General features: G+C 66.6%; 51 protein-coding genes and 1 tRNA gene (1 of these 52 running past the window's edge). 23 read left to right on the forward strand and 29 right to left on the reverse strand.

Annotation, left to right across the window (positions count from 1 at the left end; all coding sequences use genetic code 11):
* Positions 1–443 precede the first annotated feature (443 nt).
* Positions 444–2,381: a hypothetical protein gene (locus tag QX126_RS30660; protein WP_315785990.1), complete on the forward strand. Its 1,938-nt coding sequence runs from the start codon at positions 444–446 to the stop codon at positions 2,379–2,381.
* Positions 2,382–2,508: 127 nt separating this feature from the next.
* Positions 2,509–4,083, forward strand: a complete 1,575-nt coding sequence (locus tag QX126_RS30665) for a hypothetical protein (RefSeq protein ID WP_409999134.1) — start codon at positions 2,509–2,511, stop codon at positions 4,081–4,083.
* Between the two features lies 1 nt (position 4,084).
* On the opposite strand, the gene QX126_RS30670 is transcribed toward QX126_RS30665, so the two are convergent.
* From QX126_RS30670 to QX126_RS30680, 3 genes are all read right to left on the reverse strand, one after another.
* Positions 4,085–5,293: a CoA transferase gene (locus QX126_RS30670; RefSeq protein WP_315785993.1), complete on the reverse strand. Its 1,209-nt coding sequence runs from the start codon at positions 5,291–5,293 to the stop codon at positions 4,085–4,087.
* Positions 5,294–5,545: 252 nt separating this feature from the next.
* Positions 5,546–5,746, reverse strand: coding sequence for a cold-shock protein (locus QX126_RS30675; RefSeq protein ID WP_315734280.1), 201 nt, complete (start codon positions 5,744–5,746; stop codon positions 5,546–5,548).
* Between the two features lie 253 nt (positions 5,747–5,999).
* Positions 6,000–7,727: an adenylate/guanylate cyclase domain-containing protein gene (locus QX126_RS30680; protein WP_315785995.1), complete on the reverse strand. Its 1,728-nt coding sequence runs from the start codon at positions 7,725–7,727 to the stop codon at positions 6,000–6,002.
* Positions 7,728–7,911: 184 nt separating this feature from the next.
* Here QX126_RS30680 and QX126_RS30685 point away from each other — a divergent pair, with 184 nt between their 5' ends.
* Positions 7,912–9,459: a glycosyltransferase family 39 protein gene (locus QX126_RS30685; protein WP_315785999.1), complete on the forward strand. Its 1,548-nt coding sequence runs from the start codon at positions 7,912–7,914 to the stop codon at positions 9,457–9,459.
* 3 nt (positions 9,460–9,462) lie between these two features.
* Here the strand turns inward: QX126_RS30685 and QX126_RS30690 are convergent, their stop codons facing one another.
* Positions 9,463–10,491 (reverse strand): TIGR01620 family protein, encoded by a 1,029-nt coding sequence (locus QX126_RS30690; RefSeq protein WP_315786002.1) that lies wholly within the window; start codon positions 10,489–10,491, stop codon positions 9,463–9,465.
* A complete protein-coding gene (locus QX126_RS30695) occupies positions 10,488–11,951 on the reverse strand; it encodes a YcjX family protein (RefSeq protein WP_315786005.1) in 1,464 nt (487 codons plus the stop codon). The genes QX126_RS30690 and QX126_RS30695 overlap by 4 nt, the downstream gene beginning before the upstream one ends.
* A gap of 191 nt (positions 11,952–12,142) precedes the next feature.
* Between QX126_RS30695 and trhA the strand changes: the two genes are divergently transcribed.
* Entirely contained in the window at positions 12,143–12,838 is a 696-nt protein-coding gene (gene trhA / locus QX126_RS30700; protein ID WP_315786007.1) for a PAQR family membrane homeostasis protein TrhA, read from the forward strand.
* A 24-nt stretch (positions 12,839–12,862) separates the two neighbouring features.
* Entirely contained in the window at positions 12,863–13,654 is a 792-nt protein-coding gene (locus QX126_RS30705) for an SDR family oxidoreductase (RefSeq protein WP_315775368.1), read from the forward strand.
* Positions 13,655–14,440: 786 nt separating this feature from the next.
* Here QX126_RS30705 and QX126_RS30710 read toward each other — a convergent pair.
* Complete coding sequence (locus QX126_RS30710; RefSeq protein ID WP_315734268.1) at positions 14,441–14,914, reverse strand: MarR family winged helix-turn-helix transcriptional regulator; 474 nt, start codon at positions 14,912–14,914, stop codon at positions 14,441–14,443.
* 86 nt (positions 14,915–15,000) lie between these two features.
* On the opposite strand from QX126_RS30710, the gene QX126_RS30715 reads away from it, so the two are divergent.
* Both QX126_RS30715 and QX126_RS30720 read left to right on the forward strand, forming a co-directional pair.
* Positions 15,001–15,798 carry an SDR family NAD(P)-dependent oxidoreductase gene (locus tag QX126_RS30715; RefSeq protein WP_315786009.1) on the forward strand — a complete coding sequence of 266 codons (798 nt, stop codon included), beginning with the start codon at positions 15,001–15,003 and terminating at the stop codon, positions 15,796–15,798.
* Between the two features lie 422 nt (positions 15,799–16,220).
* Entirely contained in the window at positions 16,221–17,921 is a 1,701-nt protein-coding gene (locus tag QX126_RS30720; RefSeq protein WP_315771779.1) for an outer membrane beta-barrel protein, read from the forward strand.
* 428 nt (positions 17,922–18,349) lie between these two features.
* Here the strand turns inward: QX126_RS30720 and QX126_RS30725 are convergent, their stop codons facing one another.
* From QX126_RS30725 to QX126_RS30770, 10 genes are all read right to left on the reverse strand, one after another.
* On the reverse strand, positions 18,350–20,143 hold the full coding sequence (locus QX126_RS30725) for a hypothetical protein (protein WP_315786011.1): 1,794 nt from the start codon (positions 20,141–20,143) through the stop codon (positions 18,350–18,352).
* A gap of 4 nt (positions 20,144–20,147) precedes the next feature.
* A complete protein-coding gene (locus tag QX126_RS30730; protein WP_315775366.1) occupies positions 20,148–20,438 on the reverse strand; it encodes a hypothetical protein in 291 nt (96 codons plus the stop codon).
* Positions 20,439–20,471: 33 nt separating this feature from the next.
* Complete coding sequence (gene mdlC, locus QX126_RS30735; RefSeq protein ID WP_315786012.1) at positions 20,472–22,094, reverse strand: benzoylformate decarboxylase; 1,623 nt, start codon at positions 22,092–22,094, stop codon at positions 20,472–20,474.
* 109 nt (positions 22,095–22,203) lie between these two features.
* On the reverse strand, positions 22,204–23,052 hold the full coding sequence (locus QX126_RS30740) for a MaoC family dehydratase N-terminal domain-containing protein (protein WP_315786014.1): 849 nt from the start codon (positions 23,050–23,052) through the stop codon (positions 22,204–22,206).
* Between the two features lie 2 nt (positions 23,053–23,054).
* On the reverse strand, positions 23,055–24,167 hold the full coding sequence (locus QX126_RS30745) for a CaiB/BaiF CoA-transferase family protein (protein WP_315786015.1): 1,113 nt from the start codon (positions 24,165–24,167) through the stop codon (positions 23,055–23,057).
* Positions 24,168–24,176: 9 nt separating this feature from the next.
* Positions 24,177–25,343, reverse strand: a complete 1,167-nt coding sequence (locus QX126_RS30750) for an acyl-CoA dehydrogenase family protein (RefSeq protein WP_315786018.1) — start codon at positions 25,341–25,343, stop codon at positions 24,177–24,179.
* 162 nt (positions 25,344–25,505) lie between these two features.
* A complete protein-coding gene (locus tag QX126_RS30755) occupies positions 25,506–26,087 on the reverse strand; it encodes a thiamine pyrophosphate-dependent enzyme (RefSeq protein ID WP_315786021.1) in 582 nt (193 codons plus the stop codon).
* The gene (locus tag QX126_RS30760) at positions 26,087–26,632 is read right to left on the reverse strand and encodes a thiamine pyrophosphate-binding protein (RefSeq protein ID WP_315786024.1); all 546 of its coding nucleotides are present in this window, start codon (positions 26,630–26,632) and stop codon (positions 26,087–26,089) included. Before QX126_RS30760 ends, QX126_RS30755 begins: the two co-directional genes overlap by 1 nt.
* Before the next feature lie 288 nt (positions 26,633–26,920).
* Positions 26,921–28,192 carry a cytochrome P450 gene (locus QX126_RS30765; protein ID WP_315775359.1) on the reverse strand — a complete coding sequence of 424 codons (1,272 nt, stop codon included), beginning with the start codon at positions 28,190–28,192 and terminating at the stop codon, positions 26,921–26,923.
* A 222-nt stretch (positions 28,193–28,414) separates the two neighbouring features.
* The gene (locus tag QX126_RS30770) at positions 28,415–29,710 is read right to left on the reverse strand and encodes a cytochrome P450 (RefSeq protein ID WP_315786026.1); all 1,296 of its coding nucleotides are present in this window, start codon (positions 29,708–29,710) and stop codon (positions 28,415–28,417) included.
* 218 nt (positions 29,711–29,928) lie between these two features.
* Here QX126_RS30770 and QX126_RS30775 point away from each other — a divergent pair, with 218 nt between their 5' ends.
* The 3 genes from QX126_RS30775 (at position 29,929) to QX126_RS30785 (ending at position 33,563) form a co-directional block, all read left to right on the forward strand.
* On the forward strand, positions 29,929–31,101 hold the full coding sequence (locus QX126_RS30775) for an isovaleryl-CoA dehydrogenase (RefSeq protein ID WP_315734243.1): 1,173 nt from the start codon (positions 29,929–29,931) through the stop codon (positions 31,099–31,101).
* Positions 31,102–31,309: 208 nt separating this feature from the next.
* Positions 31,310–32,443, forward strand: coding sequence for a DUF898 family protein (locus tag QX126_RS30780; protein ID WP_315786064.1), 1,134 nt, complete (start codon positions 31,310–31,312; stop codon positions 32,441–32,443).
* On the forward strand, positions 32,418–33,563 hold the full coding sequence (locus QX126_RS30785; protein WP_315786028.1) for a M48 family metallopeptidase: 1,146 nt from the start codon (positions 32,418–32,420) through the stop codon (positions 33,561–33,563). The genes QX126_RS30780 and QX126_RS30785 overlap by 26 nt, the downstream gene beginning before the upstream one ends.
* Positions 33,564–33,775: 212 nt before the next feature.
* On the opposite strand, the gene QX126_RS30790 is transcribed toward QX126_RS30785, so the two are convergent.
* Together QX126_RS30790 and QX126_RS30795 are read right to left on the reverse strand one after the other, a co-directional pair.
* Positions 33,776–34,516 (reverse strand): DUF2927 domain-containing protein, encoded by a 741-nt coding sequence (locus QX126_RS30790; RefSeq protein ID WP_315786067.1) that lies wholly within the window; start codon positions 34,514–34,516, stop codon positions 33,776–33,778.
* 122 nt (positions 34,517–34,638) lie between these two features.
* On the reverse strand, positions 34,639–35,211 hold the full coding sequence (locus QX126_RS30795; RefSeq protein ID WP_315775356.1) for a L,D-transpeptidase: 573 nt from the start codon (positions 35,209–35,211) through the stop codon (positions 34,639–34,641).
* Between the two features lie 278 nt (positions 35,212–35,489).
* Here QX126_RS30795 and QX126_RS30800 point away from each other — a divergent pair, with 278 nt between their 5' ends.
* Together QX126_RS30800 and QX126_RS30805 are read left to right on the forward strand one after the other, a co-directional pair.
* Entirely contained in the window at positions 35,490–37,037 is a 1,548-nt protein-coding gene (locus QX126_RS30800; RefSeq protein WP_315734237.1) for an acetolactate synthase large subunit, read from the forward strand.
* A 130-nt stretch (positions 37,038–37,167) separates the two neighbouring features.
* A complete protein-coding gene (locus QX126_RS30805; RefSeq protein ID WP_315786030.1) occupies positions 37,168–37,683 on the forward strand; it encodes a hypothetical protein in 516 nt (171 codons plus the stop codon).
* A 118-nt stretch (positions 37,684–37,801) separates the two neighbouring features.
* Here the strand turns inward: QX126_RS30805 and QX126_RS30810 are convergent, their stop codons facing one another.
* Complete coding sequence (locus QX126_RS30810) at positions 37,802–38,002, reverse strand: hypothetical protein (protein WP_315775354.1); 201 nt, start codon at positions 38,000–38,002, stop codon at positions 37,802–37,804.
* 318 nt (positions 38,003–38,320) lie between these two features.
* Between QX126_RS30810 and QX126_RS30815 the strand changes: the two genes are divergently transcribed.
* A complete protein-coding gene (locus QX126_RS30815; protein ID WP_315775353.1) occupies positions 38,321–38,638 on the forward strand; it encodes a hypothetical protein in 318 nt (105 codons plus the stop codon).
* Positions 38,639–38,768: 130 nt separating this feature from the next.
* On the opposite strand, the gene QX126_RS30820 is transcribed toward QX126_RS30815, so the two are convergent.
* The 3 genes from QX126_RS30820 to QX126_RS30830 all read right to left on the reverse strand — a co-directional run bounded on the left by QX126_RS30820 (position 38,769) and on the right by QX126_RS30830 (position 41,152).
* A tRNA-Val gene (locus QX126_RS30820) sits at positions 38,769–38,843 on the reverse strand.
* Positions 38,844–39,085: 242 nt separating this feature from the next.
* Positions 39,086–40,375, reverse strand: coding sequence for a hypothetical protein (locus tag QX126_RS30825; RefSeq protein ID WP_315786032.1), 1,290 nt, complete (start codon positions 40,373–40,375; stop codon positions 39,086–39,088).
* Between the two features lie 132 nt (positions 40,376–40,507).
* The gene (locus tag QX126_RS30830; protein WP_315771790.1) at positions 40,508–41,152 is read right to left on the reverse strand and encodes a DUF1134 domain-containing protein; all 645 of its coding nucleotides are present in this window, start codon (positions 41,150–41,152) and stop codon (positions 40,508–40,510) included.
* Positions 41,153–41,271: 119 nt separating this feature from the next.
* Here QX126_RS30830 and QX126_RS30835 point away from each other — a divergent pair, with 119 nt between their 5' ends.
* A complete protein-coding gene (locus QX126_RS30835; RefSeq protein ID WP_315786035.1) occupies positions 41,272–41,781 on the forward strand; it encodes a YHS domain-containing (seleno)protein in 510 nt (169 codons plus the stop codon).
* A gap of 14 nt (positions 41,782–41,795) precedes the next feature.
* Here the strand turns inward: QX126_RS30835 and cysQ are convergent, their stop codons facing one another.
* The gene (gene cysQ, locus QX126_RS30840; RefSeq protein WP_315757408.1) at positions 41,796–42,629 is read right to left on the reverse strand and encodes a 3'(2'),5'-bisphosphate nucleotidase CysQ; all 834 of its coding nucleotides are present in this window, start codon (positions 42,627–42,629) and stop codon (positions 41,796–41,798) included.
* Between the two features lie 236 nt (positions 42,630–42,865).
* On the opposite strand from cysQ, the gene chpT reads away from it, so the two are divergent.
* From chpT to QX126_RS30870, 6 genes are all read left to right on the forward strand, one after another.
* Positions 42,866–43,528 carry a histidine phosphotransferase ChpT gene (gene chpT / locus QX126_RS30845; protein WP_315734106.1) on the forward strand — a complete coding sequence of 221 codons (663 nt, stop codon included), beginning with the start codon at positions 42,866–42,868 and terminating at the stop codon, positions 43,526–43,528.
* Positions 43,529–43,770: 242 nt separating this feature from the next.
* Positions 43,771–46,566, forward strand: a complete 2,796-nt coding sequence (locus QX126_RS30850) for a hybrid sensor histidine kinase/response regulator (RefSeq protein WP_315757213.1) — start codon at positions 43,771–43,773, stop codon at positions 46,564–46,566.
* 26 nt (positions 46,567–46,592) lie between these two features.
* A complete protein-coding gene (locus QX126_RS30855; RefSeq protein WP_172114528.1) occupies positions 46,593–47,063 on the forward strand; it encodes a chemotaxis protein CheW in 471 nt (156 codons plus the stop codon).
* 68 nt (positions 47,064–47,131) lie between these two features.
* Positions 47,132–47,497, forward strand: a complete 366-nt coding sequence (locus QX126_RS30860) for a PleD family two-component system response regulator (protein ID WP_006613312.1) — start codon at positions 47,132–47,134, stop codon at positions 47,495–47,497.
* Positions 47,498–47,571: 74 nt separating this feature from the next.
* Positions 47,572–48,762, forward strand: coding sequence for a chemotaxis response regulator protein-glutamate methylesterase (locus QX126_RS30865; RefSeq protein ID WP_315786038.1), 1,191 nt, complete (start codon positions 47,572–47,574; stop codon positions 48,760–48,762).
* Positions 48,759–49,628, forward strand: a complete 870-nt coding sequence (locus QX126_RS30870; RefSeq protein ID WP_315734099.1) for a protein-glutamate O-methyltransferase CheR — start codon at positions 48,759–48,761, stop codon at positions 49,626–49,628. The genes QX126_RS30865 and QX126_RS30870 overlap by 4 nt, the downstream gene beginning before the upstream one ends.
* Positions 49,629–49,771: 143 nt before the next feature.
* Here QX126_RS30870 and QX126_RS30875 read toward each other — a convergent pair whose 3' ends face one another.
* The 6 genes from QX126_RS30875 to QX126_RS30900 all read right to left on the reverse strand — a co-directional run bounded on the left by QX126_RS30875 (position 49,772) and on the right by QX126_RS30900 (position 54,348).
* Complete coding sequence (locus QX126_RS30875) at positions 49,772–50,857, reverse strand: DUF2252 family protein (RefSeq protein ID WP_315786041.1); 1,086 nt, start codon at positions 50,855–50,857, stop codon at positions 49,772–49,774.
* 36 nt (positions 50,858–50,893) lie between these two features.
* The gene (locus tag QX126_RS30880) at positions 50,894–51,118 is read right to left on the reverse strand and encodes a hypothetical protein (protein WP_315786044.1); all 225 of its coding nucleotides are present in this window, start codon (positions 51,116–51,118) and stop codon (positions 50,894–50,896) included.
* A gap of 106 nt (positions 51,119–51,224) precedes the next feature.
* Positions 51,225–52,388 carry a glutathionylspermidine synthase family protein gene (locus QX126_RS30885; protein WP_315786046.1) on the reverse strand — a complete coding sequence of 388 codons (1,164 nt, stop codon included), beginning with the start codon at positions 52,386–52,388 and terminating at the stop codon, positions 51,225–51,227.
* A gap of 339 nt (positions 52,389–52,727) precedes the next feature.
* Positions 52,728–53,114: a hypothetical protein gene (locus QX126_RS30890; protein ID WP_315786049.1), complete on the reverse strand. Its 387-nt coding sequence runs from the start codon at positions 53,112–53,114 to the stop codon at positions 52,728–52,730.
* A 2-nt stretch (positions 53,115–53,116) separates the two neighbouring features.
* Positions 53,117–53,521 carry a DUF350 domain-containing protein gene (locus QX126_RS30895; protein WP_315734089.1) on the reverse strand — a complete coding sequence of 135 codons (405 nt, stop codon included), beginning with the start codon at positions 53,519–53,521 and terminating at the stop codon, positions 53,117–53,119.
* 71 nt (positions 53,522–53,592) lie between these two features.
* Entirely contained in the window at positions 53,593–54,348 is a 756-nt protein-coding gene (locus QX126_RS30900; protein ID WP_315786052.1) for a GntR family transcriptional regulator, read from the reverse strand.
* A 201-nt stretch (positions 54,349–54,549) separates the two neighbouring features.
* Between QX126_RS30900 and QX126_RS30905 the strand changes: the two genes are divergently transcribed.
* The 3 genes in view from QX126_RS30905 to QX126_RS30915 are tightly spaced (at most 2 nt apart) and all read left to right on the forward strand, a layout consistent with a single transcriptional unit that may run on beyond the window.
* Positions 54,550–55,557 carry an ABC transporter substrate-binding protein gene (locus QX126_RS30905; RefSeq protein ID WP_315786070.1) on the forward strand — a complete coding sequence of 336 codons (1,008 nt, stop codon included), beginning with the start codon at positions 54,550–54,552 and terminating at the stop codon, positions 55,555–55,557.
* A 1-nt stretch (position 55,558) separates the two neighbouring features.
* A complete protein-coding gene (locus tag QX126_RS30910; RefSeq protein ID WP_315734084.1) occupies positions 55,559–56,368 on the forward strand; it encodes an ABC transporter permease in 810 nt (269 codons plus the stop codon).
* 2 nt (positions 56,369–56,370) lie between these two features.
* Positions 56,371–56,504: the 5' portion of an ABC transporter ATP-binding protein gene (locus tag QX126_RS30915; protein WP_315786072.1), read on the forward strand. Its footprint extends 643 nt past the window's final position; 134 of the gene's 777 nt are visible here — the first part of the coding sequence; its start codon is at positions 56,371–56,373; its stop codon lies off the right edge, out of view.

Raw genomic sequence — 56,504 nt, forward strand, 5'->3', positions numbered from 1 at the left:
GAGGGCCGGATGGTTCGGAAATCCAATCCTAACCCTTCTTGACCACCCGCCGCCCCATAGGATCTGTGGTGACTGCCCCATGCAATCTTTCCGCACGGGTGCCACGGGTGCCAGTCGGCACCCGGCCTTCCCTGCGCCCACCGACTAATGAGGAGGGAATGATCGTCAAAGCTGGGGCGCAATCGCGCCGCGAGAGCGGCTCCGTTCGTCTCCGCGTCGACCGCGCTGCGCCGCGGGCCGATCGAGCCTGCTGCCACCGGGCGATGCCGCCCAGAGCTGAATATTCGGGCACCGCCCGCCACATCTGCTCCACTTTATCGGCGCAAATCCGCCCAGTATGAATCCCTAAAACTCAGGTAAGCCTTCCAAAAGTAAGATTTTGGCAATCAATCGAACGCTAACTAAGGTTACCAAGTGCTCAACGTCATGCGGAGACTCTGAACGTGAGCGACCAAAAGCCCGAACGGGCCAGCCTTGGCGTGGCCGATACGACTGGCATGGCCAGTGCGAGTGTCGACCTGATGCCGAAGACATCCGCGTTCCCCGATGCAGTCGACCTGGCCGTGCCTGCGATCGCGACCGTCGCCCCGCCCATGATCGCGCCGGATCACGAAGCGCCTGCGGCTGACCGTCCGGGCATCGACCCCAAGGCGGCGATCGTGGAAGCGGTGACCGCGCCCGAGCCGCAGGCCGAGGCCAACAAGTCTGAGATCAAGACCGAGATGACGGCCGATACCGAGATCGGGACGATCAGCGTCAAGCCGGTCAAGCCCGAACAGGTCAAGGTCGAAGCCCTTACGGCCGAGCCGGAAAAGATCGAGCCCGCCAAGATCCAAGCGGCGAAGCCGGAGCGAGCCAAACCAGAGCCCGCGCGGCTCGACCTGGTCAAGTCCGACAAGGGCAAATCCGACAAGGTCAAGCCCGAGCTGACCAAGGCCCAGGCGGCGGGGGGCAACCTTGCGGCGATGGGCAAAGTCGAAGCCGCAGCGAGCTCGAGTGCTGCGAAATCTCCCTCGACGATCCTGGATCTGATCAGGACGGAGCCGGTCAAGTCGGAGCCGATCAAGACGGCTGCGGCCGGTGAGCTCCTCAAGGTCGAGACACCGAAGCTGTCGATGCTCGCGGCCAATGCGCCGAAAGTCGGCCCGATGGCGGCGGCTGCGCCGAAGCCGGAGACGGCCATCAAGCCGGACGCGCCGATCAAGTCCGTGGCTGCCACCAAGACGGAAGCTGTCGTCCGGCCAGAGCCGGCTGCCAAGTCGGAGACTGTTGCCAGGCCCGAGACTGTCGCCAAGTCGGAGGCCAAGTCGGAGCCCGTTGCCAAGCAGGCATCCGCGGCCAAACCCGAGGTGTCCGCGACGCGCCCGGTCACGCCAGTCCAGGCGGATGCCGGACCGGCGACCAAGGCGGGTGCTTTTGCCGCGGTCGACAAGGCCGCGGCCTGGGCCAAAGCGAAGTTCAAGACCGAGCCCTTCAAGTTCGATGCAACGTCCAAGTCGGCGTCCGCTGCCGCAACGGCGGCCAGCGCGACCGGTACCGGAGCGGCGCTGCCGCCTCCGCAGCCGGGCCAGGCCCCGCGGCCGCATGGCGTGAACGGCAGGCTCGGCCTTCCGGCCATGGCCGCGATCCTGCTGCTGTCGATGATTGTCGGCGGCGTTGCCGGTGGTCTGGTCACGGCCAAGTTCGTCACGCGCTCCGGCGGCGGTGACGTGGCCGATGCGGCGGCAGGCGAGGCTACAGACTCCACGCTTGGCGCGACCGTGGCGCGGATCGACAATGATGTCGCCGCGCTGAAGGCGAGCCTCGACCAGACCAATCAGACCAGCCTCGTCGAGCTCAACAAGTCCGCCGAGCGTCTCGACCGGCTCGAGAAGATCCTGGGTGACCTGTCGACGAAATCGTCGGCCAAGCCGAGCGAGCTGCAGCGTCTGAGCGAGGCCGTGGACCGGCTGCGCGCCGCGCAGGCTTCCGCGACCGCGCAGGCCCCCGCGCGAGACAGCGCCGCGTCCGTGCCGCAGGCGGTGGGCGCGATCAATGCGGCGGCGCCGCCCGCGGGCGTGGCGAGCCGGGCCGACGCGGCCAGGACCACCGAGGCAGCCAGGACCGAAGCAGCAAGGGCAGAGGCGAGCCGGGCCGAGCCGGCGAGGGCGGAGACCGCTCGCCCCGAGCCGAACCGCACGGAGGCCACCAAACCCAAGGTCGTCGAGGGCTGGGTGCTGCGCGACGTCGGTCGTGGTGGCGCGCTGATCGAGGGCCGCGGTGGCCTCTACGAGGTCTATGCCGGCGATCCCGTGCCGGGCCTCGGCAAGGTCGACGCGATCCGCAAGCAGGACGGTCGCTGGGTGGTCGTCACCACCAAGGGGCTTGTCGTCGCGCGCTGACGGACCATCTGTTTTTGGAGACAAATCTGACGAGGCGCCTCACCGCGACGTGAGGCGCCTCGTCGCACAATTGTCCGAAGCCGCCCGCCTTTCGGCTATCTTCGAGGACTAGCAGGCCCTCAATTGCATGTTCGTGGAAGCGAGGAGGCGCGTCTTGCGACTGTCGGTATTCGGCCTTGTCATGCTGTGCTGCGGCCAGCTCGCTCATGCGGACGAGAGCCCGCCGGTCGAGCGCGGCGCCGCGATCCTCGAGCCGTTCGCGCTGCGTGAGCTCGACAACGGCGCGTTCGGCCTCGGGAAGATGCTTGCGCGCGCGAGCGATGCGCCGCTGACCGACGCGGCATTGTTTGCGCTGCCGTCGATGATTCCCGTGCGCAAGGCGCTCGACACGGAGTTCGACCGCTACGTCGACAAGCACAAGACGACGTTGCCGAACGAGAGCATCGGCGTCGGCACGTCCTACGCGTTCCAGCTGTTCGACCGCACCGTGCTCGATTCGTCCGATGCCCGCTTCGTGCTGGCCGGCGTCGTCAATCGCATGGATCGCGCCTTCGTCGATCCCGACCATTGCGGCGAGGTGCGGCTGCTGTACCGCCTGACGCGGACCACGCCGCCCGAGGCCAAAGATGGCGAGGTCGCCTCGCCGCGGCTGCCGATGACGCTCAACATCGTGCTCAAGGCGCGCAGCGATGCGGAGGCCAAGAACAATTCGCCGAGCTGTGCCGAGATCGCCAAGCGCTGGCTGGCGATGTCCGATCTGCAACTGACCGGCCCGGAGCTTGCCGCGAAGCTGACGGCGCCGGACGGTCCGCTGGCGCTGATCAGGCCGGAGAACATCCACCGCATCGAGACCAACCTGCAGATCGCGCATGCGCCGAAATCGGCGATCCGCGATTTCCGCACCGACTACATGATGAAGGTGTTCGACTATCAGGCCGCGAGCGGGACGTTCGAGGAGGCGGTGCTGGAGGATCAGGTCGATCGCGACCGGCTGCTGGCGGATGCCGCGCTGGCGCGCGAGTTCAAGGCCTGGCTGCTCGACCCGGTCCATCTCGGCGAGCTCGACCGCGGCACCGCGGTGATCCCCCAGCAGTTCCTGGCCAAGGTTGCGGTGGCGCCGACCCCGGTCGGATTCGTCAATTCCGATCTGCTGCCGGCCTACGGGCTGGTGCAGGGGAGCGCGGCCGGGCAGGGCGCGGTGTTCACCGAGGCCGACGTGGTCGGTGCGCTGGAGAAGGCGGCCGCGCAGGGCATCGTGCTGCATAACATCCGGTCGGTCGCGGGCTTCGAGCGCCGCCTCAACGATTCGAGCTGCGGCGGCTGCCATCAGACCCGCGGCATCGGCGGCTTTCACTTTCCCGGCGTCGACTGGATGGCGGAGAAGCCGTCCAACACCGTCGTGGTGCCGGGCTCGCCGCACTTCTTCGGCGACCAGGTCCGCCGGCGCGACATCCTCAACGCCTTTGCCGAGGGGCGGACTCCGGATTTCTCGCGCGGCTTCGCCAGCCGCCCGCAATTGCGCGGCAGCGATGAGCTCGTCGGCACGGTCTACAACGACGGCTGGGGCGGGCATTGCTACGCGAGCCACGCCGCGGCCGCGGACAATGACAAGAGCTTCTCGACCTGGACCTGCGCCGCGAACCTGTCCTGTCAGACCGGCCCGGCGACGCGGTTCGGCATGTGCTTCATCGCGACCCGCTAGCTCAGGCCACCGCGCCGCGCGCGCGCAGGTCGCGGATGGTCTCGTCGTCGAAGCCGGCGCTGCGCAGGATCTCGTCGCTGTGTTGGCCTATGCCGGGCGGCTTGCGCGGGGTGACCTTGCGCTGGCCGTCGATGAAGATCGGGCTGTTGACCGTCAGCATGGTGTCGTTCTCGAACGGCACCAGCACCTCGTTCTCGATCATCTGCCTGTCGTTTGGAATGTCGTCGAGAATGCCGACCACCCCGAACACGAGCCCGCTGCCGTCGAGGATCCGGCGCCATTCGGCCAGCGGCCTGGTCGCGAACACCGCGTCGAACTCGTGGATCAGCTCGACCGAGCGGGCGTGGCGATCGGCCTTGGTGACGAAGCGCGGATCATCGATCAGCTCCTCCCGGCCGAGGCAGCGGGCGAGGATCGGCCACTGCTTCTCCTCATTGAGGAGCGACAGCATGATCCAGCGGCCGTCCTGGCACTTGTAATGATTGGCGACCGCGTTCAGCGCGCGTTCGCGTGGCCGCCGCTCGACGAAGGTCGCGCCGCAAAGCTTGGCCTGAGCAAGCACGGAGGCCGCCCAGACCCCGTTCGCCATCAGGTTGGAGGCGACATGGCTGCCCTTGCCGGTCTTCTCGCGCTGGTAAAGCGCCGTGACGATCGCGCCATAGAACGCCATCGCGCAGGGGTGGTCGCCCATCCCGGCGACGGAGCGGGCGGGTGTCGTGCTCTCGTCGGCGCGGACCAGGTCCATCAGTCCGGAGCGCGCCCAATAGGCATTGCTGTCGAAGCCGGGCTTGTCGGCTTCCTCGCCCTTCTCGCCATACCCGGTGAACGACGCATAGATCAGCCGCGGATTGAGCGGCGCCAGCTTTTCGTGGGTGAGGCCGAGCTTGGCGCGGACCGACGGCGGGAAGTTGGTGATGAAGACATCGGCTTCACTCACCAGCCGCTGCAGCACGGCTTGAGCTTCGGATTTCGAAAGATCGAGCGCGAGGCTCCGCTTGTTGCGGGCTTCGAGATACCACGCGTAGTTATGCTCGCTGCGCGGATAGCCCGGCAGGTTCGGCAGGTTGCGGTAGGGATCGCCGGCGCCGGGCGGCTCGATCTTGATGACGTCAGCGCCGAAATCGGAAAGAACGGTGGCGGCTGCAGGGGCTGCGATGAAGCTCGCGCAGTCCAGCACCTTCAGGCCATCGAAAATGCCCTTGTCGTCCATGATGCCTCGCTCCCGTCGCTTGTTTCCGCGCGCTGGAATTCTGCTGACGGCGCGGTTCGAGGCGCATTTGACCCAGGTCGGGCGAGCGAGGCAATGGCGGGGAGGGAGCCGAAATTACAAACAAACGTAAAGATGTGATCAGGAGCGGGCACCGCTCCTGTCTATTTCGACGTGTCGACAATCATGCTGGCTTGGTGAGGGAAACGATCGCGCCGAAAAGCCGCGAGGCGGAATGGCGCGCCAATTGGTCCACTACACTTTCAGGTTCTCGGCCGAACTCCTGCCGCGGTTGGCGATCTCGTCGTACTCGATCGTCTGGCCCTCGTTGAGGGTCGTCAGCCCGGCCTTCTGCACTGCGGAGATGTGAACGAAAATGTCCTTGCCCCCGGCCGCGGGCTGGATGAAGCCATAGCCCTTGGTCGGGTTGAACCACTTGACCGTACCTTTAGCCATACGTCGCCTCCGCGGGACCAATCCGAGTACGAGCCGGCGGTCCCCGCAAACCGTCAGGCCCGGAATTCAAGACTACTGCGGTTGCGACAGGCGTGATAGCGCAAACAGCGGGCGGTTTTGGCCCGAAATGATCGATATCGTGGCGGCTTTGCGGCTTTTGACCGCAGCGCCACCGTTCCGCCAGTCACCGCGGACCCGCTGCAACCGTTCTCGGTATGACAGCGCAGGCTGCAAACAGGTTCAACGCAACGCGTCATGCAGCGGCCCCCTCGTCCGAGAGCATCGCGAGTTCGGCGGCATCCATGGCCGTCCTGACGCGCATCGGCTCGGCGCGGCCGCGAATCTCGACCTCGCGCTGCGACAGCACGTCGGAGGCGAGTCGCGCCCGCGCGTAGACCTCGTCCGAGATGATCACCTGGCAGCCGAGGGTCTTCGTCATGTCCTGCAGTCGTGATGCGACGTTGACGGCGTCGCCCAGCGCGGTGAACACCATGTGGTCGCGATAGCCGATCTCGCCGACGATCACCTCGCCGCCGTGAATGCCGATGCCGAAGCGGATCGGCTCATGCAGATCATGGCTGAGGAACGCGTTCAGCTCGGCGATGTTGGCCGCGATGTCACGCGCCGCCTGGATCGCCTGGCCGCAGGCGACATGTGAATCGGCGGCTAGTCCGAACAGCGCGAGCATACCGTCGCCGACGAACTGATTGGGCTGCCCGCCATTCGCGAGCACGGCCTGGGAGACGGCGCTGAGGAAGCGGTTGACGATGAACACCACGTCGAACGGCAGCCGTTTCTCAGCGAGGCCGGTCGATCCGCGCATGTCGACGAACAGGCTGACGAGGTAGCGCTCCTGCCCGATTCCGGCACGCGAGCTGCCGCGCTCGCCGGGTGTCGGGTTCGGCATGAACAGTTGAAAGAATGAGAGATCGTCAGTGGGGCGCAACTGACAGGCCAGCCTGACCGACGGGTCCGCCGCGCCGATCTGCGCGAGCACGAAGGCCTCGCGAGGCGAGGGGGGCGGCAGCGCGCCGGGATCTCCGATCACCCTGATGCGGCAGGTCGAGCAGCGCGCGCGGCCGCCGCACATGCTGGCATGCGGTACGTTGTTGCGCAGACTGGCCTCGAGCACGGACAAACCCTTTGGCACCCGGATGGAGCGGCCATTGTTGTAGGACAGCGTGACCATGCCGCCACGTCGCTCATGGACCGCTCGCACGCCGCGCGCGGCGAGCGCCAAGCCGATCAGGCCGCCATAGCCGACCAGAAAGCCGTTCATGATGGTCTCCAGCACCGCCTGTTCAGATGGCGTGCCGGTCTGCTTCAATGAAAGATTTTCGGCACGCCACTGCGGTGTTGCGTTGGCGGCGATGACGTCTCGGCCTCCACGGTAGAAGCCGAGCAGCGCCAGCGCCGGGAGCAGCACGGCGCAGGCGAGCAGCCACGGCGCCGCGCGCTTGTAGAACGGCTTGAGCCGTAGCCAGAAATGCAGCCCGATGCAGCCATGCGCCCATGACGTCAGCAGGGCTGCCGACATCAACCAGATCCGCCAGGACGGGCCGGTCCAATACGAGTACAGGACCTGCGGGTACAGCTTCTCCTGTCCGTACAGGGTCTGCCCGATGCGGACGCCGGCGATGTGGCTGAAGATCAGCGCCGGAATGCTCAGGCCGAGCAGCAGTTGCAGCGGCTCCATCGTGCTGCGGCTGAATTGCCGGCGCTGATAAAGCGCCCACACGCCGAGCCCGCCATGGGTAACAACGGCCGCATAGAACAGCACGGCGATCGGAAGAAACTGCCAGAACGCCACGTGATAGGACACGCCCTCCGCGAGCGCCTGCAGCGAGATATTGCCGAGCGCATGGTTGAGAAAATGACTGAGCAGGTAGCTGAAGAGTATGAAGCCGCAGATCAGCCGCACCTGCCGCACACCGATGCCGCGACAGGCGGACTGCAAACGATGGTAAATCGAAATGGTCATGTGGTCCGTATGATCTGGAGCGGCAATGCTAGAGATTTATTCCCTGTTGTCCTAGAGGGCTGGTGACGGCGGTCATCCGGCGGCGCGAGCTGTGCGCGGGAACGTTGACTCGCCCGGCGGAGTCGGGGAAAAGCACCGCGTGACGGCCATTTCCCCAGGCATCGACAGCCCAGAGTCTCGGTCCATGCGCGCTGCGTGGCTGATGGCTGCGGCCGTGATCGCGAGCATGACGATCATCCGCATCGTCTATGCCGGGACGCTCGATCTGCGCACCGACGAGGCCTATTACTGGACCTGGTCGAAGGAGCTGCAGCTCTGCTTCCTCGATCATCCGCCCATGATCGCCTGGTTCATCCGGCTGGGCACTGCCCTGTTCGGCGATACCAATCTCGGTGTTCGCTTTGCCGGCATCCTCGCGATGGCGGTGACGCAGCTCCTGCTCGCCGACATCGTTCGCCGTACCACTCACGATATGCGGGCCGTGATCCTCGCGGTGCTGCTGCCCGAGGCGGCGCTCTACTATGGCCTGCTGATGGCCAAGGTGGCGCCGGATGTCGCGGCGATCCCGTTTGCGCTCGCGATGATCTGGGCGCTGGTGCGCCTCGCCGAGAGCGACGATGGCCGCTGGTGGCTCGCGGCCGGCCTGTTCGGTGGACTGGCGCTGTTGTCCAAATTCACGGTGGTCATGCTGCTGCCGGGCGTGGCGGCGTTCCTGCTCGTTCCGGCCTGGCGCAGCCGTTGGCTTCTCAGTCCCTATCCATGGTGCGGGGCGCTGATCGCGCTCGCCGTGTTCTCGCCGGTGCTGATCTGGAACGTTCAGCACGACTGGGCCTCGTTCCGCTTCCAGTTCGTTCGCGCCACGGCGCCGCATGATTTTTCGTTGCGGACGCTGGGCGATTACATCGGACTGCAGTTCGGACAGGTCGGCTTCGTCCTGCTGCCGGTCACGCTGTCGGCGCTGAGTTTCACGGCCTGGCGAGGCTATCGCACGCGTGAGCCGGTCGCGATCCTGTTGTCGACGGCGGTGCTGGTGCCGTTTCTCTACTTCCTCTGGAAATCGTTTACCTTGCGGATCGGCGACACCTGGCCGATGTTCATGTGGCCGATCGGATTTGCGGCGGTCGCGATCAACATCGTCAAGCTGACGCAGGATGGCGCATCCGCCTGGTTCGTCCGATCGACCGTGCGCTGGGCGCGCATCGCCGTCGTCAGCGGCATTGCCATGGTGGTCCTGATCTTCCTCTACTACGTCGCAGCGCCCTGGAATTTCCTCGGACGAGCCGATCCGATCGGCGCCGAGGCGGGCTATCAGCAGGTTGCGGCGCGCGTTGAGCAGGAACTGGCAAACACCGGCGCCACCTGGATCGCAACCTCCGACTACCGCACCTACGCAATGATGCGGTGGTTCTTCAGAGGCCGCGTGCCGGTGGTCCAGATCAACGAGCGTGCCCGCTTCATCGGCTTCCGTGATCCCGGCATGGACCTGATCGCAGGACATGCCGGCCTCTATGTCGTGCGCGAGCCGGACAATGCCGGCCCGCTGCTGGCGGACACGACCGCGCACCGCGAGCCGCTCGGACATGTCGAGCGGAGCTGGCGCGGCCACGTCATGGACACTTACGCGTTCGGCAAGCTGACGGGCTGGACGCCGGAGCTGGCGCCGCCACCGGACTCGCCATTGTACCCATGGCGCTGGCTCGCCGGTGACCCCGATCACACGCCGCGGGCTTGAGCTTCATGCCTGGTCCTCCTGCTTGCGCAGGAGATCCTTGGCGAGATCGGCCAGCGCCGGCCGCGGCAGCGCGGCGAACGGCATCGGCCGCGTCACGTCGATGGCCGCGAGGCCGAGCCGCGCGGTGAGAAGGCCGTTGAGCACGCCTTCGCCGAGCCGCTGCGACAGTTTTGCCGCGATGCCATGCCCCAGCACCTGCTGGATCAGGCTGTCGCTCGCGGCCATGCCGCCGGTGATGGCGAGATGCGCGACGACGTGGCGCAACAGGCTGATCATGCCGAGCGCGCCGGGACGGCCGCCATAGAGCCGCGCGAGTTGCCGGATCATCCGCAAGCTTGCCACGAATACGAACAGCACGTCGATCAGCGCGCGCGGACTGACCGCCGTGACCACAGAGACCCGTTGCGCCGCGACCGACACCAGCCGCCGTGCCTCGATGTCGAGCGGCGCCATCAGCTCGCGCTCGGCGAGCTTGATCATGTCACCGCCGTCGATGATGTCGTCGGCGTGGCCGGCAAGCGCGGCACGCGGACGCGCCAGCCGGGGATTGGCATGTGCGATCCGCAGCAGCTCGGCGACCACCTCGCGGCTCTCGGCGCGATCGTCGGACAGCAGCACCGCGGCCGCGCGCTGATGCAGCTTCTCGATGGTGGCGAGACGCACCAGCCCGTAGGTTTCGCGGGCAGTGACGGCCGCCAACGCGATCGCGGCTGCGGCCGCGAACCCCGCGCCGACATAGCCGAGGGCCTCGCTGCGGGCGAACAGATCCTCGATCAGTCTGACGACGCCGAGGCCGAGTCCGAGCAGGACGAGGCCGGCGACCGAGCCCCAAAAAAGCGCGCCCCAGCCGAAGCCGCGCCGCGCCGGCAGGACGGTCTCGACCGGCACCGGCAATTGCGCCGGATCGGCCTCCGGCGTGATCTGGATGGTGCCGCGGCCCGGCCGGGTGGCCTCTTCGGCATCGACCACGACGACGTCGGGATCGTCGAGCCGGAAGGTCTGGGGACGACGTGGCTTGGCGCGTTCGCTCATTGCAGCCGGTCTCCGATCAGGAACTGAAGGGCGCGGTCCATGCGGATATGGGGCAAAGCGGGCTCGGCGCCAGCATCTGGGGTCAGCAAAGGCGGGCGGAAGCGAAGAAAGCGGAAATCGGTCCCGTCGGCGGCGGCGCTCGACAGGCCGCGATAGGCGCCCCCCTTGAACAGCTCCTCCGGATCGGCCGGCAGCTCGCCCGGAAAAGTGGCGACCTCGGTGTTGCCGTCGAAGATCTCGCCATTGGCGCTCTCGCCGGCGGCGGGGGTGCCGAGCAGCGAGGGGAGCTTGTCGCGGCCGCGGGCGACCAGCGCCTCGCGCGTCGCCCTGACCGCGGCCAGCGCCACGACGTCGATCGCAGCGCCCGTGCTCTCGGCGCGCGCGACGGCATGGTTGACGGCACGCCGCAGCACCGCTTCGAGCCGGTCGTGGCTGGTGTGATGCAGATGGTCGGCCTTGGTCGCCGCGAACAGGATGCGGTCGATGCGCGGCCGGAACAGCGCCGTCAGCATGTTTCCGCGCCCGACGCGGAAGCAATCGAGAATGCCGGTCAGCGCGGCTTCGAGATCATGCAGCGCCTCGGGGCCGGCATTGAACGCCGCCAGCGCGTCGACCAGCACGATCTGGCGGTCGAGCCGGGCGAAGTGGTCGCGGAAGAACGGCCGCACCACGATGTCCTTGTAGGACTCGTAGCGCCGCGCCATCATCGCCCACAGCGATCCGCTCGGCGCCTGGCCTTCGGCCGGCACGTCGAGGGGCGCGAAGGTGAGCGCCGGCGAGCCCGCGAGATTGCCCGGCATCAGGAAGCGGCCGGGCGGCAGCAGGCTCATGGCGAAGCGCTCGTCGCGGCAGGTGCGCAGATATTCGGTGAACAGCCGCGCCGCCTCCAGCGTCGCCGGCTCGTCCTCCAGGCCTTCGGGGGCGAGCGTCGCCAGATGCGCGTGCCAGTCCTTGGCGACATGCGCGCGCGGCTCGCTGCGCGACAGCGCGAGGCTTTCTTGCGCCCACTGCTCATAGCTCTTGTTCAGCAGCGGCAGGTCGAGCAGCCATTCGCCGGGATAGTCGACGATGTCGAGCGTGAGCGTCCGCTCGGCGCCGTTGGCGCGCTGGAATTCGATCACCAGCCTGAGCTCGCTGATGTCGACGGTCGAACTCGGCCAGCGCCGCTCGGCGACCAGCGCCCGCAAATGACTCTCATAGGCAAAGCGCGGCACGCCGTCGTCGGGTTGCGGCGTCAGATTGGCGCGGGCGATGCGGCCCGATGCCAAGGCCTCGAACACCGGCATGCGCCCGCCGCGAACGAGGTCATGGATCAGCGCGGTGATGAACACGGTCTTGCCGGCCCGTGACAGCCCGGTGACGCCGAGGCGGATGGTCGGGTTGAGGAAGCTCTCGCCATAATCGAGCAGGGCACGGGCCGAGAGCCGCGCTTCCTCGACGAGTTCGGAAAAGGTCACCATGGGAGGAGGGGGAATTCGCAGTTGAAAAGGGCGTGAGCGATTTTTGACAGGTGGCGATGCAAAACGCCGGATTCAAGCTCACAATTCCGGCCCGTTTCCGGATAGAACCAGACTTTGAACGGAACGTTGACCACTGGAAACCATAATCCTTCCGGCACAATTGTCCCGGAAAACCGGCACCAGGTTCTGACATGACCGTATTTCAACTGAAGCAGTTCGCCTCGACCTCCGTCCATGCCGCCACCGGCGCAATGCGCAGGAACTACGACAGGGTCGAGATGATCGCGGACGGCGTCGTCCACGTCGTCGGCATCGCCGCCGGGCTGGTCGCCGCAACCGTGCTCGTCGTGCTGACCTCGATCTATGCCAGCGCCGTCGACATCGTGGTGGTGTCGATCTACGTCGCGGGACTGCTCTCGATGCTGACGCTGTCGGCAACCTATAATCTGTGGCCGGTGTCGCCGACCAAATGGGTGCTGCGCCGCTTCGACCACTCCGCCATCTACGTGCTGATCGCAGCCACCTATACGCCGTTCATCGCCGCCCTGAAGGATACGGTATTCTCGGCCGCGCTGCTGCTCGGTGTCTGGGGCGTCGCCATCTTCGGCATCGTGCTGAAGCTGCGTTGGCCCGGGCGCTTCGATGCGCTCTCGATCGGCCTGTATCTCGCGCTCGGCTGGAGCGGCGTGATGATGTACGACCGGGTGATCTCGGTGATGCCGGCCTCGGTCCTGGCCTGCGTGCTCACCGGCGGCATCCTCTACAGCCTCGGCGTCATCTTCCACTCGTGGCGGCGCTTGCGCTTCCAGAACGCGATCTGGCATGGTTTCGTGTTGCTGGGCGCCGGCTTTCACTATACCGCGGTGCTCGATCTGGTCTTGACCTAGAAAATTCCACGAGGAGGGCTTTGCATGCAGGTGACCGGCAAGATTGTTGTGGTCACCGGCGGAGCCCGCGGCATCGGCAAGGCGCTGTGCGAGGCCTTTGCGAAGGCCGGTGCCGCCAAGGTGATCGTGGCCGATCTCGACGAAGCCGGAGCCAAGGCCGTCGCTGATGGCATCGGCGGCGCAGCCTTCAGATGCGACGTCTCCCAGGAAGCCGACATCCGGCACGTGATCGAGGAGACCGAGCGGCAGTTCGGACCCATTGCGCTGTTCTGCTCCAATGCCGGCATCGGCGGCGGCTTCGACCCGTTGTCGGTGAATGCCGGCGGCACCTCCGACGAGCCGTGGGCGCGCAGTTGGGCCATCCACGTGATGGCTCATGTCTATGCGGCGCGGCATCTGATCCCGCGCTACAAGGCGCGCGGCGGCGGCTATTTCCTCAACACGATCTCGGCGGCCGGCCTGTTGTCGCAGGTCGGCAGCGCGCCTTACTCCACCACCAAGCATGCCGCGGTGGGATTTGCCGAGAACCTCGCGATCTCGCACAAGGCTGACAACATCAAGGTCTCGATCCTGTGTCCGCAGGGCGTCGACACCGACATGCTGCGCGCGATCCCGAAGGGCCCGCAATCCGGCGACGGCGATCTGACGCCGGAGCAGGTCGCGCAGGACGTGCTGAAGGGCCTTGCCGAGGAGAGCTTCCTGATCCTGCCGCATCCGCAGGTGCTCGGCTACATGCGCAAGAAGACCGAGAACTACGACCGCTGGCTCGGCGGCATGGCCAAGATCCAGGCGAAGGTGCGCGAGGAATTTAAGTAGGTCCAAGGGGAGAGGGCGCATTCACTTGCACCGCGTATAAGCTTGCGAATTTTAAGCGTGTAGGGTGGGCAAAGGCGCGCGGGCGATACTGTGTGCATCATGCCGCGCTCCCTCGCGCGCCGTGCCCACCATTTGCTCCGCGTGCGGAGATCGACGGTGGGCACGCGACCGCCCTGCGGGCGGCTGCTTTGCCCACCCTACGGCAGTGTCGCTCAGGCTCGCCCGATTCACATCTCAAACAGCTTCTGACACGACCTTACGGCCTCGCGGCGGATCACGCCCGAGTGGTTCGGTCGACACGACCCTCCAACACATGGGAGGGCGCAGGGAATGCCGGGTGAAGGCCTCACCCATGGCCCGCCTGCAGCAAAAAATGCAGGCGGCAGGTACCACAGGTGCAGCCGATCACCGGCATTCCCTGCGCGATGGTCTTCACGCTTATACGCAGTCTCCCTGGTGCGCCGGGCTGTTGGCCACCATTGTCCGCGCGGCGCATCAGCGCCATCGCGAACGTAACACCAGCATCGGGGTGTCAGGACGCTGCGACTTCACGTCCGCGGCCACGCCGTTCGTCCGCGTAGCAAGCTACGCTGCGGCATGGCCACGGCCATCGCATCCCGCCTCGCGTGTCGTGACGATCGCGCGCAACGCCCCTCCGTGGTGAGGCGGGATGCGCGGAAAGATCGTCCTGATTTGCCCGACGACGCAAGGCCGCATGCTGCGGCATTTCAACACGACGGGCAGTTTCGTCATGGTGCGTATGCGCAATCTGCCCGTCGGGCGCGCTCATGGCTCCGACGGCTGCATGTCCTGCTCTGCCGCGCGCCAGGCTTCGAGCGCGCGGGCGTACAGCAACAGGCCCTCGCACACCGTGCGCTGCTCGGCTTTCGACAGCGACGACAGGGCGCCGCGAACCTGTTGGCGGCCGAAGGCGTGCAACGTGCCGAGCGTCTTCCGTCCCTTCGCGGTGAGGCAGAGCGGCTTGATGCGGGCGTCGCCGGAATCGATTGTCTCCTGCAACTCGCCGCTGTCGATCAGCTTGCGGACCATGCGGCTGATGCTGGATTTCTCGAGATGCAGGATCGTGCCGAGCTGCATCGCGGTCAGCGGGCCGCGCAGGCCGATCTCCAGGATGGTGTGGACCGCCGACGGCGGAAGGTCGGTGGCGGCCAGCGTCGATTCCATGAAGCCGAGCTCGCGCACCATTAGGCGCGAGGCGGCGCGGATGTCGTCGACGAGCGTGAGATCGGGATCCGGCATCTTGACTCCTGCCATATAGTTGTATCATACAACAAATAGCCGATGCAACGTGGCATCGACGACGCCATATCGCCGGAGGGTCGGAGATGGGTGATACGCAGCTCACGGCCGAGGCACGCTTGACCGCGGCGTCGCGCATGCAGGGGCAGGTCTGCCTCGTCACCGGGGGCGGCTCCGGCATCGGCCGCGCCGCCGCCTTGAAGCTCGCCGCCGACGGCGCGGAGGCGGTCGTCGTCGCCGGGCGGCGCGAGGCCCAGCTGGCCGATACGGCGGCACGATGCCGGGCGCTCGGGGCCGAGGCCCTCGCGGTGAAAGCCGACGTCACGCGCGAGGACGATGTGGCGAGCCTGGTACAGGCAGTGCTGGAGCGCTACGGCCGGCTGGATGCGGCCTTCAACAATGCCGGTGTCCAGGAGCGCCGGGCGCCGATCGAGCAGCAGGGCAACGGCGTCTATGCGGACGTGTTCGACGCCAATGTGCGCTCGGTGTTTCTGTGCCTGCGCGCGCAGTTGCCGATCATGTATGCGCGCGGCCGGGGACGCATCGTGATCAACGCCTCCGTCAGCGGCGTGCGCAATCCGAATGCGGGGCTTGCGCTCTATTCGGCCTCGAAAGCCGCCGTCATTTCGCTGACGCGATCGGCCGCGATGGAGGCGGCACCGCGCGGCGTCCGGATCAACGCGATTGCGCCCGGACGTGTCGTCACCGACATGATGCTGCGCGCCGGTGTCGGCGACGTCGCGACCGTCGCCGCCGGCCTGCCGCTGCGCCGGATGGGGCAGCCTGAGGACATCGCCGAGGCCGTGCTGTGGTTGTTGTCGGACGCGTCGTCCTACGTCGTCGGCCACGTTCTGGCGGCCGATGGCGGCTTCTTGGCTTCCTGAACGGCGGCAACGGCGCAAGACCCGCGATCGCCGAAGCCGGTCTCGGGCGAATGATCGTCGAAACGACATCATGCCGAAGTCCGAATTTCGCCGACTTTGGCGAAGCCGCGCAACGATCGTCCTCGTTTCAACTAATTAGTGCTGTCTGCGAACGCGGAGATGCCGCGGCGCCGCTTCGCGGCGGTTCATTGCGAACACCTCTCAATCTCGCCTGAAATCGTCCCAGCTCGGCAAAACTTCCGCCGACGTTTGCCGGCTATCTGCAAGGCAAGGGGAGCTCGTCGCGAGCATGCGCTGCGTAATCGTTGCGGCGGCGCCCCGACCTGACGTCGTCGCGTGATATTGGCATACTCTCCGGCATTGCTTTGCAGGCTCATTCACGACAAAAGACCGGCGCGTTCGCGGTGCGGACCAAGCGGCTCATGGTGACGCGATCCCACCGCGGGGTCACGCTCGCGCTCGTCGAGGTGCTGCTCTTGACCGTGATGGTGGTGGATGCCGCGTCCGGACAGCAGACCATCAAGGCCAAGCCGACGGACGTCGTCCCGGGACGCGCCGATCGGCTGTTCTTCCGTCACGTGACGGCGCGCAGCATCTACTACAACGTTCCGCGGATCACCAACGACAGCCGGACGCTGATGATGCGCCAGGACCCGCGTGGCGTGAGCGCATTGTTGCGTCCGGTGCGGGAGGCCGGCGCGCCGTCGCTGGCCGCGCCAGGCAAGCCCGGCGCTCCGGTCGGCAGCTTCGGATTTGGATTCGCGGCGGTTCAGCCAGCCCGTGGCGCGCGCGTGGCCACGGCCGAGTCGGCGCGAGACGCTCAACGCGCCGCGCCGCAACCGGCCGCACGGCAGATCGCGGCAAAGCCCGCTGCAGCCGCCGGGGCGCCGCCGGCCAAGCCGGACGAGACCGTGGCAGCCGCCCAGCCCGCGGCCGTGCTGCGCAACCGCGACGTTCTTCCCGATCGCAATCTGAACACGGTGAAGCCGCAACCGGTGACCGCCGATGCGAAGCCCTACGATCCGACGGGGATGACGGTCGGGTCGTTCCTGGTGAAGCCGGCCGTCGAGATCCAGGCCGGCTATGACACCAATCCCACCCGGCGAAACGGCGGGCAGGGCTCGCCGGTCGCAATCGTGGCAACGGAGGTCGCGGTCCGCTCACAGTGGGAGCGGCATCAGCTCAACGCGGATTTCCGCGGCGCCTACACCGAGGACACCAACGTCCGCTCCATCAGCCATCCGACCTTCGAGGCGCGGGCGCAAGGGCGTTACGACGTCACCGAGGGCACGGCCGTCACCGGCGAGGCGCGTTTCGTCAACGACGCCTTGACGCTTCCGGGCGCGCTCAAGCTGCCGCGGGCCACCAGCTTCGGCGGCAGCGCCGGCGTGCTGCAGAAGATCGGTCCGACCGAGATCGCGTTCAAGGGATCGGCGGACCGGGTCGTCTTCAACGATGCTGTCATCACGGCCAACGTGCCGCTGCGGACGCAGGACCGCAACTACACCCAGCCGGGCGCGCAGGTCCGCGTCACCTATGTGCTGACGCCGAACATCTCGCCGTTCGTCGACATGAGCTTCGATCGGCGCAACCACGATCTGCAGGTCGACTTCAACGGCCAGCGCCGCGATTCCAGCGGCATCACCGCGCGTGGCGGCGCCGTCGTCAACATGGGATCGCTGACCGGCGAAGCCTCGGTCGGCTATCTCACGCGCCGCATGGACTCGCCGCTGATGCCTAACGTCAGCGGCGTGATCGCGGATGCGACGCTCGCATGGGCCGCGACCGACACCACGACCTTCGTGCTGGTGGCGCGCTCGCAGGCCTCGGAGACGCCGGCGATGAACGTCTCGGGCATCCTGTCCCGCGACGTGATCCTGCAGATGGATCATCAGTTCGAGCCGTGGCTGATCGGAACGCTGCGCGGCGGCTACGGCCAGGATCAGTTCGTCGGCATCGGCCGCGTCGACCAGCGCATGTTCGTCGCCGCCGGCGGCACCTACAAGATGAACCGCAACGTTCAGCTGAAGAGCGAGGTCCGCACCGAATGGACCCGCTCCAACATCGCGCTCAACAATTTCATGGCGGTGGTCGGCGTCGTCGGCGTGCGTGTCCAGTACTGAGCGTGTGATGGGGGCCGTTTGGCTGACCGTCGCCGCCAACATCACCGCCGACCCGCAGGGCTATTGCAGATGGCCTTCCCATGGCGGCGCCCTCCGGGCCTCATGGTTCTCAGGGCGATGCAGAGCATCGCCTGAACGCGCCGAAGAGCGGCGCTCCTTACCATGAGGTCTGGCTCCGATACCGGCGCTCGAAGGATGGCCGCGACATGATCGCTCGGTCGCGCACAAAAAAAGCCCCGCAGGGGGGCGGGGCTCAAGGCATGGCATGCCGGGCGGTGGGGGGGGACCGGGGCGCGTCTCACGCGGCGGGGTGAGGTCAGGTCGCTGACGCGTGCGCCGTCCCCGATCGGTTCGGCATGTGGCTGGTGATGGTCTTGTTGTTATGAGCGGGTCCGCGCTGCCGGTCGGCGACGCGGACCGCAATCGCGTTACTGCTCGAGCGCGGCCAGCGCAGCGTTGCCGATCTGCTGCGCCTCGGCCCAGGCGGCCTGGGTCGCCTGCTGAGCGGCGGTGTAGCCGGCCTGGATCTGCTGTTGAGCCGCCGCGCGCAGCGCCCCCTCCTGCTGCTCGCCGGTTTCGCGCGCCTGGGTCAGGGCCTGGTTGTCGGCGTTCAGCGTCGCATTGGCCTGGTTGAAGGCGTTGGCGGTGGTCTGCGCCTTGGCCTGGGCCGCCGCCAGCGCGGCCTGGTTGGCCGCGTTGTTGGCGCGCTCGAGGACCTCGGCGGCCTCCTGCGCATCCTGCTTGGCCTGCTGTGCCGCCTGACGCGCCTGCTCCAGGGCCTGCCGGTCGGCATTCACCTTCTGCTCGGCCGCTTCCACCGTCGCATCGATCGTGCCGATCTTCTGGTTCAGCGCGGCCTCGACCGTCTTCTGGTTCTGGGTCGCAGCCGCCTGCGCGGCCTGGGTCTTCTGCTGGGCGACCGCGCGGGCCTGCTCGCCGGTCTTCAACGCCGCCTGCAGCGCGGCCTGCTCGGCGGCTTCCTGGGCCGCCTGGTTCTGCTGGTTGCTGTTATTGTTGTTGTTGCCGCCGTTGCCGGCCGCCGCTCCGCCATTGTTGGCATTGCCGCCATTGTTGGCGTTGCCACCATTGTTGGCGTTTCCGGCGGCTTGGCCGGCCTGCTGGGCCGCCTTCGCGGCGGCCTCGGCGGTCTCGCGCGCCGTGTCCTTGGCGGCGTTGGCGGCTTCCTTGGCCTCGTTGGAGACGTCGATGTCCTTGTCGAGCTTCTGGAAGGCGCTCTGCAGCGCGGCCGAGGCGGCCGTCAGCTTCGCGGCGTTCGCAGCCGCCGCGGCCTGGTTGGCCGCGGTCGGGTTCTTCTCGGCCTGCTCCTGGGCCTCGATCGCGGCGCCTCGTGCGTTCTGCTCGGCCTGACGTGCGACATCGATCGCCTTGCGGTCGGCGGCGACCTGCGCCTCGGCGGCGGCGGCGGTCTGCGCGGCGGCCGCGGCCGCCGCGTTGGCCTTGGCGACGGCATCGGTGCTGCTCGACGCCGCGGCAGCCGCCTTGGCCGGGGTTGCTGCGGCGGCAGGCGTGGCGGTGGCCTTTGCGAGGGCGACAGTGGTGGTTGCCGTCGCTGCGGCAGCCGCGGCCGGCTTGGCAGCGCTCGTGCTCGTGCCCGTGGTGGTCGCGGTTGCAGTCTTGGCCGTGCCGGTCGTCGTCGTTGCCGCGGTGGCGGCCGCGGCGGGCTTGGCTGTGCTGGCCGCCGTAGTGGTGGCCGCGACGGGCTTGGCCGCGGTGCTGGCCGTTGCAACCGTGGCCGTCGGGGTTGCGGCGGCGGTCTTGGCTGCCGTGCTCGCTGCGGTGGCGGCTGCCGTTGCTGCGGCCGTGGTGGCCGCCTTGGCGGCGGCGCTGGTCGCGGCCTTTGCGGCGGCGTTGGCGGCGGCCTTTGAAGCGGCGTCGGCTGCGGCCTTGGCGGCGGCGTTGGTTGCAGCCTTTGCAGCGGCGTTAGCTGCCGCCTTTGCAGCGGCATCGCTCGCCGCCTTCGCCGCCGCCTTGGCAGCGGCGTCCTGCGCCGCCTTGGCCGCGGCCTTCGCCGCCGCATCCTGCGCCGCCTTCGCGGCGGCGTTGGTGGTGGCCGAAGTGGCAAGGGCGGTGGTCATGGCCTGCGCATGGGCCCGATGCGGCAGCGCCGTCATCGTCAGGGCGGTCATCAGGGCCAGCACGCTGACATGGCGATAGAGATCGGTCCTCGACGCCGCGGTTTGAAGGTTCTTCTTGTCCGCCATCAGCTCAACTCCCTTGGTACGCTGGATTGGATGATGGAACCTTTTGAAAATGATTTTGGCTTGCAGCATGGTCGGACCTTGCAAGCAGCAAGGCGTCCGCCTGCAAGCTGACGGCAGGATTTCGCGATGTTTGCGGCGAGCCGGCCGCGACGAGATGGCGCAGGGGAACAGAAAGCTTTTGAAACAAGCGGTTGCCGTCGGTACGCCGGTTGCATGGTTGCGGCGGGCCGATGAGCATTTCGCGGCGAGCCATGCTGCCGCCATTGAAGATGCGACGCATTGTCGCATATGTCATGATTGACAAGTCGTCCGCTGTGCGAACGTCGGATCAGCCCTTCCGGGCGTAGAGCAGCGGGACCGCGGCGTCGACCATCACCTCGACGAGGCTCGTGCCGGCATGTGCGAGGGCTCGCGTCAGCGCACTGGCGAGCTCGGCGGCATTGCTCACGCGCACTGCATCGCAGCCCATGCCTTCCGCGAGCTTGACGAAATCGAGGCCGGGCAGCTCGAGCCCAGGCACGTTGCGCACCTGCATGACCTGGCTGAACGAGCGCATCGCGCCATAGCCGGAATTGTTGATGACGACGACCGTCAGCGGCAGCCTGCGCTGCGTGGCGGTCCACAGCGCCTGCAGCGAATACATCGCCGAGCCGTCGCCGATCAGGCACACCGTGCGGCCCGCGGTGCGCCCCAGCGCCAAGCCGACCGCCGCCGGCAGGCTGTAGCCGAGTCCGCCGCTCGCCATCGTGTAGAACGAATCCGCGCCGGGCATCGGCATGTACTTGTGCATCAGCGGCCGATGCGAGGGGATCTCCTCGACCACGGCGCTGCCCGCCGGAAGCGCCTGCGCCAGCGTATGCAGGAGATAGTCGACCGGGATCGGATCGGCCGGCTTCGGCGCGGCCGGCAGCACGCGGCCCTTCGGCGCCGCGCGCCTGGTCTCCGGCAGCAACGCCAGCAACACCTCCAGCGCCGGCCGCATGGTGGCAATGATGCTGGTGCCGATCGGCGGCACGGCCGCGCCTTCGGCATCGTCGGTGATCTGATAGAGCGTGGTGGCGCCGTCGAAGATGGCGGCATGGCCCTCGACATGGAAGGTGAACACCGGGGCGCCGAACACGACGACGAGGTCGTGCGGCTTCAGGGCGTCGGACAATTGTCCGGGTGAGGCGTGCAGAAAGCCCTGGAATTGCGGATGGCGCTCTGGGAACGCGCAGCGCGCCGAGAACGGGCTGACCCAGACCGCGGCCTTGGCCTTCTCGGCGACCTCGACCATCAGTTCGACGCAGCCGGCGCGGTCGATGCCGGGGCCGACCACGAGCGCGGGATTCTTCGCGGCGGCAAGTGCGCTCACCAGTTCGTCCATGGCGGCGCGATCGGGGCCGAGCTCGCGGCTCACCTTGCGGGCGGTGATCGGCTGCGCCGGATGCATCCAGTCGTCGATCGGGATCGAGACGAAGGTCGGCCCGCACGGCGGCTGCATCGCGGTGTAGTAGGCGCGGGCGATCGCGCCCGGCACGTCCTCGGGCCGCGCCGGCTCGACGCTGTATTTGACGTAAGGGCGCGGGAATTCGGACGGGCGTTCGGCATAGAGAAAGGCCTGCAGCGGCAGGATCGCGCGCGCCTGCTGGCCGGCGGTGATCACCAGCGGCGTCTGGTTGCGATGCGCGGTGTAGATGTTGCCGAGCGCGTTGCCGACGCCGGCCGCCGAATGCAGATTGACGAAGCCGGCATTGCGCGTCGCCTGGGCATAGCCGTCGGCCATGCCGACCACCGAGGCCTCCTGCAGGCCGAGCACGTAGTCGATGTCGTCGGGCCAGTCGCTGAGGAAGGGCAGCTCGGTCGAGCCGGGATTGCCGAAGACTTTTTTGATGCCGAACGCGCGCAGCAGTTCGAACGTGGCCTGCTTGACGGTGACGGGTTTGGTTGTTGTTCTTGTGGTTTTTGGCACGGCGTTTCCTCGAATGACCGTCATTGCGAGGAGCGAAGCGACGAAGCAATCCAGAGTCGCGGGTGGAACTCTGGATTGCGTCGCTTCGCTCGCATTGACGAGACCGACTTCACCAATTCGCCGTGCCCTTCATCGTCGGCTGGCGCTCGGCGTTGGCGGTCCACAGCTCCAGGCCGCCATCCTTGTCATTCGCATTCACCGAGAACGCGCTGCCCTCGAACAAAGGCTGCACGCCGCGATAGGCGAACTTGGCCGGCGGCTTGCCCTTGAGCCTAGCGGCGAACTCGACCAGCAGCGCGGCCTGCAAAGGTCCGTGGAAGATCAGGCCCGGATAGCCTTCGACCCTGGTGACGTAGTCGCGGTCGTAATGGATGCGATGGCCGTTGAAGGTCAGGGCGGAATAGCGAAACAGCAGCACGGCATCGGAGATACGCGTCTCGCTGTGCTGCGCGACCGGCGGAGGCGGCGGCGCTTTTGCCGGCGCAGCCTGCGCCCCGCCCATGTCGCGATAGACGATGTCCTGGCGCTCGCGGATCGCGACACCGCGCGGCGTGGTCACGACGTGCTCGACGGCGACGAAGCAGAGCTGGCCGGTCGAACCGCTCTTAAGGGTGACGTCTGAGATCGTCGAGACGCGGGTGGCGACATCGCCGACGCGCAAGGGATCGATGAACTGCACCTCGCCGCCCGCCCACATGCGGCGCGGCAAGGGTACCGGCGGCAGGAAGCCGCCGCGGGTGGGATGGCCGTCGGGGCCGAGCTGATCGTGCGGAAACACGGGCTGGCCCAGGCACCAATGCACCGTGTAGGGCGCGATGTCGCCGGTTGTCGGCTCGCCGATGTCCTGGAACAGCGTCGCGCGCAGGCCCTTGGTGAGCTGCGCGGTGACGATGTCGGTCGCCTCGGCGCTGCGGCCGACCCATTGCCGGAGATGGTCGAGATCGAGCGTGTCCGTCATGATCATCCCTTGCGCTGATGGGGCGAAGCGGCCTCGCCGATCGCGGGCACGGCGCCGTAATGCCTGTCCTCGCCGACCACGATCGCCGCCGGCGCGGGATAGCTGACGACGCCGTTCGGCGTGTCCACCTCGATGCGCCGCAGATGCGGATGGACCGCGAGATCCACCATGCTGTTGACCTCGGCGAAGGCGATGTCGGCCGCGGCGAGCTTGCCCAGCAGCTCATCGCGCGACAGCGCCGCGAAGCGCTCCGCGACGATGCCATCGGTGAGGCTGCGGTTGCGGACGCGTTCGACCATGTTGGCGAAGCGCGGGTCGTCGGGCAGGGCCGGCTGGTCCAGCACCTTGGCGCACAGCGTCTTCCACTCGCGCTCGCTCTGGATCGAGATCAGGATGTCCTTGCCGTCTTTCGAGGTGAACACGCCATAGGGCGCGATCGAGGGATGGGCGAGGCCGATGCGCTTCGGCGCGTTGCCGGCTTCCGCGTTGAGCAGGGGCACCGTGAGCCAGTCGGCCATCACGTCGAACATCGAGATCCTGATATCGGCGCCCTCATTGGTGCGGCCGCGCCTGATCAGCGCCTCCAGGATCGCGGCATGCGCCGTCGCGCCGGTCGCGACGTCGACGATCGACATGCCGACCCGCGACGGACCGTCGGGGCCGCCGGTGATCGAGGCCAGTCCGCTCTCGGCCTGGATCAGCAGGTCATAGGCCTTGCGGTCGGCATAGGGACCGGAGTCGCCGTAGCCGGTGATGGTGCAGCAGATCAGCTTCGGATAGTCCTGGCGCAGCCGCTCGCGGGCGAAGCCCATTCTGTCCATCGAGCCGGGCTTGAGGTTCTGCAAGAGAACGTCGGCGCCGGCGATCAGCTTCTCCAGCTCGGCGCGACCTTCCGGTTTTGAAAGGTCGACGATGACGGAGTCCTTGCCGCGGTTGAGCCAGACGAAGTAGCTGCTCTGGCCCTTGGCGGCGGCGTCGTAGCCTCGGGCGAAATCGCCCTCGGGCCGTTCGATCTTGATGACATGGGCGCCGGCATCGGCGAGGCGCGACGAGCAGAACGGCGCGGCCACCGCCTGCTCGACGGCGACGACAATGATCCCTTCAAGCGGCAGCATGGCAGGACCTCAATACGACCTGGGCATGCCGAGCACGTGCTCGGCGACGTAGGACAGGATGAGGTTGGTCGAGATCGGCGCCACCTGATACAGCCGCGTCTCGCGGAATTTGCGCTCCACGTCGTATTCCTCGGCGAAGCCGAAGCCGCCATGGGTCTGGATGCAGGCATTGGCCGCCTCGAACGACGCATCGGCCGCCAGCATCTTGGCCATATTGGCCTCGGCGCCGCAATCGAGCCCCGCCTCGTATTTGCGGGTCGCTTCCTTGACCATCAGCTCGGCCGCGCGCATCGACGCATAGGCCTTGGCGATCGGGAACTGGATGCCCTGGTTCTGGCCGATCGGGCGGCCGAACACGACGCGCTCCTTGGCATAGGCGGTGGCCTTGGCGATGAACCATTTGGCATCGCCGACGCATTCGGCCGCGATCAGGATGCGCTCGGCGTTCATGCCGGAGAGGATGTAGCGGAAGCCCTTGCCTTCCTCGCCGATCAGGTTCTCCGCCGGCACCCGCATGTCGGTGAAGAAGACTTCCGTCGTGGCGTGGTTCATCATGGTCCGGATGGGGCGGATGGCGAGCCCGGCCTTCTTGGCCTCGCGCATGTCGACGATGAAGACGGAGAGACCGTCGGTGCGCTTCTGCGCCTGGTCCTTCGGCGTGGTGCGCGCCAGCAGGATCATCAGGTCGGAATATTCGGCGCGGCTGGTCCAGATCTTCTGGCCGTTGACGACGTAGCTGTCGCCGTCGCGCCTGGCGAAGGTCTTCAGCGACGATGTGTCGGTGCCTGACGTCGGCTCGGTGACGCCGAACGCCTGCAGCCGCAATTCGCCGCTCGCGACTTTTGGCAGCCACTTGGCCTTCTGCTCGGCATTGCCATGACGCAGTACCGTGCCCATCGTGTACATCTGGGCATGGCAGCCGCCGCCATTGCAGCCGGCGCGCTGGATCTCCTCGAGGATCGCCGCCGCGGCCGACAGCTTCAATCCGGCGCCGCCATATTCCTCGGGGATCAGCACGGAGAGATAGCCGGCCTGTGTCAGCGCATCCACGAAGGCGGACGGGTAGGCCATCTCGCGATCGAGCTTGCGCCAATACTCACCGGGGAACTGGGCGCAGAGCTTTGCCACCGCGTCGCGGATGTCGGCATAATCGTCGTGCGGATGGTGTTCGGTCATGCGCTGCTCCGCGGACCGCTGTCGCGCGGCCCCGCGGTCTCCCTATGCTTGTTCGTCATAGCCTATGACGAAGCATGCCAGCCTTGGCAAGCAGGGAATGACCACGCCGCGCGCGTCCGGCCCCGCCACAGCGGCATGGCGCGCCCGCGCCGCGATGGCGTTCTAGCTGACGGGAAATCCGAGATGGCCGCGAAAGCGGTTCTTCAGGAAAACGCCGTCGCGCGGCGGCAACGCGCGGTCGACATGATCGGTCGAGATCGTCACGCGGGCGAAATGCGGACCCTGCCGATCGCGCAGCTTCGGCCGGAAGGCGTCGAGTGCGGCACGCGTTTCGATCGTGCTCACCGAGGGAAAGCCGGCGCCCGCGGCAATCAGCTCCAGCTTCGCGCCGAGCCCGGAATGACTCATCTGCATCCCGGTCTCGCCGAAATGGGCGTTGTCGAGCACGACGATCGAGAGGTTCTTCGGCTGCTTCGCCGCCGAGGTCGCGAGGCTGCCGAGCCCCATCAGTTGCTCGCCATCGCCGGTGATCACGACGACCGGCCGCGACGGCTGCGCCAGCGCAAGGCCAAGGCCGATCATGACGGCGCCGCCCATTGCGCCCCAGAGATAGAAGTTCGCCGGATGATCGCCGGCGGCGAACACGTCGTAGGAAGACGAGCCGAGACCGCTGACGACCAGCAGGTCGCCGCGGTCAGCGAGCAGGGCCGTCACCGCGGCGCGACGATCGAGCGGTGCGCTCATCACTTGCTCTCCGTCCATTTCTTGGCGCCGATCATGCGCTGGGAGATCAGCACCGCGATCGGCTGGTCGCTGTCGAACGCGAGCCTCGCTGCAGCGGCCGCCATCTCGCCGGCGTCCTCGGGACGCCCGAGCCGGAACACCGTGACGCCCATGATCTCGAAAGCCGCCTGCGTCGCTTTGCCCATCGGCACCTGCCACGGATTGAACTCGGCCCATTCGCCGCGCATGGTCACGAAGCTGAGGAACGGGAAGCGGCAGCTCGCCAGCAGCGACAGCATGTTGACGCAATTGCCGACGCCGCTCGACTGCATCAGGAGCACTGCGCGCTGGCCGCCGAGCCAGGCGCCGGCGGAGAGCGCGATACCTTCCTCCTCGGTGGTGAGGACCGTGGTGGCGATCGCGGGATCGTCATGGGCGAGGCTGATCAGGCGGGAATGGCCGGCATCGGGGACGTAGCAGAGCTGCCGGACGTCAGCCGCCTTCAGTGCCTGGTAGATGGCGAGCGGCCAGTCGGGGCTGGGGCTTGGTGTATCGGAAGCGGCCATGGCGTCCTGTGGTTCGTGTGCACCCGTGGTGCAGCGGATGATTTAGCCAGAAACGACCGTCGAAGCCCATTGAATCCCGGTGGACCCAGCCATGCCGTTATAGGCAGCTAAGGCCCCACGGTTCGAGACGCGCCGCAAGCGGCGCTCCTCACCATGAGGGTCTGGAGCCTCGCTCATCCAGGCGGGCCTTCACCCTCATGGTGAGGAGCCGCGTAGCGGCGTCTCGAACCATGAGGCCCGAATTCGGTCGACTGAACGAGTGTCCATTTGGAAGAGGTCGACTGGAGCTCACCCGGGAATCCGCACCGGCAGGCTCTCGTAGCCGCGCACGAAGCTGGAATAGACCCGCTTCGGCTCGCCCACGACCTCGATACGGTCGAAGCGCTTGAGGATCTCCTGCCAGACGATGCGCAGCTGCAGCTCGGCGAGCCGCATGCCGACGCAGCGATGGATGCCGAAGCCGAATGACAAATGGATGCGCGGCCGCTTGCGGTCGATGATGAAGGCGTCCGGATTCTCGATCACCTCCCCGTCGCGGTTGCCCGAGACGTACCACATCACGACGCGGTCGCCCTTCTTGATCGTCTTCCCGCCGAGCTCGGTATCGACCAGCGCGGTGCGGCGCATGTGGGCGAGCGGCGTCTGCCAGCGGATCACCTCAGGCACCATGGTCTCGATCAGCGCCGGATTGTCGCGCAGCTTCTGATACTCGGCCGGGTTCTCGTTCAGCGCCAGCACCGATGCCGTCATGGTGTTGCGCGTGGTGTCGTTGCCGCCGACGATGAGCAGGATCAGGTTGCCCATCAGATTGTCCGGCGTCATGTGCCGCGTCGCCTCGCTATGCGCCATCATCGAGATCAGGTCGCGGCCAGGCTCGGCCTGGCGCGCCTTCCACATCCGGCCGAAGGTCTCGGCGCATTCGCCGAGCTCGCGGCGGCGCTCCTCCTCCGACGAGACGATGCCGCTTTTGGGCAGCGCGGTCGAGACGTCGGACCAGCGCGTCAGCTTGCGGCGTTCCTCGAACGGGAAATCGAACAGGGTCGCCAGCATCTGCGTGGTCAGCTCGATCGAGACCTTCTCGACCCAGTTGAAGGTCTCGTTGCGCGGCAGCGAATCCAGCACCTTGGCCGAGCGCTCGCGGATCAGCACCGCCATCTGGTCGAGATGGTCGGGCGTGAACATCGGCGACACCGTCTTGCGCTGCTCGCCATGAACAGGCTCGTCCATCGCGATGAAGCTCGGCCATTCGTATCCGGGCGGCACGTCTCGGATCATGATCCCGCCATTGCTGACGTCCGAGGAGAAGATCGCGTGGTTGGTGTCGACATGCATGATGTCGTGATAGCGCGTCACCGACCAATAGGGCTCGATTGGCGCCTTGGTGCAGTAGTGCACCGGCGCCTCCTTGCGCAGCCGCTCGAACCACGGCCAGATCGTGTCGTTCTGGAACAGCCGTGGTGCGCCAGGATGGAAGTCCTCGATCGGGGTGGAATAGGCCTCGAGGCGCGCGTCGCGCAGCAGATCGGCCTTATCGGAGCGAAGCGCGGCCTGGGCGGTCATGGGGGGCGTCCTTTGCTAAACAGTCGCTCGACAATCGAGACAAGTCATAAGTCTGCTCGCCTGTCGTCGCGAGCAGGACGCGTAGGGTGGGCAAAGCGAAGCGTGCCCACCGCGTTTCGCGCCAATCGAAAGATGGTGGGCACAGCGTTCGCGCTATGCGCGACCGCCTTTGCCCACCCTACGGGACCGTTCGTGTCGGACCCGATTCGTCTTCAATACAACTTAAGCCGCAATCCTGACCGGCAATGCCTCATATCCCTTCACGAAGCTCGAATAGACCCGCTTTGGCTCCTCCATCACGTCGATATGATCGAATCGCTTCAGGATTTCCTCCCAGATGATCTTGAGTTGCAGTTCGGCCAATCGCAAGCCAACGCAGCGGTGGATGCCGAAGCCGAACGACAGATGCTGACGCGGTCTGATACGGTCGATGATGAAGTCGTAGGGGCGTTCGATGGCGGCCTCGTCGCGGTTGCCCGAGACATACCACATCACGACCTTGTCGCCTTTCTTGATCTGCTTGCCACGGAACTCGATGTCGAAAAGCGCGGTGCGGCGCATGTGGGCGAGCGGGGTCTGCCAGCGGATGACCTCGGGGACGAAGCTGTCGATCAGCGCGGGGTTATCCTTGAGCTTGCGGTACTGATCCGGGTTCTGGCTGAGCGCATAGATGCTGCCGGACATGGTGTTGCGCGTGGTGTCGTTGCCGCCGACAATCAGGAGCACGAGATTGCCGAGGAAGTTCTTCGGATCCATGTTCCGCGTCGCCTCGCTGTGGGCCATCATCGACAGCAGGTCGCTCTTCGGCGGCTGGTTGACGCGCTCCTGCCAGAGCCGCGCGAAATAGCGCGCGCAGTCCATCAGCTCGGCCTGCCTTTCATCCTCGGTCGCGACCAGCCCGTCCGGACCCGGGATGGTGGTCGCGATATCCGACCAGCGCGTCAGCTTGCGGCGGTCCTCCCAGGGGAAGTCGAACAGCACCGCCAGCATCTGCGTGGTCAGCTCGATCGAGACACGATCGACCCAGTCGAACACCTCGCCAACAGGCAGATTGTCCAGGCATTCGGCGGAGCGCTTGCGGATGTTGATCGCGAGCTCGTCGAGATGTGTCGGCGTGAACATCGGCGCCACGGTCTTGCGCTGCGCGGCATGGCGCGGCGGATCCATCGCGATGAAGCTCTCACGGCGCAGGTCGGGGTCGACGTCGCGAATGGTGATGCCGCCGAGCGCGGACGCCGAGGAGAACACCGCGTGGTTGGTCTCGATCTCCATGATGTCGTCGTAGCGGGTGATCGACCAGTAGGGGCCGAACATGGACTCCTTGCAGTAGTGCACCGGATCCTCGCGACGCAGCCGGTCGAAATAGGGCCAGTGCGTGTCGGTACGGAACAACTCCGGATGACCGGGGTCGAATTCGGCGAGCGGCAACGATGCGGCGCGACTGGCGGCCGCGTCGTTGACGCGCTCGCCTGCTGCGGCGTGTCGCTGTGCCTCGGCCGTCGTGGTGGTCCCGTGCATGGACGTCTCCCTGATGGCCGGATTCTAGCTGTCCGGCGATGTCGGGCGCGATTACATCCTGCCCGGGAGCGCGGGGCAAGCGCGGAGTTTGGGCCGCCGGGCCGGTCTTGCGTCGCAACTCTGGTATTTGTCCGGACGTCGGGCGTGACAAGCGCCACGTCACGGAATATGGCTTTGAGCGATTGTTGCAAAGCAGAAGACTAGCAGGAGGCCGCCCCATGATCGCCAACGCGCAGCGCATGTTCAATTTCGATCTCGGCGAGACTGCGGACGCAATCCGCGAGACGGTGGCGAGCTTTTCGCAGGAGCAGATCGCGCCGCGCGCCGCCGAGATCGACCGCTCCAACCAGTTTCCGCGCGACCTCTGGCCCCGCATCGGCGAGCTCGGCCTGCACGGCATCACCGTCGAGGAGGAGTATGGCGGGGCGGGTCTCGGCTATCTCGAGCACTGCATCGCCATGGAGGAGATCTCGCGCGCCTCGGCCTCGGTCGGCCTGTCCTACGGCGCCCACTCCAATCTCTGCGTCAACCAGATCCGCCGCAACGGCAACGAGGCGCAGAAGCGCAAATATCTGCCCAAGCTGATCTCGGGCGAGCATGTCGGGTCGCTGGCGATGTCCGAGCCGCAGGCCGGCTCCGACGTGGTGTCGATGAAGACGCGCGCCGACAAAAAGGGTGATCGCTTCGTCCTCAACGGCAACAAGATGTGGATCACCAACGGTCCGATCGCGGAAACGCTGGTGGTCTATGCCAAGACTGATCCGCAGGGCGGGCCGCGCGGCATCACTGCCTTCATCATCGAGAAGGGCATGAAGGGCTTCTCGACCGCGCAGAAGCTCGACAAGCTCGGAATGCGCGGCTCCGACACCTGCGAGCTGGTGTTCGAGGATTGCGAGGTGCCGGAGGAGAACGTGCTGGGGCAGGTCGGCCGCGGCGTCAACGTGCTGATGAGTGGCCTCGACTACGAGCGCGCGGTGCTCGCCGCAGGTCCGCTCGGCATCATGCAGGCCTGCATGGACGCTGTGCTGCCTTACGTGCATGAGCGCAAGCAGTTCGGCCAGCCGATCGGCACCTTCCAGCTCGTGCAGGGCAAGGTCGCCGACATGTACACGACGATGAACGCCGCGCGCGCCTATGTCTATGCGGTGGCCAAGGCCTGCGATCGCGGCGAGACCACGCGCGAGGACGCGGCGGGCGCGATTCTGTTCGCCGCCGAAAAGGCGACGCAATGTGCGCTCGATGCGATCCAGCTGCTCGGCGGCAACGGCTACATCAACGACTATGCGACCGGGCGGCTGCTGCGCGACGCCAAGCTCTACGAGATCGGCGCCGGCACCAGCGAGATCCGGCGCATGCTGATCGGGCGGGAATTGTTCGACAAGACGTCTTGAGGTGCCGACCAAGCGGTTGGCGCATGCGGGACATGCGTTCGCCAACCGGCCGGATGCAGATATTTTAGTCATCCTCGTCGAGGCCGGTGTTTTTTTCCGGCCGACTTGCGTAGAAAATACGTCGAACCTCGGAGTCGTCCCGGCGACGAACAATCGAGGTATATTGTAGATCTTTTGCGTGTGTCGGAGGCCCTGAGCCGTGAACCAGATGAGTTACGTTCCGGAGCAGCTGCCGCCGCTTCCGCCTCTCACCGCCACCTTCTCAGGTGCGCGTGGCGAGTTCTTCCGGCTGGTCAGCCGCGGGGCGGCCATCGAACTGATCACACTGGGCTTCTACCGGTTCTGGCTCGCGACCGACATCCGCCGGCATCTCTGGGTCAACACGGCTGTCGACGGTGATGCCGCAGAATATACCGGGCGCGGCAAGGAGCTCCTGATCGGCTTCCTGTTCGCGATGGCGATCCTGGTCCCGATCTATCTCGCCTATTTCCTCATCGGCGTCGAGGCCGAGCGCTACCAGGGCTTCGCCAGCGTGCCGCTGGTGATCGCCTTCTACGCCTTCGGCCAGTTCGCCATCTTCCGCGCGCGCCGCTACCGGCTGACGCGCACGGTCTGGCGCGGCATTCGGTTCTGGATGACGGGTTCGGGCTGGGCCTATGCCGGGCGCGCCATGCTGTGGACCTTGTTGACGGTGGTCACGCTCGGGCTGGCCTGGCCGTGGCGCGCCGCCGCGCTCGAGCGCTACAAGATGCGACATTCGCACTATGGCGATCTCAGCGGCGACTTCGAGGGACGCGGCTGGGAGTTCTTCAAGCGCGCCTGGTATCTGTGGGTCATCGCGCCGTTTGCGCTCGTGCTGTTTCCGTTGTTTCCGTTCGTCTATGCGCAGTTCAAAGCGATCGAGTGGCGCTGGTGGCTGTCGGGCATTCGCTTCGGCGGCGTGCGTCTGGAATCGGACCTGCCCGGCAATGCGTTCTATGGTCTCTATTGGAAGGTGATCGGCTGGTGGTTTCTGCTGTCGATCGCCTCCAGCGCCTATTTCGGCGGTGTCGCCGCGCTGATGCTCAGATTGCTGGGGCCGGGGAGTGACGGCCGGCCTCAGGCGCAGGCGCTGTCCGACAACGTGCCGATGCTGGTGCTGGTCGGATTGGGCTACATCGCCTGGATCCTGGCGCTCAACGTCGTGATGCGGCTCTATCTGGTGCGCGACATGTGGGCGACCGTGCTGCAGTCGGTTCAAGTGCATGGCATCGAGGCCATGGCCAATGTCGCCGCCAGGGGCGATCTGGCCAGCGCGCTCGGCGAAGGATTTGCCGATGGACTCGACGTCGCCGGATTCTGATCCCGGGCAGGTGGCCGCTGCTGCGCCGGCCGCCGCCACGCCGGTCGAGCCGGCCGCTCCGCTCGGCGGCCCTGCGGTCTATTTCGACGGCCTGTCCAACCGGCGGCAGACGGTCACGATCGGCTTCGCCAATCAGCTCGTGATGCGCAGCGCCGACAATTTCGTCTCCTGGCCCTATGCCGACATCCGCCGCGTCGACGGCCCGAGCGGCACGCTGCGCGTGAGCTGCCTGTCGGCATCGCCGCTGGCACGGCTGGAGATCCGCGACGCGGCGTTGTCGGCCGAGCTGATCGCGCGCTGCAGCCATATCGACCAGAACAGGATGACCCGCGGCGCCATCGCGCGCATCGTCGGCTGGTCGCTGGCCGCCGTCGCCTCGATCGTCGCCGTCGTGCTGGTGGTGATTCCGTTCGCATCCGATCGGCTGACGCCCCTGGTGCCGCCGACCATGGAGCGGCATCTCGGCGAGGCCGCCGTGGTGCAGATCCAGACCGTGTTCGGTGACAAGCTTTGCGGCGAGGCGGCCGGGCAGGCCGCGTTCGCCAAGCTGGTGTCGGCGCTGCGCCGCCCCGCCGGCCTCGACGACAGCATCGCGTCGCAGGTGCTGGATACGCCGATCCCCAACGCCTTCGCGTTGCCGGGCGGGCAATTCTTCCTGTTCAGGGGGCTGCTCGACAAGGCCAATGACCCCGACGAGGTCGCCGGTGTGCTGGCGCATGAGCTCGGCCACCTCAAGCACCGCGACAACCTGCGGCAGCTGATCCACAATGGCGGCAGCTCATTCCTGATCGGCCTGCTGTTCGGCGACGTCACCGGCGCGGGCGCGGCGATCTTCGCCTCGCGGGCCATGATCAATGCGTCCTATTCGCGCGAGGCGGAGGCGGCGGCGGACGGTTTCGCGATCGACGTGATGCACAAGCTCGGACGGCCGACGCGCCCGATGGGCGAATTGCTGTTTCGCATCACCGGCAAGGAGGACGGCAAGCGCCCGTCGCTGTGGGCCAGCCATCCGCTCAGCGAGGACCGTCTCGCCCGCATGCGCGCCGAGGACCGGCCGCCGAGCGGCCCGCCGCTGCTGAGTGCGGAGGAGTGGCGGGCGCTGAAGGGGATTTGCAAGTAGCCGCCGGCGATCCGGCGCCTCACGCACGGCTGGTCGGGACGATCGACCCTCTCTCATCCGTCATTGCGAGCGCAGCGAAGCAATCCAGAGGTCCGCGGCGGCAAGATTCTGGATTGCTTCGCTGCGCTCGCAATGACGGGGTGAGAATGGTGCGCGTCAGCTTCGATGCGGGGTGAGCGACGGTACTGCTGGTGAGATGGCAGCGCCGACACCTATTCCGCCAGATTGTTCGTCTTCCTCACCCAGGCGCGGACATCCGTCAGCACGTCCGGCAGCACGGCCTTGACCTCGGCGAGCGTCATGCCGGCCTTGACGCGCGGATCGTACAGCAGATTGAGGATGTACTGGTCGTAGACGTCGAAATAGCCCATCGAGACGTTGTCGTTGAACATGGTCCAGGGCACGCTCGAAGTGTCGTTGATCGGCCCGAGCGACTGCAGGAGCTCCTCATAGGCGCAGTCGAGAAAGACGAAATCGCCGTTGTCGACGGTGAGGATGACGTCGGAATGCTCGATCTCGAACGCCTCGTTCTTGCGGAAGCCGGACAGGCATTGCGGATCCAGCGAGGTCTTGATCTCGCGCGCGCGCTCGCTGCCATAGGATTGGCTGATGGTGTGGTAGAGATCGCGGTCGCGCACCAGCTTGACGCGGACATTGGCGTCGCCGTCGGTGTCGGTCATCGCAATGTCGAGGTTGCGGATGCGCGCGGCGATGTCGCTGACGACCTTGGCGAGCTGCGCCTTGCGATCGGCGCGGCGGCCATCGGCGAACACCCGCACCGGTGCGCTGTACTTCCGGATGCGGTCGACCCGGCCCGCCAGGTGATACTCGGCGCCGAACGCGGTCTTGAAGAAGCCGTCGGTGATCTCGGCGTCGGTGAAGCTCTTCTTCTCGATGCGCTGGCGGGCGGCGATCGCCGGAATTTCGGTGGTCGACGCCGGCAGCGGGACCATCGCGGTCACAAGCGCAGCCAGCGCGGCCGCCACCGCGCTCCGCAGGGGGCGCCAGGAGCACGGATGCTCGTGGCGAGGATGCGCGCTGTGACATTGCCTCATCGTCGTGGTCGAGTGCGGCTCTAGTTCTTGACGATCACGGTCGTGCCAACCGAGACGCGGTCGTAGAGGTCGGCGACGTCGTCATTGGTCATGCGGAAGCAGCCCGACGATACCGCCTGGCCGATCGTCTCGGGCTCGTTCGAGCCGTGGATTCGGTACAGCGTTGAACCGAGATACATTGCGCGCGCGCCGAGCGGGTTCTCGATGCCGCCGGCCATGTGGCGCGGCAGGTCGGGCCGGCGCCGCAGCATCTGCGACGGCGGGGTCCAGGCCGGCCATTCCTTCTTGGCGGTGATGCGGTGCACGCCGCTCCAGCGGAACCCGTCACGGCCGACGCCGATGCCGTAGCGCAGCGCCTGGCCGCCCGGCAGGACCAGATAGAGCCGGCGCTCACTGGTGCTCACGACGATGGTGCCTGGCGCATACTGGCTCTGGAACATCACGGTCTGGCGCGGAATCGGGCTGACACCGCTCTGATAGAAGTTCGGCCCGCCGCCGAAGAGGTCCCTGGTGTCGAACATTTCCGCCCGCGCCATCCCGGCGCTTGCCACCGACGCGACCGCAGCAATTCCCAAAGCCAAACAGCGCTTCATTTCCGTCCCCTGGCAAACATCAAATTCCGTTCGCAGACAGGCCATAAACGGTTGCACTACGCAACCCACGGCGGCGTGAGGCCGGTATGTGGCGACGGTCCGTGACCCAAATCCCACGGACAATCGCGCGCGTCCTGGACCAACATCCTGTTAGCCAAGCCCGCGCATGAGCACCGTGGCGATGGCAGCAATGCGGCCAGCCCCTTTGACGCCGCGGGCGAACAATGATTGATCTGCCCAACATTGCAAATAGCGCGCGGAATCAGCAGGAGAACATGATGAACGGTGCGGAAAGCCTGGTACGGACCCTGGTCGCAGGGGGCGTTGACGTCTGCTTTACCAATCCGGGCACCTCCGAAATGCACTTCGTCGCCGCGCTCGACCGCGTCGAGGGCATGCGCTGCGTGCTCGGCCTGTTCGAGGGCGTGGTGACCGGCGCCGCAGATGGCTATTTCCGCATGAAGGGCACGCCGGCCTCGACGCTTCTCCATCTCGGTCCTGGCCTGGCCAACGGCCTCGCCAACCTGCACAACGCCAAGAAGGCGCGCTCGGGCATCGTCAACATCGTCGGCCAGCACGCGACCTACCACATCGGCTTCAATGCGCCGCTGACCTCGGACATCGAGGGCCTGGCGCGGCCGATGTCCGATTGGGTGCGGACCTCGCCGAGCGCCAAGGCCGTGGCTGCCGACGGCGCCGCCGCGATCGCCGCCGCCAAGAGCGCGCCGCCGCAGATCGCCACCCTGATCCTGCCCGCTGACACCGCCTGGAACGAGGTCGACGGCATTGCCCAGGTTCCGGGAGAGGCGCAGCGCCCGAGCTATTCGGCTGACGCGGTCGAGAAGGCCGCGAAGATCCTGCACGCCCACGGCCCCGAGACGCTGGTGCTGATGACAGCGGGCGCATTGACCGAGCAGGCTCTGACCTTCGCCCAGCAGATCGCCGGCAAGACCGGCTGCCGCGTGATGGGCCAGACCTATCACCCGCGCATGGCGCGCGGCGCCGGACGGTTCTCGATCGACCGCATCCCTTACGTGATCGAGCAGGCGCTGCCGATCCTGAAGAACTACAAGCATATCGTGCTGGTCGAGGCCAACGACCCCGTCGCCTTCTTCGCCTATCCGAACAAGCCGAGCATGCTCAAGGCCGAGGGCACCGAGGTGCACCGCATGACCGCCTGGGGCGAGAACTCGGCCGCCGCCCTCGAGGCGCTCGCCGGCCATCTCGGCGCCAAGGCCGCCGACGTTAAGCCGCAGCCGCTCGCCGAGCTGATCAAGCCCACCGGCGCGTTGAACCACACCACCATCGCCCAGGCGATCGCCTATGCGATCCCGGAGAACGCGATCATCGTCGACGAATCCATCACCACGGGCCGCGGCTTCTTCCCGCCGACGGCGGCCGCCAAGCCGCATGACTGGCTGCAGAACATGGGCGGCTCGATCGGCTTCTCGACCCCCGTCGCGACCGGCGCCGCGGTGGCCTGCCCGGACCGCAAGGTCATGTGCCTCGTGGGCGACGGCAGCGCGATGTACACGATCCAGTCGCTGTGGACCCAGGCGCGCGAGAACCTCAACGTCGTCACGGTGGTGTTCGCCAACAGGATCTACCAGATCCTGCGCGGCGAGTTCGACGGCGTCGGCGCCGGCGAGCCGGGCCAGCGCGCCCAGGACATGCTCAAGATCGACCGTCCGACGCTCGACTTCGTCGCCATGGCGAAGGGCATGGGCGTCCCCGGCCGCGCCGTCACCTCGGCCGACGAGTTCAATGCCGCGCTGGCCGAGGCGAACGCCGAATATGGTCCGCGCCTGATCGAAGTGCAGATGTAAATCCGCAACGCTGGCGGCCGCAAAAGGGCCGCGGGCCGAGGGAAGGCGCATCGCCTCATTTATGGGGTTGGCGACTCACGCCGATCGCGTGTTGATGGTGAGGTGTCCTTCTCTCCTGTATCTGAGCGGCATGCACAGTGAATTGAACCGGCTGATCTCTGCGCTGCAGGAGTTCTATGCGCGCGAGCGCTTCATCCTCGACCGTGATCTCGGCGAGCGCGCCTTGACGCATCGGCTGGCGGTGCATCTCGAACGCAACTTCCTGGGGTGGGACGTCGATTGCGATTACAATCGGCTCGGCGACCGCGCCATGCTGCTGCCGCGTGGCACCATCGTCTCGACCGACGATGAGCTGGGAAAATCGGTCTACCCGGACATCGTCGTGCACAAGCGTGCCGTGCCCGACAATCTGCTGGCGATCGAGGTCCGCAAGGCCGGCAACCACCAGCCGCTGGCGCATGACCGCCACAAGCTGATGGCGCTGACCGATCCGCATCTGTGGTTCGCCTATTGGATCGGCGTGCTGGTGATTCTCGACCGCCGCAGCGTGATCACGCCGGAGGTCTATGTCGGCGCCCGGATCGATCCGGCATTGTCGGCCTGGTTCGCGGGGCGATTGCAGCAGATGGGACTCGCCGCCGGCTGAGACATCTCGCAGAAGAGGTGTGCGATCGCGGTCGACACGAATGAACAAGGGCCGCCCCTGAGAGGAGCGGCCCGATCTCGTCGCGCATGTGGAGCCTGCGGACAGGCGCGCCCACGCCCTACTTCGACATGGCGTCGCCGGACGACTTCTTCGCCGACTTCTTCTTCGTCTTGCTCATCTTCATGTCGTCGCCCCCGCCCATGGCGTCGCCGCTCTTCGCCGACTGGCCGGTGGTCGTCATCGGCTTCTCCGTGGACTGGGCAAGAGCGGCCGTCGAGACGAACGCGAGGGCGGCGGTGGCGATGATCAGTTTACGCATGCGGAAAACCTCCGAGGGTTGGAAACGCGCCGGACCATAGGCGAATTCGAGCGCGGCGTTCTGACGCAGGAATCAGGAAAACGTGAGAGCTCCGCCCCGCAAAAGCCGCCTTGCGCCGTCCCCGCGGAGGTAGCAGGTGCATTCTGTGACTGATGTGCTGGATGCAGGGCGCCCATGCGCGGACGAACGAGGTCAAAATGGCCGGGTGCGGCGATCCAATTGCCTCGATGCACATTCGATGCGTAGCCGCGGCCGTTGCTGCGACGTCGGCCTCTGGTCCAAATGGAATAGCTTCGGGCTTCATGGGGGGAGAACGGAATGTCGAACAACCTGAGCGCGGTCCGCTCTTCCGAGGAGATCGAGACGCTCGCGCGCGATGCAGTCGCCGACGCTCGGGCGGAGCGTCGCGAGCAGGCGTTGCAGAAGCTCGCGCCGTTGCGGAAGGCGCAGACCTGTCAGCGCGAAGCGGCCATGGTGCTGCTGTGGGTGGTCGATCATATCTGCCTGCCGCGGGACGTCGCGGCCGGGATTCTCATGGAGATCGCGCGATCTCACGACGAGGACGCCGACATTCTCGCCAGGGAAGCAGCTCGGACTACCGGTCGACATCGGCCGCTTCAGCCTGCCGGAATGTGAACTCGGCCAATGCAAGGTCAAGCTCGCCGAGCGTCCGCTGGCGGTGCCCCGATCGTCATCATGCGATGGCGGTATGGGCCCCAGATGGACGGTAGTAAACACGGAACTGACGCGCAAATTCAGAGGTCAATGGTGGGCGCACAAGGGATCGAACCTTGGACCTCTCCCGTGTGAAGGGAACGCTCTCCCGCTGAGCTATGCGCCCGGATCCTGGTGGCTGCCGGCCGTGGGGCCGTAAGAGGCAGCTGCCGAAGCAGTCCGTCGGAGCCCGCGATTTACGAAGCGCGGGCAGGGGGTGTCAAGGATTTGCGGCGCCGCTGGCGAGGAAAACTGCCGGGGTGCGGTGGCCCGTCCTCGATAGGGGCCGAAACCGGCCCTCTCGCGGGCCGGCCTCCATGCTGAAGCGAGGGGCAGATATCCGCCGCACTCGGCGCCGATCCGGCGGCCTCAGGCCCCGAGCTGCCGTGCTCGCGAGGCATGAGACTGCAGCGCGCGGATGCGGTCGGCCAGGGTGCCGCCTTGCGGACCGCCTGCGCCGGCTGCAGCGGCCGGAGCCGCGGCGACGCCATTGGCGTTGGCCGGCTTGGCGGGGGTCGGCTCGGCGGCCAGCATGGCTTCGATGGTCGAGTTCGGGCCCTCGATCTGCATTGCGAGCTTGGCGACCTCGGCGGCGATGTCGTTGATGCGCTCACGCAAGAGCGCGTTCTCCATCCGCTCCTGGGCCCAGGTGCTCTCGGCCTGCTGCTGGATCGCGTTCATCTCGCGCTGCAGCTTGGTGCGCTCGTCGCGGGCGGCCTGCAATTGCTCTTCGAGGGCGGCCTTCTCGGATTTGAGCCGCTCGAATGCGGCCGACTTGCCGCTGCCGAAGCCGGCCAGCTCCTCGCGCAGCTCCTTCAAGGCGCGGTCGGCGGCCACGTTGGCCTCGCGCAACTGGTTGTTCTCGAAATCACGTTCGGCAAGCAGCTTGCCCTGGGTCGACAGCCGGCCTTCGAGGTCGGCGACGCGGGTCGCCAGCATCTCGGCTTCCTTGACCTGGACGATCAGCTGGCGGTCGAGCTCGGTGACGCGCTGGCTGAGATTCTCGACCCGCGCGCGGGCGTCGTTGAGCGCCTTGGTCGCGGTGTCGGATTCGTCGCGCTCCAGCGCGAGCCGCGTCTGGGTCGCGGAGAATTCCTTCTCGGCGTCGGCCACGCGGCTGCGCAGCTCCTCGACCTGGGTCCTGACCGACACCAGCTCGACCTGGCGGCTGTCCGCCAGCAGCGCCTTGTCGTTGAGCTCGGTGCTCAGCCGGACCAGCTCGGCCTGCTTCTCCTTCAGCGCCTGCTCGGCGGCGCGCAGCGCCTCGGTCTTGGCGGCGAACTCCTCTTCCGTGGCGCGGAGCTGGTCCTTGAGCGCCTTCTCGCGCGCCTCCAGCGCGAAGATCGCGGCGTTCTTCTCGCCGAGCTCGATCTTCATGCGGTTGATGGCGTCGGTCTTCTTGCCGAGGTCGGCGAGCTGGCCGGTGGCCTTGTTCTTGAGCGCGTCGACGCTCATCTCCAGCCGCCGCGCCGACATCGCGAACTCCGCGCGCAGCTGGTCCTTGTCGGCCTGGATCTCGGCCATCGACAACGGCGTCGCCGCCTCGAGCCGGCGCGTCGTCAGCCGCACCGCACGATTGTGCACCAGCGGCACGATCATCAGCGCACAGAGCATGGCGATCAGAAAACCGATCGCAAAATACATGATCGGCTCGACCATGACGCACAACTCCCGGTCCAAAATGATTAACGGAATCACAATGCACGGCGGGCTGATTCAACGCCAGCCCAATGCCGTGTTAACCTTGATCCGTCGCGGGAGAACGTGTCCTAGCGGTACCAACCGGCGACCTCAGAACGGGTTCCAGGTCGCACTTGGGGTGAACTTGAGGTAGCCGACATTGGCGCCGAGCCGCAGGCCGATCCCGGATCGGATCGGCACCAGCACGATGTTGTTGGCGGTCAGCGCCGTCATGCCGAAGCCGCCGACGATATAGGCCGAGCCGTCGATGCCGACGAAGCGCTGATAGATCGCGCTGGTGGCCGGCAGGTTGTAGACCAGCGTCATGGTGCGGGCGCCGTCGCCGCCCCAGTCGAAGCCGAGCGAGGGGCCCTGCCAGTAGACGCGGAGGTCGCCGGCGTTCTTGGTGTAGAGCGTGCCCTCGCCGTAACGGAGACCGGCGACGAAAGCACCGGCGCCTTCCTCGCCCAGGATATAGCCGTTCGGCAGGCCCCATTGGCTGACGGCGCGCTCGATCACCGAGGCGAGGCCGCGCGAGACGTTGCCGAAGAAGCGATGGCCGGCATTGACGAGCTCGTCCGGATTGAAGCTGTCCGGGCTCGGCGCAGGGCGCGGCGGCGGTGCGGGCTGCTGATACGGCGGCGCAGCCTGGTAGGGCGGCGCAGCAGGCGGGGGCGCCTGCTGCGCGGCGACCGACGCGGTCATGGCCAGCACGGCCGCTAACGTGGCGGCGGCAAGGCGTGATGCGAAACTCATCGATGGAAATCCCCTGCTATCGGCTGCCCGAGCCTCGCCTTAACCTGACGCCAACCCCATCGGGCGATTGTCGGGCGAGGGGCGATGCCCCTGCGACTCCCATGTTATCGGCATCAACTATGACCGCACAACGGCAACAACCGAACCGGACCGGATCAAAGTCGCTGTTTCGCCTTGTAATTGCCGCTATCGCGCTCGCTGCGCTGCTGCTGCCGGTCGGCGCGCCGGCGGCCACGACGCAGCGCATCATCTCCGACCGCTTCAGCGGGCTGGCGATCGACGGCTTCGACCCCGTTTCCTATTTCGTCGATGGCAAGGCCCTGCTGGGACTGCCGGATTTCGAGGCGTCCCAGGATGGGGTGGTCTGGCGGTTTCGCAACGAGGGCAATCGCGCCTCCTTCCTGGCCCATCCGGAGGTCTACGGCCCGCAATTCGGCGGCTACGACCCGACCGATGTGGCTCGCGGCGTGACGGTGGCCGGCAACCCGCGCTTCTTCGTCGTGGTCGAGGAACGGCTGTTCCTGTTCAACCGCGAGGAAAGCCGCGACGCCTTCGCGGCCGACCCGAGCCGCTATCTGCCGCGGGCGGAAGCCCGCTGGCCGGCGCTGGAGGAGGATCTGCCGCAGTAGGCGGTAGGGCTGTCTCAAATCCTCACCGCAGCCGGGTCGCCCCAGGCGATGAAGGACGGCACGATGAAGCCGTCGGGGCGCTCGCCATAGCGCAACGGCGCGCCGGTCTCGCTGGTGACGGTGCCGCCGGCGGCTGCGACCACGGCATGGCCTGCCGCCACGTCCCATTCCGAGGTCGGGCCGAGCCGCGGATAGATGTCGGCCAGACCTTCGGCGAGCCGGCCGAACTTCACGGCCGAGCCGAGCGGCAGGCGCACCGCGCCCGGACGTGCCGCAATGAAGGCTTCGGTGCGGGCATCGCCATGCGACCGGCTGACCGCGGCGACCCATGCCGCGCCCTGCGGCGGCATCGGCCGGGTGCGGATCGGCTCGGCGGCCGCCAAACCCGCCTCCGTGAACGACAGCCGCTCGGCGCCACGGCCGACCAGACCGCGCCAGATCTGGCCGATGGCCGGCGCGCAGACGATGCCGAGCAGCGGGCTGCCGCCGGTGACCAGCGCCAGATTGACCGTGAACTCGCCGCGCCCAGCGACGAACTCCTTGGTGCCGTCGAGCGGATCGATCAGGAAGAAGCTGCCATTGAACGGTCCTGCGCTCGCCCCGACCCGCTCCTCCGACAGCGCGGGAATCGCGGGCGCCAGCCGTGCCAGCCCTTCGGCAATGACCCTGTCGGCGGCAAGATCGGCCTCGGTGACCGGCGAGCCGTCGGATTTGTCGGTGACAGCCATGGCGCGGCGGTTGACGGCGAGGATCGCGTAGGCCGCCTCGACGACGAGCTCCGTCAGGGGCGTCATCAGCGCGGCGGCGGCCTCGACCTCGACGGTTCCTGCAGTCGGTGCCGTCGTCATTGCGCGGTGCTCCTTCCGGCCGTTCCGTACGCAGCTTGCATCATCGTATCCTTGTTCTGGCGCCGGCGCATCCGGGTACGGCCGTTCGCACGTTCATTGAGCTGCGGCTGCCGGGAAAACCGCTACGTACTTTCCCGTGTCCCGCCCTCAGTCCGGTGGCGGTCCATGCTTTCGCAGTGTATCAAGCGTTAACGCAAGCATGATTCGCCCAGGTTCGCGGATTTCAGGAACATCGAATGTCCGGCACGTCCTCTCCCGAGATCGCCAATCCGATTCCCGCTCCCGATACGCTCGAACTTGCCGCTCTGCTCTGCTCGAAGGTCTGCCACGACCTGATTAGTCCGGTCGGCGCGATCGTCAATGGGCTCGAGGTGCTCGACGACAATCCGAAGCCAGAGGATCGCGACTTCGCGCTGGAGCTGATCCGCAAGAGCGCCAAGACGGCGTCGGCGCGGCTGCAGTTCTGCCGCCTCGCCTTTGGTGCGGCCGGCTCTGCGGGCGCGCAGATCGATCTCGGCGACGCCCAGACCATGGCGCGCGGCCACATCGAGGACGCCAAGACCTCGATCACCTGGAATCTGCCGCGGCTGCTGTTGCCCAAGAACCGGGTCAAGCTGCTGCTCAACATGATGGTGGTGGCGCAGCAGACGATCCCGCGCGGCGGCATGCTGACCGTCGACCCGATCGGCGACGGCGAGTCCATGAGCTTCCGCGTCGCTGCCACCGGGCTCAATGCCCGCCTGCCGCAGAACATCGTCAATCTGCTTGGCGGCGAATTGCAGTCGACCATCGATGCCCACGCGGTGCAGCCCTACTACACCCGTCTGCTCGCCGATGCCTGCGGCCTCAAGGTGACGCTCACCGCCGACGGTAACGCGATGGTCGTGCAGGCGGCCTGATCTGGCAGACGTCCTGCCGCGTCAGTCCTGCGACCTCGTGTCGTGGGACAGACGCAACAATCCATTCACCATGGTTAATCAAGCCTTGCCGATGGGTCCGAATTTGTCCGGATGCATCTTATCTCTTTGTTGAGTCCGTTCATTTGCGCTTACTCAACTAATATTAAACGCTTTGCACCGAAACTGGCCACGGTTTGAAGGGCGCGTCATGTCGCGTTCCGTTGCGTGCGAAGGCCAGTTTCATGGATGACCTGTTGCGTGAGTTTCTGACGGAGACCAGCGAGAGCCTGGACACCGTCGATAATCAATTGGTGCGGTTCGAGCAGGAGCCGAACAACGCCAAGATCCTCGATAACATCTTCCGGCTGGTGCACACGATCAAGGGGACCTGCGGCTTCCTCGGCCTGCCGCGGCTCGAAGCGCTGGCGCATGCCGCCGAGACCCTGATGGGCAAGTTCCGCGACGGCATGCCGGTCACCGGCGAGGCCGTGACGCTGATCCTCACCACCATCGACCGCATCAAGGACATCCTCGGACAGCTCGAGGCCAACGAGGCCGAGCCCGAGGGCGAGGACCGCGACCTCATCAGCGAGCTCGAAGCCATGGTCGAGCGCGGCATGGCGGCAATGGCCGCGTCGGCGGAGCCGATCGCGATGGCCGGCGAGACCGCGCCACCGCTTGCGCCTGCAGCGCCGGCCGCGCCCGCGGTCACGCACGGCTCGCTGATCGACCAGACGCTGGAGCGTCCGCTGCGTCCGGGCGAAGTGTCGCTCGACGAGCTCGAGCGCGCCTTCCGCGAGACCGCGATCGAGTTGCCGCCCGCGCATGAGAAGGCGCCTGAGCCCAAAGCCGCTGCCCCGGCGCCGGTCGCCAAGGCCGGGCCTGCCAAGGCGGAAGCAGAGGCCAAGGCCGAGGCGCCGAAGAAGGCGGCGCGCGCCAAGGCCAATGCCGATGGCGAGGTGCACGAGAACGACAAGGTCGCCAACCAGTCGATCCGCGTCAACGTCGACACGCTCGAACATCTGATGACGATGGTCTCGGAGCTGGTGCTGACGCGCAACCAGCTGCTCGAGATCGCCCGCCGCAACGAGGACACCGAGTTCAAGGTGCCGCTGCAGCGGCTGTCCAACGTCACCGCCGAGCTGCAGGAGGGCGTCATGAAGACGCGCATGCAGCCGATCGGCAATGCCTGGCAGAAGCTGCCGCGCATCGTCCGCGACCTCGCCACCGAGCTCGGCAAGCAGATCGAGCTCGAGATGCACGGCGCCGACACCGAGCTCGACCGCCAGGTGCTCGACCTGATCAAGGACCCGCTCACCCACATGGTGCGCAACTCCGCCGATCACGGCCTGGAGACGATGGCCGAGCGTGCCGCGGCCGGCAAGGCCGAGCAGGGCACCATCCGGCTGTCCGCCTATCATGAAGGCGGCCACATCATCATCTGCATCGCCGACAACGGCCGCGGCCTCAACACCGAGCGCATCAAGGCCAAGGCCTTGGCGAACGGCCTCGTCACCGAGGCCGAGCTCGAGAAGATGACGGAAGCGCAGATCCACAAGTTCATCTTCGAGCCGGGCTTCTCGACCGCGGCCGCCGTCACCTCGGTCTCGGGCCGCGGCGTCGGCATGGACGTGGTGCGCACCAACATCGACCAGATCGGCGGCACCATCGACATCAAGTCGGTGCTCGGCGAGGGCACCTCGGTCACCATCAAGATCCCGCTGACGCTCGCGATCGTCTCGGCGCTGATCGTCGAAGCCGGCGGCGACCGCTTCGCGATCCCGCAATTGTCGGTCGTCGAGCTGGTGCGCGCGCGCGCCAACTCCGAGCACCGCATCGAGCGCATCAAGGACACCGCGGTGCTGCGCTTGCGCAACAAGCTGCTGCCGCTGATGCATCTGAAGAAGCTCTTGAAGATCGACGACGGCTCGTCGACCGATCCGGAGAACGGCTTCATCGTGGTGACGCAGGTCGGCAACCAGACCTTCGGCATCGTGGTCGACTGCGTGTTCCACACCGAGGAAATCGTGGTCAAGCCGATGTCGACCAAGCTGCGTCACATCGACATGTTCTCGGGCAACACCATCCTGGGCGACGGCGCCGTGATCATGATCATCGATCCGAACGGCATTGCGAAAGCGCTCGGCGCCGCCGGCTCGGCCTCGCAGGCGGTATCCGACGAACACGCCGCGCATCACGCGATCGGCGGCGAGCAGCTCACCTCGCTCCTGGTGTTCCGCGCCGGCACGGCGCAGCCCAAGGCGGTGCCGCTGGCGCTGGTCACGCGCCTGGAGGAGATCGCGGCCGACAAGATCGAGATCTCCAACGGCCGCTACATGGTGCAGTACCGCGACCAGCTGATGCCCTTGGTGCAGATGGAAGGCGTGTCGGTGCAGACGTCGGGCTCGCAGCCGATCCTGGTGTTCGCCGACGAGACCCGGGCGATGGGCCTCGTGGTCGACGAGATCATCGACATCGTCGAGGAGCGGCTCAACATCCAGGTATCCGGCGCCAAGGACGGCATCCTCGGCTCGGCGGTGATCAAGGGCCAGGCGACGGAAGTGATCGACGTCGGCCACTTCCTGCCGATGGCGTTCGCCGACTGGTTCATCCGCAAGGAGATGGCGACCGAGTCGCAGACGCAGTCGGTGCTCTTGGTCGACGACTCGCCGTTCTTCCGCAACATGCTGGCGCCGGTGTTGAAGTCGGCCGGCTACAAGGTGCGCACGGCGGCGTCGGCGATCGAGGGCCTCGCCACGCTGCGTTCCGGGCACAGCTTCGACATCGTCGTCACCGACATCGAGATGCCGGAGATGAACGGCTTCGAGTTCACCGAGGCGATCCGCGCCGACCAGAACCTGAACCAGATGCCGGTCATCGCGGTGTCGTCGCTGGTGTCGCCGGCGGCGATCGAGCGCGGCCGCCAGGCCGGGCTCTACGACTACATCGCCAAGTTCGACCGTCCCGGCCTGATCGCGGCGCTGAAGGAACAGATCGAGGAACGGGCGCGCGCCGAAGCCAACCGGCGGGCCGCGTGACAGCAAGCGGACAGGAGCAGCGTGCGATGAGCAGCAAGATCGAAACCACCGAAGGCGCCGCCGTCGAATACGTCACTGCGATGATCGGCGGTCAGCTGTTCGGCCTGCCCATCTCGCGGGTGCAGGACGTGTTCATGCCGGAGCGGGTGACGCGGGTGCCGCTGTCGTCGGCGGAGATCGCCGGCGTCCTCAACCTGCGCGGCCGCATCGTGACCGTCGTCGACATGCGGGCGCGGCTCGGCCTCGCCCGCGCCGAGGACGGCAAGCCGCCGATGGCGGTCGGCGTCGATCTGCGTGGCGAGTCCTATGGTCTCCTGATCGATCAGATCGGCGAGGTGCTGCGGCTGCCCGAGGAGAGCCGGGAGGAGAACCCGGTCAATCTCGACCCGCGCATGGCGAAGCTCGCCGGCGGCGTGCACCGCCTCGACGGTCAGCTGATGGTCATCCTCGATGTCGATCGCGTGCTCGAGCTCGCAGCAGACAAGATGGCGGCCTGAACACTGCAATTTGAGGGCGGCGGCGCATCAGGCGTCGTTGCATTGGATCCTGACCTCGTGAGGCTGATATGAGAACGTGTCTGGTAGTTGACGATTCCAGCGTCATTCGAAAGGTGGCGCGACGCATTCTGGAAGGTCTGGATTTCCAGATCGTGGAAGCGGAGGACGGCGAGCAGGCTCTGGAGATCTGCAAGCGGGGCCTTCCCGATGCGGTGTTGCTCGACTGGAACATGCCCGTCATGGACGGCTATGAGTTTCTCGGCAATCTCCGGCGCATGCCCGGTGGCGACGCGCCGAAGGTGGTGTTCTGCACGACCGAGAACGATGTCGCGCACATCGCGCGCGCGCTGCACGCCGGCGCCAACGAGTACATCATGAAGCCCTTCGACAAGGACATCGTGACCGCGAAGTTTCAGGAAGTCGGGCTGATCTGATCTCCGTTGCGTGCGGCGGTCCCGTGGTCGTCCGGGCTTGCCGTCACCCCGTGCCTCTGTCCTGTTGGTGAACTATGAGCGTCGCGTTGGCCAGTTCTTCGATCCCGAGTTCGATCAGGCAGGAACCTCTCCGGGTGATGGTCGTGGACGACTCCGTCGTCATCCGCGGCATGATCTCGCGTTGGATCGCGTCTGAGCCCGACATGGTCGTGGCGGCGTCGCTGCGCACCGGCCTTGAAGCCGTGAACCAGATCGATCGCGTCAATCCCGACGTCGCCGTGCTCGACATCGAGATGCCCGAGCTCGACGGCATTGCCGCCCTGCCGAAGCTGCTTGCCAAGAAGAAGAACCTCGCCGTCATCATGGCGTCGACGCTGACCCGCCGCAACGCGGAGATCAGCTTCAAGGCGCTGTCGCTCGGCGCGGCCGACTACATCCCGAAGCCCGAGAGCACGCGCGAGGCCTCGGCGGCCGACAATTTCCACTACGATTTGATTCAGAAGATCCGCAATCTTGGCGCCAAGGCGCGCCGCGCCGCTCCTGCTCCGCATGCGCCGGCCGCATCGCCGATCGTTCCGCAAGTCCAGGGGCTCCGGCCTGCGCTTGCATCGCGGCCGATGGTCGCCCCCGTGGCGCCCGCCGTGCCGACCCAGCTGGCGCGCCGCTCCTTCAGCACGCAGATGCCGAAGGTGCTGCTGATCGGATCGTCGACGGGCGGCCCGCAGGCGCTGATGTCGCTGGTGACCGAGCTCGGTCCCGTGATCGACCGCTTTCCGGTGCTGATCACCCAGCATATGCCGCCGACCTTCACCACCATCCTCGCCGAGCATCTGGCGCGCTCGAGCCGCCGACCGGCCCACGAGGCCGTCGACGGTGAGGTGGTGAAGCCGGGTCAGATCTACCTTGCCCCCGGCGGCCGCCACATGCGTGTGGCGCGCCATGGCGCCGATGTGGTGATCGCGCTCGACAACGGTCCTCCGATCAATTTCTGCAAGCCCGCCGTCGATCCCTTGTTCATGTCGGCGATCGAGGTCTGGCAGGGCTCGACCCTGGCCGTGATCCTGACGGGCATGGGCTCCGACGGCATGCGCGGCGGCAAGGACATCGTCGCCGCCGGTGGCAGCGTGATCGCGCAGGACGAGGCGACCAGCGTGGTCTGGGGCATGCCGGGCTCAGCCGCCAATGCCGGCATCTGCGCGGCCGTCCTTCCCTTGAACCAGATCGGGCCGAAGCTGGTCCGTCTGTTTGCTGGAGACCGTTCGTGACACCCCTGGACTATGAGTTCTTGCGTAAGGTCCTGAAGGATCGCTCCGGCCTCGATCTGTCGGCCGACAAGCAGTACCTGGTCGAAAGCCGGTTGCTGCCGCTGGCCCGCCGCGCCAACCTGCCGGGCATCCCGGAGCTGGTGCAGAAGATCAGGAGCGGCGCGGAGCAGCTCACGACGCAGGTGGTCGAGGCGATGACCACCAACGAGACGTTCTTCTTCCGCGACAAGATTCCGTTCGATCATCTCCGTGAGGGCATCCTGCCGGCGCTGATTCAGTCGCGCGCCAATCGTCGTTCCCTGCGCATCTGGTCGGCCGCCTGCTCGACCGGACAGGAGCCGTATTCGATCGCGATGTGCCTGCGCGAATTCGGTCCCGCTCTGGCGGGCTGGCGCATCGAGATCATTGCCACCGACCTGTCGCAGGAGGTGCTGGAGAAATCGAAGGCCGGCCTCTATAGCCAGTTCGAGGTGCAGCGTGGATTGCCGATCCAGCTGCTGGTGAAATATTTCACGCAGCTCGGCGAGCTCTGGCAGCTCAGCGCCGACATCCGCGGCATGGTCCAGCATCGCCAGCTCAATCTGCTGCAGGACTTCTCGCATCTCGGCAAGTTCGACATCATCTTCTGCCGCAACGTGCTGATCTATTTCGACCAGGAGACCAAGGCCTCGATCTTCGAGCGGATGGCCAAGGTGATGGAGCCGGACGGCACGCTGCTGCTGGGAGCCGCCGAATCGGTCGTCGGCATCACCGACGCGTTCAGGCCCAACCAGGAGCGGCGGGGTCTGTACCAGATCAATCCGGTGCGCAGTCCGCGCGGTGGCGCTGCGCTGCTGCCCGGCCTCAAGGTGGTCGCTGCTCGCTGACGTTTGCGCTGGGGGCGGAGACATCGCCGGAACATCCGCCGGCGTCGGCCGTGCGGCCGGACTGACCGGTGTGTGATGAAGGTCGGGCTCCGGTCGGTGCTTCCTCGTCCTCGCCGTATCGGCCCTCACGTCGAGCGCTGAACTCAGGCCCGTCGGCACCACACGTCGTAGTCCCTCTCCGTCGCCTCGCGTGCGGCGTGGGAAGCTCTGCGCAGCCAGCCCGAACCGCGTTTCCTGAGATCCGCCGCGATGGTGCCGCTGACGCGACCGTCAGCCGCATGGACGGAGGCGAGCTCCGCGCCCATGCCGCGCAGAAGGACGAGCTTGAGGTCGGCGCCGGCCTCCTTGCCGAGGTCGATCTTGCGCGCATCGGCCGACAATCGCCGAACGACGTAGTCCCCCTCATCGGTCCGGTAAACGCGGAGGAATGGATCGGGCGCGCGATGGGCTCCATTCGAGAGTTCAATGAACCTGTGCTGAGGCGCCGGCTTCCGTTGCGGCTTGTCCTTCGCCCAGGTCCAGGCCGAAGGGACCAACGCCTTCGCTTCGCGCACGACGCGGCCGCCGCGCCATGTTGCGACGACGACGAAGCGTGGACGTCCCAGGCTGCCGCCGCCGGCGGCGCGGCGGAAGAATCTCGGCGTCTCGCCCGTCCCGGGAAGGCTGCCGAGGAGCAACTTATGGACGGCGGAAGGAATTGCATCCGCCGGCTTCAATCCGTCGATCTCGTCCCAGAATTTTCGCCGGCACTGATCCGAGCATTTGACGTAGGAGCGGATCCACATCTCATGGTCGTCGAGCAGCGCCGGCCCTGGCCTTTGAAGTCCGTGGCGATAGCCTTCCAGGATCGCGTCTGCCGCATCGCGGTTGCCGATCTCCATTTTCGGCGCGAGCTCGACGCTGGTCGTGAGTCGGACCAGATCGAGGACGTAGGGCATCACCGCGGCTTCGTCGAAATCATTGACGCCCCACACCCAGCGCCCGTCGGCGTCGCGCCACGTGCCGAAATTCTCCAGATGGATGTCGCCGACGCAGAGCGCAGCTGGTGCGTCGGTGAGCTCGGGGCTGGTCTCGGCGATGCGCCGCGCCCAGCGGTAGTACGTCGCCCGCAGGAAGATGAAGGGGCTCTTTCGCATCCGCTCGTGCTTGGTGAGGAGGTCGTCCTCGACCACTGCGCATTGGCTGCGAAGCCAGGCCTCGTAGGCCGCGGTATCTTCGATGATGGACACGCGATGCCTCCGGATGTGCCGGGCCCGAGCGAAGCCTTATGAGTTGCGCTGATGCCGAACGAACGTGGCCTCGCACATCGCGCGCAGCGCGCGCTTGTCGAACGGCTTGGCGAGCCGGGGCAGGCCGCGGATATCCGGCGGAAACAGCGTCGCATCGTCATGGCCCGAGGTAGTGACGATCTTCAGCTCGAGCGCAATCAGGCCCTCGTCCTCGGCGACCAGGATCCGCAGGCCTTCGAGTTCGGAGTTGTCCGTCGCCATGCCTCATCCCGACTATGCGCGCCGATCCGGCAGGGAATTCCCCTCGGTCCTATCTAGTGCTCCGGAACCGCGTGTCGAGGCGCTTTCGCTGGCTGTCGTCAATATCCTACAGGATTGCATGCGGCAAAAAGCGCGAGCGGTTGCCGGTGATCGGGCTCGTGTCCTCGCGGATCGACAGGCCGCATGGCTCGTGGTCGACGAGCCAGCTGCCGATCACCGGGAACACGCCGCCGAAATCCGGCAGCGGCGCCACCGCCTGGCGGATGTAGCCCTCGGCGCCGTAGGGCCCGTCCTGCGCGGAGACGGCGACGCCGTCGGACACCAGGCTGACATTGGCGCCCTCGCGCGAGTAGATCGGCTTGCGCACGAAGCTCGAGCCGAGGCTGGCGGCCTTCGGATCGTCCTCGAAATAGGCCGGCAGCAGGTTCGGATGGCCTTCGTGCATCTGCCAGAGCAGCGGCAGGATGCCCTTGTTGGACAGGATGGCCTTCCACGGCGGCTCGATCCATTGCGTCGGCGCTTGCGCGAGCTTGGCGCCGAACGCATCGCGGAACATCCATTCCCAGGGATAGAGCTTGAAGGCGAGCGCGATGTCGCCGTCGTCGAGATCGACGAAGCCGCCGCCGGTCTCGCGCCAGCCGATGTCGGCGACATCAAGGATGGTTGTCGACAGGCCCGCTTGGGCTGCCGTGTCGGCCAGATAGACCAGGGTCGCAGTGTCCTCGGCGTTGCCGGTGAGGCCGGCCAGATGCACGCGGCGCTGCCTGCCCAGGGCGCGCCAGCGCTCGATCAGCCGCTCGTGGATCGAGTTGTACTGGTCCGCACGCCCCGGCAGGATGCGCCGTTCGATCGCCTGCTCCAGCCAGGTCCATTGGAACACCGCAGCCTCGAAGATCGAGGTCGGCGTGTCCGCGTTGTATTCGAGCAGCTTCGCCGGCGCGCGGCCGCCGTGATAGCTGAGGTCGAACCGTCCGTAGAGGCTGCCGTCCCTTCGCTTCCAGCTCTCCGCCAGCAGCGGCCAGACCGCTTGCGGGATCTTCAGCCGGCGGAGCAGCGCCTCGTCGCCGATGACGCGTGCGACCAGCGCGAGGCACATCTGCTCGATCTCGGCCGTCGGCTCCTCGATGCCGAGCTCGATCTCGGCGATCGTGAACGCGTAGTAGGCTCGCTCGTCCCAATAGCGCTCGCCGTCGAGTTCGTAGAAGGCGAATCCGCATCGTGCCGCCGTCTCGCGCCAGTCGTCACGTTCGGGGCAGGGGATGCGCTGCATCGGCGTCAGCCTAACGCAGCGGCGATCATGCCGTGCCCGTGGCAACGGGGCGCAGCACAGCCGAGGCCCTCATCGCTGATGCGGCCATGACGTCGTCCGCGCGGTCCAGGCGCAAGCTCGCGCCCGGCACCGTACGATTGTTTGCTACCAAAGCGCGGCGAGGTGGCGGCGGCCACCGCAGCCGTCATAGTCGTCGGCACCCCAGGGTGCGGACGTTGCATCGGATCGCTTCCGATGAGTCGGTAGGCCAGTTTTTTATGATTTTGAGTCTGTGTCAAAGATCCGAATCCAAGGAAACATCACAAACGCGGTGTTTTCACGGCGCCGGCGCGACGAAAATCAGCCGCCGCCTCCGAAGCCGTGTCCGAACGAGCCGAAGCCGCCGCGCGAGACATGTGCGGAGGAGGCCTCGGCGACATGGCTCGAGCCGCTGCTTCTGGAATCACTGTCGCCGCTGGAAAATCCCCAGCGGCCGCTGCCGCCGCCACCGCCGCTCGAGCGGCGCGTCGTGCATTCGCTCGTCTGCGGCTGGCCGGCCATGGTCGGCGTCTCGGCGCCTGGCTGCGGGCAGCTCTGCTGCCGCGGCATCAGCGCATAGGCGGTGCCGCCGACCGCGAGCGTGCCCATCAGCAGCAGCGCGACGTGGCCGGAGCGCTTCACCGGCGGCGTCGCGGGCGGGCGCGGCATCGGCCGGCGCTTGCCGAATTCGCGGCGTTGCTTGGACATGGTCAGATGATCATCGAGGCGGCGTTGAGTGCGCCGGCGGAGAGCGACGCGAGACCGAGCCAGATTGCGGAGGCCAGCTCGCCGGCGACGATGCGCTGGGCGAGATCCGGCACCGGGATGCGCACGAGGTAATAGACGATCACCTGGACGATCAGTGCGACCAGCGCCCAGATCAGGCAGTCCAGCACGTTGGCGGAATGGGCGATGGCGCTGACCAGCGGCAGGGTGAAGCCGAGCAGGCTGAGGCCGAGCGCGATCGCAGCCGACGGATGGTTGTCCCGGATCAGCTGGAATTCATTGTAGGGCGTGACGCGGGTGTAGATGAACAGGTAGGCCGTCACCGCGACCAGCGCGGTACAGAAGTACACCAGAAAGGCCGGCAGGCCGGCGAGCGATTGCAGGATCATGGATCAGGCCCGACGCGTGGAAGCTCTCATCTGTCGCGATGCCAGCATGCCCGGTTCGACGTGAACAAAGTCTATCCGTCTTTCGCCGGATCCAGCCTGGCCTGGTCCAGCATCTGCAGCACGGAATCGCCCGTCTTGCGGGTGTGCTCGGAGAGCGCCTCGGCGAAGCCGTCGCCGTCTCGGGCCCGCAGCAACGCCATGAAGGCCTCGTGCTCGCCGATCGACTCGTCCCAGCGCCGCGCGTCGTAATTGGCGACCGCCCGCGCGCGGAACACGCTCGCATGCAGGGTGCTCCACATGTTGAGCAGCACGGCGTTGCCGGCGAGCTTGGTGATCTCGGCATGGATCTGCTGGTTGAGCCGGAAATAGGCGGCGCGCTCGGCGACGCGATGCAGCGCCACCAGCTCGGCATGCATGGCGTCGAGCCTGGCGAGGTCGTCCGCCGTCGCACGCGCGGCCGCGGCGCGGCCCGCGGTGGCATCGAGCGACACCATCACGTCGAAGATCTCGGCGATCTCGCGGGCGTCGATCGGCGTCACCACGGGCGTGCGATGCGGCCGCAGCTCGATCAGGCCCTCGGCGGCGAGGATCTTGAAGGCCTCGCGCAGCGGCGTGCGCGAGACGCCGAAGGTCTCGCACAGCATGCGCTCGGGCAAGGCAGCGCCGGCGGCGAGCTCGCCGTCCACGATCATCTCGCGCACCCTGGCGACGAGCTGATCGTGCAGCGACAGGCGATCGAGCGGCCGCTTGGAGTGGTCGGACGACAGCTTCAGCCGCGCCGGCTTGAAGCGCGTCTTCAGTCTGGGCCGGGGTGCCGTTGGGGTCATGTCGGGCGCGGCTGCTCCGCTGCGAGATGCCTGAAATTCGGGCGATGCGCCCGCGGATCAGGCAGGTTCTCCAAGTTTGATATGCTATTTCATATTGATTTTGTTGTATAAAATCAACATTGCATATCGCATCCAGTTGGCATGTCGTTTGCTGATGAGAGGACAAGCCGTGACAATCCCGTGGATCGACCTGCCCTGGAGATGGATGTGAAACGTTTCGTGCTGCCCATTCTCGCCCTGCTCGCGCTCGCGCTGCCCTCGCTCAGCTTCGCCGACGACGCCGCCAAGATCAAACTCGGCTACGCCAAATGCGCGCATTGCACGCCGATGTCGCTGACGCCGCAATTCGCGGAGGGCGTCGCGATCGACGCCGTCAGCTTCAACACCGGCACTGATGCGCTGACCGCGCTGGTGTCGAAGAACATCGACGTCGCGCAAGTCACTTATCTGCATTACGCCATCGCGCTCGACAAAGGCTTCGATGTCGTCGCCATCTCCGGCCAGGTCAATGGCGGCTCGGCGATCCTGCTCGGCAACGATCTTGAGATCGCGCCGGGCGACTGGGCCGCGCTGAAGGCGCTGATCGCCAAATACAAGACCGACGGCAAGCCGTTCCGCGTCGCGGCGTCACGCGGCAATGCGCAGGACATCCACATGCGCGGCGCCTTCGCCAAGCAGGGCATCGACATCAATAAGGACGTGCAGTTCATCAACATCCCGAACCCGTCGGATCATCTGCAGGCGCTGCGCCGTGGCGAGGTCGAGCTGATCTGCACCGTCGAGCCGTTCGCGACCCAGATCATGCAGGCCAAGGCGGCGAAGTTCTTCGGCTTCCCCTATGACCAGGCCGCCGGCAAGCTGACCAATCTGATCCTGACCCGTTCCGACGTCATCGCGTCCAACCCGAAGGCGCTGGAGGGCGTGGTGCGTGCGGTCGTGAAGGTCGATGCGCACATCGCGGCCGACAAGCCGGCGCTGATCGAGGTGATCTCCAAGATCACCGGTCTCGACAAGGCGATCGCCACCGGCGCGGTCGAGAATCTCGATCCCGATCCGAAGATGTACCGTGCCTCGGCGCTCGCCATCGCCACGATGATGCGCGACCTCAAATACATCAACTCGGACGTCACGGCCGCCGTCGAGAAGAACCTCGACTACCGCTTCCTGGAAGCGGCGACCGGCAAGCCGAAGAGCGAGCTCGGCTACTGAGATGGCTGCGCTCGCCCAGCTCAGGAAGCTCGACCGCACCATCGTGCCCGTGCTGGTGCTCGCGGGCTGGGAGGCGTTCTCGCGCTCCGGCGCGCTGCCGGCGGCGCTGCTGCCGGCGCCGTCGACGGTGCTGTGGGCGTGGGCGGACTGGCTGGTCGGCACCGACGGCAACACCCAGACCTACAGCGCGCATTGGCTCGCCGACATGCTGGCGAGCCTGTCGCGCGTCGCGGCGGGCTTTGCCATCGCCACTTTGCTCGGCGTCGGCCTCGGGGTCGCGATCGGCTGGTCGCGCAAGACCGAGATCGTGATCGAGCCGACCTTGCAGATGCTCAGGCCGATCCCGCCGGTGTCGTGGATCCCGCTCGCCATCATCTGGTTCGGCATCGCCAACAAGCCGGCGATCTTCCTGGTGTTTCTCGGCGCCTTCTTCCCGATCCTGCTCAACACCATCCACGGCGTGAAGACCTGCGACCGCAATCTCATTCGCGCCGGCGCCATGGTCGGCGGCAGCGAGCGCAAGCTGTTGCGCTACATCGTCGTGCCCGCGGCGATGCCGAGCATCTTTGCCGGGCTTCGCATCGGCATCGGCTCGGCCTGGATGCTCACCGTGACGGCCGAGATGGTCGCGGTGAAGAGCGGGCTCGGCTACGTGCTGTGGGATTCCTACTACTTCCTGCGTTACGATCTGGTGCTGGCGGCGATGGCGAGCATCGGCCTGCTCGGCTTCTGCAGCGATCTCGCCATCCGCTTCGTGATGGCGCGCGTGCTGCACTGGCAGCGCAACACCACCTTGGGCGGCGGGGAATGAGCATGGTCGCGATCGAGATCGCCAGCGTCTCCAAGATCTTCACCGACAGGAAGCGCAACGCCGAGGTGACGGCGCTCGCCGACATCAGCCTCAGCATCGCGCGCAACGAGTTCGTCTGCCTGCTCGGCCCGTCCGG

The sequence above is a fragment of the Bradyrhizobium sp. SZCCHNPS1003 genome, from assembly GCF_032381555.1.
Classification (GTDB): Bacteria; Pseudomonadota; Alphaproteobacteria; order Rhizobiales; family Xanthobacteraceae; genus Bradyrhizobium.

Bases quoted from the DNA above. Each gene is read 5' to 3' on its own strand.
- QX126_RS30780 (WP_315786064.1), top strand. From the start codon at position 31,310: ATGAGTTACGTTCCGGAGCAGCTGCCGCCGCTTCCGCCTCTCACCGCC.
- cysQ (WP_315757408.1), bottom strand. From the start codon at position 42,629: ATGACGACGGCACCGACTGCAGGAACCGTCGAGGTCGAGGCCGCCGCC.
- QX126_RS30830 (WP_315771790.1), bottom strand. From the start codon at position 41,152: ATGAGTTTCGCATCACGCCTTGCCGCCGCCACGTTAGCGGCCGTGCTG.
- QX126_RS30680 (WP_315785995.1), bottom strand. From the start codon at position 7,727: ATGACCATTTCGATTTACCATCGTTTGCAGTCCGCCTGTCGCGGCATC.
- QX126_RS30880 (WP_315786044.1), bottom strand. From the start codon at position 51,118: ATGGCGACGGACAACTCCGAACTCGAAGGCCTGCGGATCCTGGTCGCC.
- QX126_RS30775 (WP_315734243.1), top strand. From the start codon at position 29,929: ATGATCGCCAACGCGCAGCGCATGTTCAATTTCGATCTCGGCGAGACT.
- QX126_RS30865 (WP_315786038.1), top strand. From the start codon at position 47,572: ATGAGCGTCGCGTTGGCCAGTTCTTCGATCCCGAGTTCGATCAGGCAG.
- QX126_RS30825 (WP_315786032.1), bottom strand. From the start codon at position 40,375: ATGGTCGAGCCGATCATGTATTTTGCGATCGGTTTTCTGATCGCCATG.
- QX126_RS30710 (WP_315734268.1), bottom strand. From the start codon at position 14,914: ATGCCGGATCCCGATCTCACGCTCGTCGACGACATCCGCGCCGCCTCG.
- QX126_RS30755 (WP_315786021.1), bottom strand. From the start codon at position 26,087: ATGAGCGCACCGCTCGATCGTCGCGCCGCGGTGACGGCCCTGCTCGCT.
- QX126_RS30785 (WP_315786028.1), top strand. From the start codon at position 32,418: ATGGACTCGACGTCGCCGGATTCTGATCCCGGGCAGGTGGCCGCTGCT.
- QX126_RS30890 (WP_315786049.1), bottom strand. From the start codon at position 53,114: ATGTCCAAGCAACGCCGCGAATTCGGCAAGCGCCGGCCGATGCCGCGC.
- QX126_RS30765 (WP_315775359.1), bottom strand. From the start codon at position 28,192: ATGACCGCCCAGGCCGCGCTTCGCTCCGATAAGGCCGATCTGCTGCGC.
- QX126_RS30745 (WP_315786015.1), bottom strand. From the start codon at position 24,167: ATGCTGCCGCTTGAAGGGATCATTGTCGTCGCCGTCGAGCAGGCGGTG.
- QX126_RS30905 (WP_315786070.1), top strand. From the start codon at position 54,550: ATGGATGTGAAACGTTTCGTGCTGCCCATTCTCGCCCTGCTCGCGCTC.
- QX126_RS30795 (WP_315775356.1), bottom strand. From the start codon at position 35,211: ATGAAGCGCTGTTTGGCTTTGGGAATTGCTGCGGTCGCGTCGGTGGCA.
- QX126_RS30695 (WP_315786005.1), bottom strand. From the start codon at position 11,951: ATGGTGACCTTTTCCGAACTCGTCGAGGAAGCGCGGCTCTCGGCCCGT.
- QX126_RS30670 (WP_315785993.1), bottom strand. From the start codon at position 5,293: ATGGACGACAAGGGCATTTTCGATGGCCTGAAGGTGCTGGACTGCGCG.
- QX126_RS30675 (WP_315734280.1), bottom strand. From the start codon at position 5,746: ATGGCTAAAGGTACGGTCAAGTGGTTCAACCCGACCAAGGGCTATGGC.
- QX126_RS30715 (WP_315786009.1), top strand. From the start codon at position 15,001: ATGGGTGATACGCAGCTCACGGCCGAGGCACGCTTGACCGCGGCGTCG.
- QX126_RS30690 (WP_315786002.1), bottom strand. From the start codon at position 10,491: ATGAGCGAACGCGCCAAGCCACGTCGTCCCCAGACCTTCCGGCTCGAC.
- QX126_RS30790 (WP_315786067.1), bottom strand. From the start codon at position 34,516: ATGGTCCCGCTGCCGGCGTCGACCACCGAAATTCCGGCGATCGCCGCC.
- QX126_RS30850 (WP_315757213.1), top strand. From the start codon at position 43,771: ATGGATGACCTGTTGCGTGAGTTTCTGACGGAGACCAGCGAGAGCCTG.
- QX126_RS30800 (WP_315734237.1), top strand. From the start codon at position 35,490: ATGAACGGTGCGGAAAGCCTGGTACGGACCCTGGTCGCAGGGGGCGTT.
- QX126_RS30895 (WP_315734089.1), bottom strand. From the start codon at position 53,521: ATGATCCTGCAATCGCTCGCCGGCCTGCCGGCCTTTCTGGTGTACTTC.
- QX126_RS30740 (WP_315786014.1), bottom strand. From the start codon at position 23,052: ATGACGGACACGCTCGATCTCGACCATCTCCGGCAATGGGTCGGCCGC.
- QX126_RS30855 (WP_172114528.1), top strand. From the start codon at position 46,593: ATGAGCAGCAAGATCGAAACCACCGAAGGCGCCGCCGTCGAATACGTC.
- QX126_RS30900 (WP_315786052.1), bottom strand. From the start codon at position 54,348: ATGACCCCAACGGCACCCCGGCCCAGACTGAAGACGCGCTTCAAGCCG.
- QX126_RS30860 (WP_006613312.1), top strand. From the start codon at position 47,132: ATGAGAACGTGTCTGGTAGTTGACGATTCCAGCGTCATTCGAAAGGTG.
- QX126_RS30760 (WP_315786024.1), bottom strand. From the start codon at position 26,632: ATGGCCGCTTCCGATACACCAAGCCCCAGCCCCGACTGGCCGCTCGCC.
- QX126_RS30770 (WP_315786026.1), bottom strand. From the start codon at position 29,710: ATGCACGGGACCACCACGACGGCCGAGGCACAGCGACACGCCGCAGCA.
- QX126_RS30665 (WP_409999134.1), top strand. From the start codon at position 2,509: ATGTTCGTGGAAGCGAGGAGGCGCGTCTTGCGACTGTCGGTATTCGGC.
- QX126_RS30810 (WP_315775354.1), bottom strand. From the start codon at position 38,002: ATGCGTAAACTGATCATCGCCACCGCCGCCCTCGCGTTCGTCTCGACG.
- QX126_RS30720 (WP_315771779.1), top strand. From the start codon at position 16,221: ATGGTGACGCGATCCCACCGCGGGGTCACGCTCGCGCTCGTCGAGGTG.
- QX126_RS30805 (WP_315786030.1), top strand. From the start codon at position 37,168: ATGCACAGTGAATTGAACCGGCTGATCTCTGCGCTGCAGGAGTTCTAT.
- QX126_RS30685 (WP_315785999.1), top strand. From the start codon at position 7,912: ATGCGCGCTGCGTGGCTGATGGCTGCGGCCGTGATCGCGAGCATGACG.
- QX126_RS30725 (WP_315786011.1), bottom strand. From the start codon at position 20,143: ATGGCGGACAAGAAGAACCTTCAAACCGCGGCGTCGAGGACCGATCTC.
- chpT (WP_315734106.1), top strand. From the start codon at position 42,866: ATGTCCGGCACGTCCTCTCCCGAGATCGCCAATCCGATTCCCGCTCCC.
- QX126_RS30835 (WP_315786035.1), top strand. From the start codon at position 41,272: ATGACCGCACAACGGCAACAACCGAACCGGACCGGATCAAAGTCGCTG.
- QX126_RS30730 (WP_315775366.1), bottom strand. From the start codon at position 20,438: ATGACATATGCGACAATGCGTCGCATCTTCAATGGCGGCAGCATGGCT.
- QX126_RS30705 (WP_315775368.1), top strand. From the start codon at position 12,863: ATGCAGGTGACCGGCAAGATTGTTGTGGTCACCGGCGGAGCCCGCGGC.
- trhA (WP_315786007.1), top strand. From the start codon at position 12,143: ATGACCGTATTTCAACTGAAGCAGTTCGCCTCGACCTCCGTCCATGCC.
- QX126_RS30815 (WP_315775353.1), top strand. From the start codon at position 38,321: ATGTCGAACAACCTGAGCGCGGTCCGCTCTTCCGAGGAGATCGAGACG.
- QX126_RS30885 (WP_315786046.1), bottom strand. From the start codon at position 52,388: ATGCAGCGCATCCCCTGCCCCGAACGTGACGACTGGCGCGAGACGGCG.
- QX126_RS30910 (WP_315734084.1), top strand. From the start codon at position 55,559: ATGGCTGCGCTCGCCCAGCTCAGGAAGCTCGACCGCACCATCGTGCCC.
- QX126_RS30750 (WP_315786018.1), bottom strand. From the start codon at position 25,343: ATGACCGAACACCATCCGCACGACGATTATGCCGACATCCGCGACGCG.